A 56,281-nucleotide genomic window follows, 5' to 3' on the forward strand; every position below is an offset into this window, starting at 1 on the left:
ACGGCGGGAAGGCCGAGGCGACCGCTCGGGGCGGGCGCAGGTCGCGGCGCAGGATCGCCTGGTGGAGGCGGCGCAGATCCTCGCCCGGCTCGATGCCGAGGGATCCGGTGATCGCGACGCGGGCCTGCTCGTACGCGTCGAGTGCCCCGGCGACGTCGTGGTCGGCGTACAGGGCGCGCATCAGGAGCGCCCACGCCCGCTCCCGCAGCGGCAGCTCCGTGACGAGCGAGCGGAGCGGCCAGATGGCGGGTGACGGGCGGCCGAGCAGCAACAGTGCCTCGCAGCGGTCCTCCTGGACCGCGCGGCGCTGCTCGTCGATCGCGACCTCGCGGGCGGCGAGGACCGGCCCGTGGGGGACGTCCTCCAGCAGCCGCCCGCGCCACAGCGCGAGCGCCGTTTCGAAATGCCGCAACGCCTCCTCGACGCGACCTTTTTCGAGAGCGGCGCGGCCGGACGCCGCTCTGTCCTCGAACGCCTTCAGGTCGAGTTCGGCCGCCTCGACCCGCAGTTGATAGCCCAGCGGGCGGACGATCAGGCGATCCCGCTCCGCGGCCGGAAACGCGGCTCGAAGCCGTGCCGCATAAGTGCGGAGATTGGCGGTGGCGGATTTGGGCGGGGCCGAGCCCCACAATTCCTCGGTGATCTCGTGAAGCGGGGCCAGCGTGTTGGCCCGCACCAGCAGAAGGGACGTGAGCGTGCGTTGTTTCGGGGCGCCCGGCCTGAGCAACCGGCCATTCGCCCGCATCGCCAGCCCGCCCAGCACAGTGAATTCCATCGAACCAGGAGTCATCACCCCAGATCCTCGGAAACGAAAAGTCCCGCAACAAGGTCAGCCACCGGACATTGAGCGGACATTTCTCGCGGGGCACGCATACACATTCGTGTATCAGCCCTATCGGCGGCGCCTCTACGGTCGAATCCGAACACATCCGCGTCGTACCTGGAGGTACACGATGAACAGATTGTTCGGCAAGGTCAGTGACGCGATGCTGGGGCTGCTGGTCCCCAGGAAGGAGGCACACGCCCTGCCCGCGACCTGGATCGGGTGCTGCGACTTCTGCGTATGCCTCTACCGGTACGACGACGGCCACACGAGTTGCCTTCGCTGCTCCTGCCAGATGTGCGGCTAGCCTTGTCCACGGATCACGGATAGGTCGCGTGGCCGGACGCCCGCGGATCCGCGAGGCGGGCGTCCGGCCGGATGCGCGCCCGCATGCGGCGGACCATCCCCACGCAGGCCCTTGTCGGCTTTACTTGCTCTATGCAGCGCATGCGCACGTTCGCGGGCTGGTTGATCGAAGGTCTTGAGCGGGCCTTCCACGACGGCCGGAACCCGTTGATCAAGGGGGTGTCCCGCGCGGAGTTCGAGGCGCTGCCCGTGAAGGAGCGCATCGAGATCAGGGCGCTCGCCACGCAGCACAGAATGCAGTTGCTCTCCACGTCGGGGGTGCTGTTCGGGCTGCTGTTCACGGCGGCGGGGCTGTTCTACACCGCGCGCTCGCTCGACGCCACGCAGGAAGGCCAGATCACCGAGCGTTACACGCGGGCCATCGCGCAGATCGGCTCGGACACGCTGGAGGGGAGGGTCGGCGCGATCTACGCCCTGGAAAGGATCTCTCGGGACTCGCCGCGCGATCAGCAGACCGTCGTGGACGTGCTCGCCACGTACCTACGCGAGCGCTCCCCGAAGAAGGGCAAGGACCCGCACAGCCCGGCGGACATCCAGGCGGCGCTGGCGGTGATCGCCAGGAACAAGCCCGCCGGCACGCCGCCGCCGACAGGGCCGCCGTGGTCCGCGCAGCACTGGGTGAACCTGTCGGGCATCCGCGCCACGGGCCTGACGCTGGTCAACGCCGACCTGTCCGGCGCGGACCTCACCGGCACCGACTTCGGCAACCGCGAAACCATAAAGAAGGCGGACGGCTCCATCTGGTGGGTTCGCAGCTTCCTCGACCACGCGAACCTCTCCTACGCGGACGTGGGCTTCTCGACCTGGATCCGGGTGTCGCTGTCCGGGGCGAACCTCACCGGGGCGAACTTCGGCGGGTCCGACCTGACGAACATCGACTTCAGCGGGGCGCGGCTGCTCGGCGCGAATCTCTCCGGCGCGAAGGTCCGGTACGCGAACCTGGACGGTGCCGACCTCACGGGCGTCGACCTGGGCGGCGTCGACTTCACGGGCACCCGCTTCCGTGGGGCCGACCTCACCGGTGCGAAATGGCCCAGCGACCAAGGGAGGATCGACCTGCGCGACGCCGACCTCAGCGGCGCCAAGGGCGTCCCGTCGGAGGACGTCCTGAAGAAGATCGCGCTGATGAACGACAAGACCCGGCTCTGACCCGACCATCGGGGCAGACGCGGAACCGCCCCTGACCTTGAGCCGTTTCGGCAGGTCAGAGGCGGTCTGATCCGGTGGAGCTATGGGGATTCGAACCCCAGACCTCCTCCATGCCATGGAGGCGCGCTACCAACTGCGCCATAGCCCCTTGCGATCACCAAGTGTATCGGAGATCGGGAGCCCCTGTGTCACACCGAGGGCCCTGTGGTACGTCTATGGTTTCATGTCGACCTTTGAAGACCACCGAAGCCTGCTGACCGGGGTCGCGTACCGGATCCTGGGCAGTGTCGCCGACGCCGAGGACGTCGTGCAGGAGGCGTGGTTGCGCTGGTCGGGGGTGGACGAGGCGGCCGTCGGCGACCCGAAGGCGTACCTGGTCAGGGTGACCTCGCGGCTGGCCATCGATCGGCTGCGGTGGGCGAAGTCGCGGCGGGAGTCGTACGTGGGGCCGTGGCTGCCCGAGCCGATCAGCACGGCGCCCGACGTCGCCGAGCACGCCGAGCTGGCCGAGTCGGTGGAGCTGGCGCTGCTCCTGGTGCTGGAGACGCTGTCGCCGCTCGAACGGGCCGTGTTCGTGCTGCGGGAGGCGTTCGACCTGCCGTTCACGGAGATCGCGGAGATCATCGGGCGGGCCGAGCCGGCGACCAGGCAGCTCGCGCGGCGGGCGCGGGACCACGTGCGGGAGAGGCGGCCCCGGTTCGACGTGGACAGTCAGGAGCGGCGGCGGATCACCGAGCGGTTCATCAGCGCCTCCGCCGAGGGCGATCTCGACGGGCTGATCGAGCTGTTCGCGAGTGACGTCACGATGGTCAGCGACGGCGGCGGCAAGGCCAGGGCCGCGCTGCGGGCCATCACCGGCGCCGGCAACGTCAGCCGCTGGCTGCTGTCGATCAACACCCCCGCCAACATCGCGGCCTTCATGGCCTCGATCGGCATGTCGGGGATCTCCGACCTGTCCGTCGGGCTGGCGACCATGAACAACGCCCCCGCGATGGTCATGTCCGCGGGTGGACGGGTGATCACGGTCGCCTCGCTGCTGATCTCGGACGGCAAGATCGCGACGATCTACCTCATCGCGAATCCCGAGAAGATCGCGCACCTGGAGCCCGTCTGACGCCGCCCGCGATCAGGCCGTGCGCCGGGTGGGGACGCGGGCCTCGCGGATCAGCGCAGTCAGGCCGCGCGCCGGGCGGACAGGCGGGCCTCGCGGATCAGCGCGGCCAGGTCCACCCCGGCGTCCCGAAGGATCGCGGCGGCGCCGTTCGCGTGGTCGGCGAGCAGGCCCCACAGCAGGTCCTCGCCCTCGACCGGCCCGGAACGCCGCCACATGGCCACCTCGATCGCCTTCCTGGAGTGCATGGCCAGCGGGATCTCGCCCAGCGGCCCGTACAGGGTGACCCGCAGCGGCCGCACACGGGAGCGCCGCAGGCTCCACAGCCCGGGCGCGTCCAGGCCCACCCTGGTGCGGCGGTGCACGGCGTCGAGGTCGATCCCCAACGTGGCCAGCAGCGCCCGCGCGTCGCCCATGTCTACCCGCGCCCGCACGTCGGCCGCGGAGGCGGTGAACGCCGCCAGCGAGAACGGCCGGACCTCGGCCACCCCCAGCAGCAGCACATCGGCGTCGAGCGCGGGCCGGCCCGCGTCGAGCGCGAGCATCCCGGCCTTGACCACGGCCCTGCGGGCCCCCTCGGTGAACCTGGCGAACACGCGGTTACCTCCCCGTCCTGCGAGCATGCTTGCGATGAGCCGACTGCCGCCGAACCCCCAGCGCGTCGGCGATCTGCTCCCACGACCAGCCCTGGGCGCGGGCGTTCGACACGTGCGTCGCCTCCAGCTCCTCCAGCAGGGCCCTGAGCGCGGCCACGGCCGCCAGCCCCACTCCGGGATCGCGATCGGCGGCCGCCTCGGCCAGCTCGGTGACTTCCATGGTGTCAGCATGTGCTGACAAGCACCCGCTTGTCAACACGTGCTGACACTCTCTGGGCAGAGGTGTGCGGCTTCGGTAGCTTCACGGCACTCTGTGTTACGACGACGACGCCGCACGCCGCGCGGGGGTGATCGGGTTCTACGGGGCGCCGGGGATCGCGGGGCCGTGCGGTCCCGGCCCGACGCAGCACGCGGCGGAGCTCGGCGCGCCGATCCTCGGGCTGTTCGGCGGGGCGGACGAGGGGATCGCCTTCCTGGCGAGCCGCTGACCGGCTAGCTTGCGGCGCCGCAGGTGGTGCGCATGGTCAGGGCGGCCTCCTCCAGCGAGAACGCGACCTCGACCCGTCCCAGCTCGGCCGTGCTCCCCACGTGGGTGCCGCCGCACGGGATGGACGCCTCGCCCTCCGGCAGCGAGCAGTGCCACGTACGGCGGGCGGTCAGCCCCGGCCCCGGGACGTCCAGCCGGACCGGCGCGTCGGCGGCCACCCACCCGGCGAGCTGCTCGTTCGCCTGCCGGGCGACCTTCCTGAAGTCCAGGCCCTCGGCGGAGAACCCCTTCTTGCGCAACGACTTGCCCAGGCGGTAGACGTCCACGCTGCCGTACGGCTCGATCCGCGACGAGACGATCGCCGCCTGGTCGAAGTCGGGGTGCCCGAGCGGGTCGGACGCGGCCTCCTTGCGCCAGTGGCCGGCCAGGGCCGCGTTCACGGCGAGCGCGGCCAGGTGGCAGGCGGTGTGACCCGCCGAGAGCGCCGCCCGGAAACCGGCGTCCACCTCGAGCTCGACCTCCGCCCCGACGGGCAGCGGCGTCTCGGTGACGTGGACGACCAGCCACTCCCAGCCCTCCGTGCCGCGCCGCACCGGGATGGCGTCGCCGACGAAGACCTCGCCGGTGCTCGACTGGGCCCCTGTCACGCAGTCGACGACCGGCAGGCCTCCGATCGTGCCCCGGTCTGCGGGCTGGTCGGGCCAGGTGTGGTCAAGGGGGTGGAACGGCGTCTCGGCGACGACGAGACCGTGCCGGTCCCCCACCGGCACGGCCCCGACGATCTCGGAACGGCCGGCGGTCCGGCCGTCAGGGAAGGTGACGACGGAGGATCTCATCCGGTCATTCTCGCAGGCACCGCCTGCTCGTCCTCCAGGTAGCGGTTGCGGCCCGCGTACAGGCCGGTGACCAGCTGAACGACGAGCACCACGAAGATCAGCGTGTACGGCAGCGTCCACCCGCCGGTCACCTCGCGCAGCACGCCGACCAGCAGCGGACCGGCGCCGGCGATGAGGTATCCCGCGCTCTGCCCGAACGCCGACAGCGCGGCCGTGGCCTCCGGCGTACGGGTGCGCAGCGCCAGCATCATCAGCGCCAGCGGGAACGACCCCATGCCCACCGCCACCAGCGTCACCCAGAGCAGCGCCAGGTCGGTCGGCCCGATCCACAGTCCCAGGAACCCGGCCGCGTAGAAGGCCACGAGCCCGACCACGGCGGGACGCTGGTCACGGAAGCGGGAGGCGACCATGGGGATGACGATCGAGACCGGGATGTTCAGCGCGGTGAACACGCCGAGGATCACCCCGGCCTCCGACGTGCTGAAACCGCTGTCGGTGAGGATGGTGGCGAGCCAGCCGAACATCATGTACGCGATCATCGACTGGGTGCCGAAGTAGATCGCGATCATCCACGCCAGCTTGCTGCCGAGGAGGCGGCGGAGGCCCGCGTCCCGGCTGCCCGCGTCCCGCTCCGGCTCACTGCGCAGGAGCGCAAGCCACGGAATGGCGGCGACGGCGGCCAGGGCCGCCCACACGCCGAGCGCGATGTGCCAGTCACCCGACGCGCGCTCGATCGGCACGGTCGCGGCGGCCGCCAGCATGGTGCCGACCGCCAGGGCCGTGGTGTAGACGGTGGTCATGATCCCGGTGCGGGCCGGGAAGTGGCGCTTGATCAGCGTGGGGATGAGCACGTTGCCGACCGCGCCGCCGGACAGCGCCACTGCGCTGCTCAGCAGGAACACGGGGGCGGAGCCGACGAGCGACCTGACCAGCATGCCGACGCCCAGCGTGACGAGGGCGAGCAGGAGCAGGCGGTGCTCGCCGACGCGGCGGGCGAGGGTGGGCGTGATCGCGCCCACGCTGGCGAAGGCGAGGACGGGGAGGGTGGTGAGCAGGCCGGTGCCGACGCTCGACATGCCGAGCGCGCCGGTCAGCTGGTCGAGGAGGGGACCGACGCTGGTGACGGCGGTGCGGAGGTTGAGGGCGGCGAGGACGATACCCAGCACGAGGAGCCAGGCGAGGGGTCCGGTGGTGCGGCCTCGTGCTTCTTGGGTCAGCACGCTCATGGCGGGGGCTGTCCTCCACTCATCAAGTCATAGGACGAATCGCCATGTTAACAGGACCGAAATATGCATTTATTCCTGGCTGTCTCGCTTGTCAGGACGCCCGCGCCCGGGCAGAAGGGCGGGTCAGCGTTTGGGGCGCAGGACCCAGTAGAGGCCCACCACCGGGAGCACGAGCGGGATGAACCCGTACCCCTTCCCGTACGCCGACCACACCGTCTCGTCGGGAAAGGCGGCCGGGTCGAGGAGGCTGAGCGTGCCGATGATCAGCACCCCGGCCAGCTCGATCCCCAGCCCCACCAGCGCGAGGCGCCGCGCCCCACGCCAGAGCGCGACGGTGAGGGCGATGTAGACGACGGCCGCGAGGGCCGACAGCGAGTACGCCAGCGGCGCCTGGCCGAACTTGGACCCGATCTGCACCGCCGCCCGAGCCCCGGCGGCCAGCGAGAACAGCCCATAGACCGCGATCAGGGCACGCCCGGGCCCGCTGCTGATGGAGGTGGTCACGCGCCGCCCGCCCAGATCTGCAGCATCCGCCCCGTCATCACCGCGATCGCGAACCCGGCCACGACCAGGATCGCCGACCCCCACCTGCTCCGCTCCGCCAGCGCCAGGAACACCCCGGCGGGCGGGATCACCACCTGGCCCCCGACGTAGCCGAAGAGCGTGACCTTCTCCGCGGGCCCCTGCCCGCCGGCCACCGCCGCGATCACGAAGCCCGCCTGCACCAGCACGGCCACCTCGAGCACGGCGAACCCGACCAGCAGCACCATGCCCATCGGCCGGTTGCGGATCGCGACGATCAGGCTCGCCAGCATGAGCAGCAGCGAGACGACGATGACGATCGTGGAGATGACGGTGTTCATCGGGGCTAAGGCTATCCCCAGGGCTCCCCGGTCCCCATTTCACGGCACCCCTGGAAAGCGAAGGCGGCGCTACCGCTCCGGGATGGCGTGTTCGATGCCGTCGAGGACCCAGGTGAGGCCGCGTTCGAAGTTGTCGTCCGCCCCGCGTACCCCCTCCTCGATCATCGGCCCCAGCCGCGGGAACTCCCCGCCCTCGACCAGCTCCTTGATGTACGGATCCGCCACGGCCGCCCGCTCCACCTCGTTGATCCCCTCCGACCGGGGCGCCCCGCGCTCCTGCGCCTCCCGCACCACGAACCCGGTCATGTAGTCGTTGAACACCGCCAGGAACCGCCACCGGGTCAGCCGGTCGAGCCCCAGCCCGTCGAAGGCGGCCAGCTTCTGCTCCACGTGCCGCAGCGCGTTGGGCCCCACGGCCACCCGCTGCGAGATCAGCTCCACCCGCCACGGATGCCGCAGCACCAGCTCGCGCTCCCGCCGCGCCATCAGCAGCAGCGCCTCGCGCCACGAGGACGGCAGCGGCTCCTCGACGAGCACCTCGGCGCTGACCTCGTCGAGCATCAGCGCGAGCAGGTCCTCCTTGCGCTCGATGTACGAGTACAGCGTCATCGCCCGCGCGCCCAGCTCGGCGGCCACCCGCCGGATCGACACCGCGGCCAGCCCTTCGGCATCGGCGACGGCGATGGCGGCGGCCACGATCGCCTCCCGGGTCAGCACCGGACGGCGGGGCGGCGTGGGGCGGGACCAGATCGAACTCACGCCAGAATCCTAGACACTGTACGAAACTGCTACGGTGTACGACATGCGATACAGCGTACGAAACTCGCTCTGGACCACCGGCCTGGTCGTCCTCCTGGGCGTCGTCATGACGATGCTCGACACCACGATCGTCAACGTCGCGCTCGGCACGCTGGCCCGCGACTTCCACACCACGCTCGCCACCATGCAGTGGGCGGTCACCGGCTACCTGCTGGCCCTGTCGATGACGGTCCCGGTCACCGGCTGGGCCGTGGGCAGGTTCGGCGCCCGGAACGTCTGGCTGGTCTCGCTCGTGCTGTTCGTGGCGGGTTCCGCGCTCACCGCCGCCGCCTGGTCGGTCGGGAGCCTGGTCGCCTTCCGCGCCGTGCAGGGGCTGGGCGGGGGCCTGCTCCTGCCGGTCGGCCAGATGATGCTGGCCAGGGCGGCCGGCCAGGAGCGGATGGGCCGCGCGATGGCCCTGATCTCGCTCCCGGCGATGCTGGTGCCGGTGCTCGGGCCGCCGCTGGGCGGCGTGATCGTGGAGGGCCTCGGCTGGCGGTGGCTGTTCCTGATCAACGTGCCGTTCTGCGCGGTGGCGCTGCTGGCGGCGTTCCTGCTGCTCCCCCGCGAGCCGGGCGCGAACCCGCAGGGGCTCGACGTGCTGGGCCTCGCGCTGCTCTCGCCCGGCCTGGCCGCGCTGGTCTACGGGCTGTCCGAGATCGGCAACGGGGCCTCCCCGCTCCACCCCGCGCTGTGGATCGGCGTGGCGCTGGTCGCCGTGTTCGCCGTGCGGGCGCTGCGGACGACCGGCGCGCTGCTGGATCTGCGGTTGTTCGGGAACAGGCAGTTCGCCGCCGCGGTGGGCGCGCTCGTGTGCTACTCGGCCGCCATGTTCGGCTTCACGGTGCTCGTGCCCCTCTACAGCCAGCTCGCGCAGGGCGGGAGCGCGCTGGAGGCGGGGCTGCTGCTGGCCCCGATGGGGATCGGCGCGGCGATCACGATGCCGGTCGCGGGCAAGCTGACCGACAGCAAGGGGCCGCGCGGCGTCGGCGCGGCGGGCGTGGTCGTGGCCGTGGCGGGCATCGCGGGGTTCTCGGCGTTCGGGGGTCTCGTGCCGATGTTCGTCCTGGGGCTCGGGCACGGGCTGGTGTCGACGTCGGTGATGGCGGCCGCGTTCAAGACGCTGGAGCCGGCCGCCATCCCGGCCGCGACCACGCTGAGCACGATCGCGGTGCGCCTCGCCTCCCCGTTCGGCGTGGCGGTGCTGGCCGTGCTGCTGCAGGTGTTCACCAGGACGGGCGTGGAGCGGCCCTTCACGTACGCGTTCGGCGTCGCCATCGCGCTGGCGGCCGTCTCGCTGGTGCCGATCGCGCTCATAGGATCGAAGGCATGGAGAGGATCCTCGTCAGCGCGTGCCTGATGGGCCGCCGGGTCCGCTACGACGGTCGCGCCAAGACCAGCGCGGACGCCCGGCTCGCCACGTGGCGCGAGGAGGGGCGGCTGGTGCCGCACTGCCCGGAGGTGTCGGGCGGGCTGCCGATCCCGCGTCCGGCCGCCGAGATCGAGGGCGGCGCGGGCGGGGCGGCCGTCCTGTCCGGGGCCGCCCGCGTGCTGGCGAGCGACGGATCCGACGTGACGGCCGAGTTCCTGGCGGGCGCGCGGTCGGCGCTGGCCGTGGCGCGCTCGCACGGCATCCGGCTGGCGGTGCTGAAGGAGGGCAGCCCGTCGTGCGGCGCGCTGTCGATCTACGACGGTACGTTCAGCGGCGGGCGCAGCCCCGGCCAGGGCGTCACGACGGCGCTGCTGGAGCAGCACGGCATCCGCGTGTTCACCGAGGACCACCTCGACGAGGCCGCCGACTACCTGCGGACCCTGGACACGTAGAACGAGCCCGCCAGCCCGGTGGCGAGCAGGACCGCGATCACGCTGTGATACCAGCTCAGCAGCGCGCTCGACGGGCCCGCCCCGAGCGCCAGCGCCAGGATCCCCATCAGCACCCCGCCGAGCGCCGCCGCGTGGCTGTAGATGATCCCGTCCCAGGCCCACGCGCGCTCGGCCAGCACGCCGTACGCCCCGGCGAACATCGCCCCGGCGCACAGCGTCTCCACGATCGCGGCCGGCACGATCACGGCCTCGCGTACCGGGCCGAACGCGATCCCCGCGTGCAGCAGCCCGAACGACAGGAAGATCAGCGCGTACAGCAGCGAGAGCCATCCCAGGGCCCGGCGAAGTGCGTCCATGCGATCCACCCTCGCACCGGGGGCGGGCCGGCGAATCGTCCCCAGGGAGGCGGTCCGGATACCACGCCCGCCGTAGCCCGGCGGGCGCCGCCCGTCAGTACTCCCAGGTGTCGGTGCGCTGCTCGTGGCTGATGCAGAACACGCCCGTGCCGTGCTCCCCCTTGACCAGGTCCACCCTGATCCAGCCGGTGGCGCGGGCGACCTTGGCGGTGTAGCCGCTGACCGGGGTGGCCGACACCAGGCGGCAGCCCTCCGGGCCGAGCGTGAACGCCACCTCGCCGCCCTTCACCTTCACCACCTTCAGCGGCTTTCTCGGCGCGGGGCTCTTCACGGGACTCTTCGTCGGGCTCTTGACCGGCTTTCCCGACGCACGACTCGGGCTGGGGGTGGGGCTGGGGCTGGTGAGGGTCAGCGGGGCTTCGTCGGCCGCGATCGTCTGGGCGACGAAGGGCTCCACGCCCACGTCGTCCACGAACTCGTCCCGCAGCACGCCCCGTACGCCGAACCACGAGACCGACACGGCGACCGCGGTCGCCCCGCACCAGATCGCCGCGTATCGAAGGGCTCGACGCATGAGAGGCATTATGTACGGTTGGTGCGCATGGCGACGGTGCTCGTAGTGGAAGACGATGAATTCGTCAGATCAGCGATCATCCACGAGCTCGGCCGGCGCGGGCACGCCGTCCGCAGCGCCGGGTGCGCGCTCGACGCGCTCAGGGAGATCTCGCAGCGCCCGCCGGACGCCGTCGTCCTCGACCTGGGCCTGCCCGACCTGGACGGGTCCGAGGCGCTGCGCATGGTGCGCGGCATCTCCGACGTGCCGGTCATCGTGGCCACGGCCCGCGACGACGAGGCCGAGATCGTCCGGCTGTTACGGGCGGGCGCGGACGACTACCTGGTCAAACCGTTCTCCGGTGACCATCTCAGCGCCCGGCTGGACGCCGTGCTGCGCAGGGCCAGGTCCGCGCCCGCGCCCCAGATCTTCCGCGTGGGCGGCCTCGAGGTGGACGTGGGCCGGCGCGAGGCCGCGCTCGACGGCGGTCCGCTGTCGCTGACCCGGCGCGAGTTCGACCTGCTCGCCTACCTCGCCGCCCGCGCCGACCGCGTCGTCACCCGCCAGGAGCTGCTGGCCGAGGTCTGGCGGCAGTCGTACGGCGACGACCAGACGATCGACGTGCACCTGTCGTGGCTGCGGCGCAAGCTCGGCGAGAGCGCCTCCCAGCCGCGTTACCTGCACACGGTCCGGGGCGTCGGCGTGATGCTGTCGGCGCCCCGATGAGAGCGCCCCGATGAGAGCGCCCCGATGAGAGGCCCCCGATGAGGCGGACACTGGCGGTGCTGATGGTCGCGGTCACCTCGATGGTCGCGCTGGCCTTCCTCGTGCCGCTCGCGCTGATCGTCAAGGAGACCGCGCAGACCAGGGCGCTGGCGGGTGCCGAGCGGCAGGCGTCCGCGCTGGTCCCGGTGCTGGCGCTGACGACCAGGAGCGACGACCTGGGGCACGCCATGGCCCGCACCGAGGCCGGGCGGCGCGGCCTGCTGGCCGTCCACGTCAAGGGCGGGACAACGCAGGGCACCTCCCGCGCGCCCGCCGCCGAGGTGGCCAGGGCCGCCCGCGAGACCAGGGCGAGCACCGTCGAGCTGGACGGCGGATACGTGCTGCTGCGCCCGGTCGCGCTGGACGAGGACCGGGGCGCGGTGATCGAGGTGTTCGTCCCCGCGGCCGACCTCAACCGGGGCGTCCTCACGTCATGGGCGGTGCTGACCGGGGTGGCCGTGGCGCTGGTGCTCGGCTCGGTGCTGGTCGGCGACCGGCTCGGGGCGCGGGTCGTACGCTCGGCGCGCCGGCTCGGCACCGCCGCGACCGCGCTGGGAGCCGGCGACCTGAGCGAACGCGTCTACCCCGACGGGCCGCCCGAGCTCAAGGCGGCGGCGACCGCGTTCAACGCCATGGCGAACCGCGTCACCCAGCTCCTGGCCGCCGAACGGGAGCTGGCCGCCGACCTCTCCCACCGGCTCCGCACCCCGCTCACCGCGCTCAAGCTCAGCCTGGACCAGCTCGGCCCGCAGGCGGAGCCCGGCAGGCAGGCGCTGGCCAGGCTGGAGGGCGAGGTGGACACGATCATCGCGGCGGCCCGGCGGCCGTCGCGGGCGGCCAGGTCGTGCGACGCGGCCGAGGTGCTGCGCGAGCGGCTGACGTTCTGGTCGGCGCTGGCGGAGGATCAGCGGCGCCCGTGGGAGCTGGTCGGGGCCACGCTGCCGGTACGGGTGCCCGTACCGGCCGGTGAGCTGACGGCGGTGGTGGACGCGCTGCTCGGGAACGTGTTCAGGCACACGCCGGAGGGCACGGCGTTCGGCGTCACCCTGCACGAGGGCCAGGACACCGTCGGCATCCTGATCGCCGACGCGGGGCCCGGCATCGCGGACCCGGACTCGGCGATGGAGCGGGGCAGCAGCGGCAGCGGGTCCACCGGGCTCGGGCTGGACATCGCGCGCAGGCTCGCCGAGTCGACGGGGGGCCGGCTGCGGCTGGACCGGTCGTCGATGGGCGGGGCTCAGGTGCAGGTGTGGCTGCGTACTGAAATAGCAGCTAAGCCAGCCTTAAAGGACACTTAAGCCCTAAATTTCGCCCTTTCGGATACATCAAGGTGATCTATATGCAGATCACCCGTAAGGCGCTCGTCGCCACCACCCTGGCCGCCCCCACGCTGCTCGTGCTCGCCATCGCCCCCGGCACGGCCTCCGCGCACGGCACCATGAGCAACCCGCCCAGCCGCACCATGGTCTGCTACAGCGAGGGCCCGGAGAACCCGAAGTCGGCCGCCTGCAAGCAGGCCGTGGCCATCGGCGGCACCCAGCCGCTCTACGACTGGAACGAGGTCAACATCGCCGACGCGGCGGGCCGGCACCGCCAGATCATCCCAGACGGCAAGCTGTGCAGCGCGGGGCGGGACAAATACCGCGGGTTCGACCAGGCACGGGCGGACTGGCCCGCGACGACGCTGGCGAGCGGCGCGTCCCACACGTTCAGGTACCGGGCGACCGCGCCGCACAAGGGGTCGTTCGAGCTCTACATCACCAAGGACGGCTACGACCCGGCCAGGCCGCTGAAGTGGTCGGACCTGGAGGCCAAGCCGTTCCAGACCGTGCAGAACCCGGTGGTGACGGACGGCTTCTACACGATGACCGCCAAGCTGCCCGCCCGGCAGGGACGGCACCTGATCTACGCCATCTGGCAGCGCAGCGACAGCCCCGAGGCGTTCTACTCCTGCTCGGACGTGGTCTTCGGCCAGTCCAACCCGGTCCCGGCCCCCACGCCCACCGGCACACCGACCGCCACCCCCAAGCCCACCCCCACTTCCGGCCCCACTTCTGGCCCCACGCAGCCGTCCGGGGACCTGCCGGCCGTCAACGCGGGCGTCGGCCTCGTCCCCGCCGCGGCCAAGGTGGGCCAGGAGGTCAGGGTGACGGCGGTCTGCGGCGGGTCGAAGGTGCGTGACGTGACCTCGAACGCCTTCGCCACCGTCCGCACCCGCCCCACCGCCCCCGCGGCCACCTGGTCATCGGCGCTGAAGGCGGTCAAGGCCGGCCGGTTCGGGGTGACGGTGCGCTGCGAGAACGGCGGCGTGGCGCGTACCGCACTCACCGTCGGCTGATCGGGAAAGCGACCGGGCCGCTTTCCCGGAAACCTTCTCGCGTTCCCAGGAGTCGTACAGATTGGGGGCCCGATTTCACATCGAAACGGGGAAGGGACTCGGCAATGCCTGTCGACCTGAACAACGCACAACCTCTGGCCTGGGACTCGGCCACGCTCGACGCGGACACCAAGGCGATGCTGGACAACCTCCAGCCGAACATCCTGCGCGCCCACGTGCGCGAGCACCTGTCCGTGCTGTTCGTCAGGTTCAACGACGCGGCGGAAGGAAAGGCATTCCTCCGGCACGTGGCGACCACCAAGATGAAGTCGGCCCGCGAGCACCTGCAGGAGGTCCGCGACTTCAACGCGAAAGGCAGCCGGGGCACGCCGTACGTGGGCATCGGCATCAGCAAGGCCGGCTACCGCGACCTCGGCCACTCGGTCGAGGACGTGCGCAAGTTCGGGGACCGGGTGTTCCGCGACGGCATGAAGCGCCGGGTCGCCGAGGTCGCCGACCCGCCCGTGGAGACGTGGGAGCGTACGTACCAGCGGGAGATCCACGCCGTCATCCTGATCGGCGACGCCGAGCCGGGGCCGGTGGCGGCGCTGCGCGAGGAGATCCTCGGCGCGCTGCCGGAGAGCGCGCGGCTGCTCGGCGAGGAGACCGGGCAGGGCATGCGCAACCCCGCCGGCGACGGCATCGAGCACTTCGGGTACGTGGACGGCCGCAGCCAGCCGCTGTTCGTGAAGGACGAGGTGGACAGGGAGCCGAAGAAGCACTGGAACCCGGCTTTCCCGCTGAGCAACGTGCTGGTGCCCGACCCCTTCGCGCCGAACCCCGTCCGGCATCACGGCAGCTACCTGGTGTTCAGGAAGCTGGAGCAGAACGTACGGGCGTTCAAGGAGATCGAGCAGGAGCTGGCCGACGGCCTGGGCCTGGTCGGCGCCGACCGGGACCGGGCGGGCGCCATGCTCGTCGGCCGGTTCAAGGACGGCACGCCCCTGACCAGCAAGCCCAAGGCGGGTGGCGGGCCGGTGAGCAACGACTTCACCTTCGACGGCGACGACGGCAGCAAGTGCCCGTTCAGCGGCCACATCAGGAAGACGAACCCGCGCTCGTTCGGGCGTGAGGTGCTCATGGCGCGGCGCGGTCAGACGTACGGGGAGCGGACCGACGAGCCGTGGGACGACTCGCCGCCGGAGACCCGGCCGAGCGGCGAGGTCGGGCTGCTGTTCATGGCGTTCAACGGCAGCCTGCTGAACCAGTTCGAGTTCACGCAGCAGTCGTGGGCCGACAACCCCGACTTCGAGAACCCGGCCACCGGGCACGACCCGGTGATCGGGCAGGGCGATCGGGACATCAAGGTCGCCTTCCCGAAGGTCTGGGGCAAGCCGGAGCTGTCGGTGCCGCAGGCCCAGGTGGCCCAGACGGTCACGATGAAGGGCGGCGAGTACTTCTTCGCGCCGTCGCTGGCGTACCTGCGCAACCTGTAACCGGGGAAAGGCCGGAGCCGTTCGCGGCCCGGCCTTTCCTTCCCCCGGCCTGATGCGAAGGATGTACGCCCCGTTTCCGCCCGCCGGAGGAGGAAGTGCCGGTCCCGTCCCGGCACGATCGGAAGCATGACGATCGGACTGCTGCTCGCCCTCGCCGCCCTGGCCCTCGTCGACAGCACCAGCTTCGGCACCCTCGGCATCCCCGTCTACCTGCTGCTGGCCTCGAAACGGTCGGGCGGGCTGCTGGTCTACCTGGCCACCATCGCGGTCTTCTACTTCCTGGTGGGGGTCGCGCTCATGCTGGGGCTGTCCACGGTGATGGAGCGCTTCGGCGACGTGCTGCGCACCACTCCCGCGTACTGGGTGCAGCTCGTGCTGGGCGTGGGGCTGTTCGCGCTGAGCTTCAGGCTCGACCCCAAGCGGCGCGCGAAGCTGGGCAAGCCCGAGCGCCGCTTCGAGCCCCGGGTGGGCGGCCCGCGCGTGATGGTGCTGCTGGGGCTGACCGCCGGGGTGCTGGAGCTGGCGACGATGGTGACCTACCTCGCCGCGATGGGCATCATGACCACGGCGGGGCTGACCGCCGGGCAGTGGGTGCCGTTGCTGGGCGCGTACGTGCTCGTCATGATCCTGCCGCCGCTGGCGCTCATGGGGCTGCGCGCCGTGGCGGGAGCCTGGCTGGAGCCCAAGCTGGAGCGGCTGCGGGCCTGGATGAGCAAGCACGCGGCATCGGCCCTGAGCTGGGGCCTTGCCATCGTCGGATTCCTGCTTGCCCGGGATGCGGCGTTTTATCTGTTCTTCCAGAGACCGTAGGATCGGATGCCTCCGCTGGATCTTCGGGGGGAGATCTGTGATGTTGCGGGCGTTCCTGCGGACCGAGGCAGGCAGCACGACCGTGCTGCTGGTGGCCACGGTGCTCGCCCTGCTCTGGGCCAATTCGCCGTGGGGTGACACCTACGAGGCGTTCTGGCACACCCCCATGGGCATCTCCTTCGGGGACGCCGACTTCTCGCTGGACCTGCGGCACTGGGTCAACGACGGGCTGATGACCGTCTTCTTCTTCCTCATCGGCCTCGAGGTCTCCTACGAAGTGCGGCTCGGGCAGCTCAGGGACCGGCGGCTCATCGCCGTGCCGGCCGTGGCGGCCTTCGGCGGGATGCTGGTGCCGGCCGGCGTCTACCTCCTGCTCAACTTCGGCGGGCCGGGCGCGGGCGGGTGGGGCGTGCCCATCGCCACCGACACGGCGTTCGTGCTGGGCGTGCTCGCCATCGTGGGCGCCCGGTGCCCGGATCCGCTGCGGGCGTTCCTGCTGACGCTGGCCATCGTGGACGACGTGCTGGCGATCATGATCATCGCGATCTTCTACACGGCCAGCCTCTCCATCCCCGCGCTCATCACCGCCGTCGTGCTCCTCGCGGCCATCGTGACCCTGCGGTGGCTGAGGATCTGGCGGGCGCCCGCCTACGTCGTGCTGGGGTTCGCGCTCTGGGTGGCCACCCTCGAGAGCGGGATCCACCCGACGCTGGTCGGCATCGCACTGGGCCTGCTGGTCTTCGTCTACGCGCCCACGGACCAGAAGCTGCTGCTCGCCGGCGAGGCCGTGCAGGAGTTCACCAGCGAGCCGAGCGCGCGGGCCGCCAGGGAGGCCACGCGGCGGGTCCAGCGGGCCGTCTCCGTCAACGAGCGGCTGCAGCTGCGCCTGCACCCGTGGAGCAGCTACGTGATCGTGCCGATCTTCGCCCTGGCCAACGCCGGGGTGCGGCTCGACGGCGAGACCCTGCGGGCCGCCCTCACCTCGCCGGTCTCCATCGGGGTGGCGCTGGGGCTGGTGCTCGGGAAGTTCGTCGGGATCTCCCTCGGCACGTGGCTGCCGCTGCGGTTCGGCTGGGGGATCCTGCCCGGCAACCTGGTGTGGGGGCAGCTGCTGGGCGGGGCGGCCGTGTCCGGGATCGGGTTCACGGTGGCGCTGTTCATCGTTGACCTGGCCTTCGACGGCTCACCCGTCCACGCCCAGGCGAAGATCGGCATCCTGGCCGGGTCGCTGCTGTCCGCCCTGCTGGGGTGGGTGATCTTCCGGCTGGCGTGGGACCGGGGCGGGGTGTGCGCGCCGCCCGAGGCCGAGCCTCCCGAGGAGCTGCCCGACCGGCTCACCGTGCCGGTCGGTCCGGCGGACCACGTGCGCGGGCCCGAGGACGCCACGATCACGATCGTCGAGTACGGGGACTTCGAGTGCCCGTACTGCGGGCGGCTGCACCCGGTCCTGGAGGAGATCCGCCGGAAAAATCCTGATGTACGGATGGTTTTCCGGCATTACCCGATCCGTACGCTGCACCCCCGGGCCGCGTCGGCCGCGATCGTCTCCGAGGCCGCGGCCGACCAGGGCAGGTTCTGGGAGATGCACGACATCCTCTACGACAACCAGCGCTTCCTCACCGACGCCGACCTTGAGCACTACGCCGCCGAGCTGGGCATCGATCCCTGGTCCGACGTGCCGGGCCACGCCGCGCGGATCGCCCTGCACGAGGAGTCCGGCCGCGACAGCGGCGTGCGCGGCACCCCCACGCTCTTCCTGAACGGCGTGCGCTACCAGGGCGGCCTGGACAAGGGGTCGATCAGCAGAGCATTGGACGATCTACGCGAATCCCCGTAGCGTCGTCGCGTCCCCGCTTCTCCCCGATCGGAGCTTCCTTGCTTGCCAATATCAGCAATATCCTCACCTTTGCCGTGATGGGCATCCTGTTCCTCTTCGGCGTCGTCGTGACCGTGATGGCTCGACGCGAGCACGGCTCGGCCGCGATGATCGGCATGGTGGGCTGCGTCCTGCTCCTGCTGGGACTGGCGTTCGACGGCTTCCGCTCTTTCGTGCTGTATCCGCAGCTGGGCGCGTCGCTCGACCCCACGATCGTGGCCGTCACCAACCTGGCCTCCCTGCTCTTCAACGCGGGCGGCACGGCCCTGCTGATCTGGGCCGTGGTGGCCCGGCGCAAGCCGCGCCAGCCCGCCCAGCCGCCGCAGGGCCCCGGCTGGCCGCAGCAGCCCCCCTATCCGCAGCAGCCGTACCCGCAGCAGCAGCCCGGCTGGCAGAACCCGCAGCAGCCGCCCTACGGTCAGGGCCAGAGCTGACCCACCCGTGGGACGGGTCCCCCGGGGAAGTGTGACAATGGGAGGGCACGCCCCCACGCTCCGCAGCGGCTCCTGAGGAGATCATGACTCGAGAGCAACCTGACCCGCAGGGACAGGACCCCCACCAGACGATCAGGCACCGCAAGCCCTCCCCGACCCAGCCCTTCCCGGCACAGGCCACCCCGCAGGGGCCTCCCGGACAGGTCCCGCCGCCGCGGCACGGCCCCCCGCCCCCGCAGGACTCCCCGACCGTGCGCGTGCCGCCACCTCCCGCCCCGCCGACCGTGCGGGTGCCCCGGCCCGGGCGGCCCCAGGATCCGCCCTCCACGCAGCGGCTCCCCTACACGCCGGACATGCTGCCCGACGTGTCCCACTACGAGGCCAAGCCCCCGAGATCGGCCTGGTGGTGGGCGATCGTGGCCGGCTCGCTGGTGCTCCTGGTCGCGGCCGTCGCGGTGGCGGCCATCCTGTGGGCCCGCTCCACCGCCTAGCCCGCACGCCGGGTGAGGTCCATCGTCCAGTTCGTCTCCCAGGTCAGCCCGTCGTCCGCCGAGAACGCCTGCTCCCAGCGGGCCGCGTCCGGGCCGAGCACCGTCCAGATGAACCGGCACCGCACCCGCCTGCCCTCATACGTCTCCTCCCCGTAGAACTCGCCCCGGTTCCCCGCGAACCCGCCCACCATGGGCGAGGTGTCGAGCGTGCTCCTGGTGCTGCCGGCCCAGTAGATGGACCACTCCCGCGACTCGGGGTTGTACACGCGCACGGTCAGCCCGCTGGACCCCTTGGTCGGGAACGTGATCTCGTCGAAGCTGGCCGCCCCGTCGAAGTGCCGGGTGGCGACCGAACGGCCGGGGAACTCCTCCCATTCGTCGCTGCCGGCGAGCGCCTTCACGAGCCTGCGGTTGCCGACGTCCCAGTGGCCGGCGAGAAAGTCGAAATCGTTCATGCGGGCGACGGTAGGCCGCGGTCACTGACAGGTAGTGTCAGTGAATGTGCGTGCTTCCCGCCTGGTCTCGATCCTCCTGCTCCTGCAGACGCGCGGCCGGATGACCGCGCAGGACCTGGCCGAGCGGCTGGAGGTCTCGGTACGCACCATCTACCGCGACGTCGACTCCCTCCACGCCGCCGGCATCCCCCTGTACGGCGACGCGGGCCCCAAGGGCGGCTACCAGCTGCTCGACGGCTACCGCACCCGGCTCACCGGGCTGACGGCCGACGAGGCCGAGTCGCTGTTCCTGGCCGGCCTGCCGGGTCCGGCGGCGGAGCTGGGGCTGGGCGCGGTGGTCACGGCCGCGCAGCTCAAGCTCATGGCGGCGCTGCCCGTGGAGCTGCGGGACCGCGCCGGGCGCATCCAGGAGCGCTTCCACCTCGACGCGCCCACCTGGTACCGCGACCAGGAGCCGGTGACCTACCTGCCCGCCGTGGCCGACGCCGTCTGGAACGAGCGCCGCATCCAGGTCAGGTACCGCCGCTGGAAGGCGCCCCAGGAGGTGGAGCGGCGGCTGGACCCGTACGGGCTGGTCGTCAAGGCCGGACGGTGGTATCTCGTCGCGCGGGCGGACGAGGACGTGCGCACCTACCGCGTCTCGCAGATCCTCGACCTGCACCCGCTCCCTGAGGGCTTCACCAGGCCGGACGGCTTCGACTTGGCGGCCTACTGGCAGGGCTACCTGGCCGAGTTCGAGGCCCGGCTGCGGCGGGGCGAGGCGGTGCTCCGGCTGTCGCCGCGCGGCGTCGAACGCTTGCCCGACCTCATGACCCCCGGCGTGGTGGCGGCGGCCAGGCAGAGCGCGCAGCCGCCCGACGAGGAGGGCTGGACGCGGGTCACGGTGCCGATCGAGTCGATCGAGCACGCGCTCGCCGAGTTCCTGCGGCTGGGCACGGACGTCGAGGTGCTCGCCCCCGCCGAGCTACGCGACCGCATGGCCGCCACCGCCGCCGAGCTCGCCGCCCGCTACCGCCCGGCCTGAGCCGCCGACACCGGCTCGTCGGCGATCATGCCGACTTCCTCATCACGTGGAAGCGCCGGGTGATCTCGTAGCCGGCCTTGGTGTAGAGGCGGCCGGCCGGGCTCGCCTCGCCGGTCCAGAGGAACCACGACGAGTGGAGCCCCTCGGCGCGCATCATGGTCATGGCGAGATGGAGCAGAATCTTGCCGAGGCCGGTGCCGCGCTGCTCGGGGTCGACGCCGAAGGGTCCGAAGCGCTCGGGGATGCCGCGGTAGGCCGCATAGAGAGCGAATCCCACTATTCGATCTTTTTTCGCGATGACCATGCGTTGGGGGTCGCGGTGCTGCCGGATCGCCTCGCCCCAGTCGGGGTTGAAGGCGTCGGCCGCGAAGCGGATCAGCTCGGGCAGCTCGCCGTCGGTGGGGCCGCGGAAGGCGTACCCCTCGCTCTCGCGCTCGGCGCGCAGCTCGCGTACCTCGTCGGGGGTCACGTAGCCGACGAGCGTCCGGTCCATGGCGGCCGGCGAGTACAGGGTCCGGAAGCCGAGCCCGTCGAGGAGCCGGTAGCCGTCGGGGTAGAGCTCGGCGTCCACCCCCGGGAGCACATAGTTCGGCGTATAGGACGAAAAATCGACCTTCGTCCGGCCGGCCCGCTCCAGGAACGCCAGCGCCTCGCCCACCAGCCGCCTCCCGAGCCCGCCACCGCGATGCTCGGGGACGACGAAGAAGAACGGGATCCACCCGGTGTCCGGCTCCAGGTCGGTGCCCGGGGCCAAGGGGGTCAGGCGGCGCACGCCGTACGCGCAGCCCACCACCCGCCCGCCGGAGACCGCCACGCGCAGCCCCTCGGGGTCGAAGTTGGGGTCGAGCAACACGCAGTCGCGGAACCAGGGGGAGGTGGCGGGGTCGGCCGGCATGCTGCGGTTCCAGGCGTCCACCAGGGAGACCTCGTCACCGGACGCGAAGGCGCGGACTGTGACCATCAGGGTCCTTTCACCTTTGAACTCTCGGGAATTTATTTTCCCCCTCGGCGCAGCTTAGGAAAATTACTTTTACGCCACCATCGCCCGAAACTTTCACGTCGGCCAACCCTTAGCCGCAGGTCACCCAGCCCTTTCCCGCCGCCCCCACCAGCAGCGATTGCGTCGGCGAAAGTTTCTCTTCACACTCGCAATGTTTCAGGCGAACGAGAGGAACCCGATGAACGTGAGAGCTCGGATCATGGGTGCCTTGATCGCCGCCGCGACGCTCATCGTCGCGGGGCTGATCACCGCGCCACCGGCCTCGTCGGCACAGCTGACGGAGGTGACCGGCTTCGGCACTAACCCGACAAACCTGCGCATGCACCTGTACGTCCCGGACGGCGTCGGGACCCGACCACCTCTCCTGGTCGCCGTGCACTACTGCACGGGATCGGGTCCGGCCTTCTACTCCGGCACGGAGTTCGCCTCGCTGGCCGACCGGCACAAGTTCATCATCATCTACCCGTCCGCCACCAGGAGCGGCTCCTGCTTCGACGTCTCCTCGCCGCAGGCGCTGCGGCACGACGGCGGCAGCGACCCGGTCGGCATCGTCTCCATGGTCAGGTACGTGCAGCAGCGCTACGGCACCGACCCCGACCGCACCTTCGTCACCGGGGCCTCCTCGGGCGCCATGATGACGAACGTGCTGCTGGGCGACTACCCCGACGTCTTCAAGGCCGGAGCCGCGTTCGCCGGGGTGCCGTTCGCCTGCTTCGCCACCACGGACGGGTCGATGTGGAACAGCGCCTGCGCCAACGGCCAGGTCAGCAAGACGCCGCAGCAGTGGGGCGACCTCGTACGCGGCGCGTACCCCGGCTACAGCGGCCCCCGCCCGCGCATGCAGGTGTGGCACGGCACCGCGGACGGCACGCTGCAGTACCCGAACTTCCAGGAGGAGATCAAGCAGTGGACCAACGTCCACGGCCTGAGCCAGACGCCCAGCAGCACCGACCAGCCGCAGTCCGGCTGGACCAGGACCAGGTACGGCGGCACCGGCACGATGGCCCCCGTCGAGGGGATCAGCCTCCAGGGCGTCGGCCACAACGTCCCGACGAGCGGGATGGCCGCCGCCGCGATCGCCTTCTTCGGCCTTGACCAGGGCGGCGGCACGCCGACCCCGACCCCGACCCCCACGCCGACTCCGACTCCGACTCCGACCCCGACGCCCGGGACCGGGGCGTGCCGGGTCACGTACACGATGAACACCTGGAACACCGGCTTCACGGCCGCGGTCACGGTCACCAACACCGGCACCACCCAGCTCACCTCCTGGGCGCTGGCCTTCACGCTTCCCGCGGGCCAGAGCGTCACCTCCGCGTGGAACGCCACGGTCTCGCCCGCGAGCGGCCAGGTCACGGCCAGGAACGTCAGCTACAACGGCACGGTCGCCCCGGGCGCGTCCGCCTCGTTCGGCTTCCAGGCCACCCACACGGGCAACACCTCCAAGCCGTCCGCCTTCACCCTCAACGGCGCCACCTGCACGTGACGGCTCGCTCCGCCGGGTTCGGAACCCCCCCGAGCCCGGCGTGATCATCTGATGGATACTGGCCCTTCTCGGAGAATTTGGGAGCGCTCCCGAACGTGCTCCCGCTGTAACCGAAAGGGCACATCTTGTCCAAATTTCACGCGCGGTTATCGGCGGTGTTATCGGGCTCGGTGCTCGTGCTCGCCGCCGGTCTCGCGCCGCTCCACCAGGCGGCAGCCGCGGCGACCGAGCCCGCTGAGACCCAGCCGGCCCGTGTCACCCTCACCCTCATCACCGGCGACGTCGTCGAGTACGCGCCGTCGCAGGCCGGCGCCCCCTCCATCGCCATCAGGCCGGCGCCCAGGCCCGGCGGCGCGGACGTCACGTTCGCCACGCTGCCCGGCAAGGACGGCGGATACCTGGTCCTGCCCTCCGACGCGGCCCCCATGGTCGCCGCCGGGACGCTGGACGAGGAGCTGTTCGACGTCGAGACGCTGGCGCGGGACCGGCGCGTCGAGGCGATCCCCCTGCTCGTCACCTACCCGGGCGACCCCGCCCCCGCCGCGCTCGCCACCTCCGCCCGGTCCCTGCCGGCCGGCGAGAACGTGCGGGTGCTCGACAGCGTCAATGGCGCCGCGCTCACCGTACGAGCCGACCGGGCCGGCGACTTCTGGGCCGGGCTCAACACCGGCGCCAAGCTGACCGGCGGCGCGATCTCCAAGATCTGGCTGGACCGCAGGACGAGGGCGTCGCTCGACAAGAGCGTGCCCCTCATCGGCGCGCCGGCCGGGTGGGAGCGCGGATTCGACGGCAAGGGGGTCAAGGTCGCCGTCCTCGACACCGGGATCGACGCCGGCCACCCCGACTTCGCCGGGCGGATCCTGGCCAGCGAGAACTTCTCCGACTCCGCCGGCATCGCCGACAAGGTCGGACACGGCACGCACGTCGCCTCGACGATCGCGGGCGCCGGACCGACGTACAAGGGCGTGGCGCCGGCCGCGTCCCTGCTGGTCGGCAAGATCCTCGCGGACAACGGCCTGGGCGACTGGTCGTGGGCCATCTCCGGCATGGAGTGGGCCGCCGCGCAGGGCGCCGACGTGGTCAACATGAGCCTGGGCACCTGCTGCGGCAACGGCACCGACCCGATGAGCCAGGCGCTGAACGAGCTCACGAAGAAGTACGGCACGCTCTTCGTGACGGCGGCCGGCAACGAGGAGGACCCGCTCACGGTGAGCGTCCCGGCCGCGGCCGACGAGGCGCTGGCCGTGGGCGCGGTGGACAAGGAGACCGGCACGACCCTGGCCGGGTTCTCCAGCAAGGGGCCGCGGCTGGACGACGCCGCCGTCAAGCCGAACATCGTCGCCCCCGGCGTGGACATCGTCGCCGCGCGCTCGGCCTACTCCTCGCTGCCCGGCATCCCGGGCGACGACAAGTACACGACCTTCAGCGGCACCTCCATGGCCACCCCGCACGTCGCCGGGGCCGCCGCGATCCTGGCCCAGCAGCATCCCGGCTGGCGGGCCGCCGAGCTGCGCGACGCGCTCACCTCGACGGCCGTGCGCAACGACGGGCACAACTGGTTCGAGCAGGGCAGCGGCCGGGTGGACGTGGCCCGCGCCGTCACCCAGAGCGTGTTCGCCACCTCCGTGGTGGACTTCCGGCTCCTGGGCAAGCCCGCCACCAGGCAGGTCACGTACCGCAACCTCGGCTCCGAGCCGGTCACGCTGGCCGTCTCGCTCGTCACCCGCGGCTGGAGCGGCCGGCACGCGCCGGACAGGGCGGTCAAACTGGGCGCGCGGAGCGTCACCGTGCCCGCGAACGGCACCGCCGCCGTCTCCCTCACCGCCGACCCGTCGGCCGGCCCGATCGGCGCGTACGGCGGCTGGGTGACGGCCAGCGGCGGCGACGTGCGGCTGGTGACGCCGTTCAGCTACTACACGGGTCCCGCCACGCACCGGCTGGGGGTGTCGCTGGTCAACTCGTACGGGACCAAGGAGTTCTTCCCCGGTTACCAGGCCGAGCCCCTGGTGTACGCGATCCCGCTGAAGCGGGCGAACAGCCCGGAGGACCCGTTCAACCCCTACGGGTACTACTACCTGCGGACCGACTATTCGGGCAACGGCGAGTTCTCCCTGCCCGCCGGGGACTACGAGGTGATCGGCGTCGCCAACGAGAGCCGGATCAGCAACCGTACGAGCTGGGTGATCGAGAACGTCCGCCTCGACGGGGACAGGACCGTCACCCTGGACGCGCGCAGGACGGCGCCGATCCGGCCGAGGACGCCGAAGCCGCTGGACGGCGGCGGGAACGCGTACTACGTGCGCACCTTCACCGACCGCACCCAGCCGGTCTCGCTGTACGGCGGGGTCCAGGGCGGCGGGCAGCAGCTGTTCGTCACGCCGGTGTCCTCGGTGAAGACCGGCAAGGTGCGGCTGTCGCACCAGTGGAACCTGGAGCCCCCCGTGCTCGCCTCGGCCACCGCGGGCGGGCTGGCCCTGCATCCCGCCTACGACGTGGAGGCCATGCGCAGGCTGACCGCCGCCACGTCCTACCCCGTGGTCTCGGTCGGAAGGGGACGGCCGGAGGACTTCACGGGCGTGGACGTCTCCGGCAAGATCGCGCTCGTCGGGATCCCCGTCGAGAGCGGCTACGTCAACGCGAGCGTCCAGATGGACGACGCCGGCCGCGAGGCCTCCCTGCGCGGCGCGGCGGGCGTCATCGGCTTCCTCGACGTGGACGGCGGGCGGGCGCGCGTCCCGCTGGGCTGGTCGCTGCGGCTGGGGCTGGACGCCGCCGAGGGCCGTTCGCTGCGGTCCGCCCTGGCCAAGGGGCCGGTGTCGCTGCGGCTCGAACCGCAGGCGGGGCCGGGCGCGATCTACCACCTCCGCTTCGACTCGCGCGGCCGGGTGCCCGCACGGCCCGTCAAGGTCGACCTGGAGCGGCTGGTACGGATCGACGCCGCCTACCACGCCGACAAACCGGACACCAGCGGCTGGGAGTACGGCGAGTCGACGGCCGGCGAGGAGCCGGGGCGGATGACGTACGGCGGATCGCTGCGGATGCCACTCACCCGGACCGAGTACTTCGGGCCCGTGTCCGACGACGTGGTGTGGTCCCGCACGATCACGAACGACGGGCTGGTCCTGCACTCCGACGACCGGTTCACCGGTGACGACCGGCGGGTCTCCGAGCAGTGGTTCAAGGCGCCGCTGGTGCCTGCCGCCGCGGACGTGCCGCCGGGATACCCGGTCAAGGTGCCGTGCGCGCTGTGCCGGGACTCCGAGCAATTCGTGCCGTTCGAGCAGTGGCGCGACTCCGACCCCCGTCACTACAGCGACCTGAGCCCGGTCACCTCGGCGCCCCGGCTGTTCGCGGCCGATCAGGAGCTCGCCCCGCAGGGCTGGCGCCCGCGGTTCTTCACCGTGCCCGGTGGCCCCGGGGCCTACCGCGTGGAGGCCGTGGACACCTCGGGACGCACCCTGTCCGGCACGGTCACGACCACCGCGCGCTTCGCCTCCTCGCCGCCGCCGTCCTCGGGGGCGCCCCGGGGGTACGCGTGCTCGTTCGGGGCGGGGTGCGCGTTCCAGCCGGCCGTCCAGGTCACCTACGACCTGCCTCTCGACCTGCTGAACCGGGCCCCGGCCGGGGAGCCGTTCGCGTTCGACCTGCGCGCCGGCGCGCACTCGGCCGTACGCCGGGCACCCGCCGTCAACCAGGTCACGGTCGAGTTCTCGGTCGACGACGGGACCACCTGGCGGGCCGCGACGCGGGTCAGGAAGCGCGGCGACGGGCGGTTCCGGGTGGAGCTGGCCCATCCCGCCCTGGCGCAGACCAGCGGCTTCGTGTCGCTGCGGGTCACGGCGTCGGACACGGCGGGCGGCTCGACCACCCAGACCGTCAACCGGGCCTACGCCCTGAGATGACACCACGGGACGGCCGAGGATCACCCTCCTCGGCCGTCCCCGCGCGTCCGAAGTCGCTGGTGAGCCAGCGCTCGATCGAGAGGTCGGGAAAGGGCTGCGGCTCGTGGTCACCGGGCACGGGCGTCAGGTCGCGGATGCGGTCGATGCAGAACAGCCGCCAATCGGCTCGGCCCACGTCGAACCCCACCAGATACCAGCGCCCATTCCGCAGGACGTGCCGGTAGGGCTCGATCAGGCGCTCCGATCGGACGCCGTCCCGGTCGGTGTAGTCGAACCGCACCCGGGTGTTGCCGGCGACGGCGTCGGCCAGGACGCCGATCGTGGCCGCGGTGATGACGGCCGCGGGCTGCTGCAGGACCTCGGTGACCAGGGCTGTGGCGGCGGCCCGTCGGCGCAGCCTGCGCGGGAGCACCGAACTCCCGCAGACGTTGGGCGTCACGACGCACCGTCCGGACGCTCACGCCGAGGCGTTGCGCCAGGTCCGCGGCGGGCCACTCGCCGCCACTCTGGAGCAGAGACAACAGCTGGAGGGTGCGCGCCGTCGGTGTCCCGTCCATGGGAACCATCCTGCCGGGAGACGAGGACGGAAACAGGCCGCCTCTGCTCGTACTGTTCTGACCTGCCCCGATACAGAAGGAGGCCGCTCATGCGGATTGCTGTGACCACTCCCCATGGCAACGTCGGCCGGCACTTGACGCGGGCCCTCGTGCGCGCCGGTGTCCGCCCCCGGCTGCTCATGCGTCAACCCGACCGTCTGCCCGCGGACCTGCGCGACTTCGTCGAGGTGGTGCAGGCCGACTCCTGGGACACCGAACTGGTCGTCGCCGCGACCCGGGAGGTGGAGGCCATCTACTGGGTTGACCCCACCTCGGCGGGTGCCGACCCCTTGGCCGACCACGCTCGCGCCACCGAGGCCGTCACGGCGGCCGTCACCCGCAACAACATCGGCCGGGTCGTCTTCCAGAGCAGCGTCGGGGCGGAGAAGCGCCACGGGGCCGGTGAGATCGACGGGCTGGCGGGCACCGAAGTGGCCCTGGACGAGATCGGCGTCGACGTGACCCATCTGCGCTGCGGCTACTTCTTCACCAACCTGCTGCTCGAGATCGATGCCCTGCGCGCCGGCACCCTGCAGGTCGCCCTGCCCCTCGACGCACCGATGAGCTGGGTCGCCCCGCGCGACATCGCCGAGGTCGCCGCGACGGTGCTCCTTAACCCGGCATGGTCCGGTCGCCACGTCCGAGCGGTCCACGGCCCCGCCGACCTGACCTGGAACGACGTGGCGGCCATCCTCAGCATCGAGCTGGGACGCCCCATCACCGTCGAGCAGATCAGCGACCAGGCGATGTACGACCAGTACATCAAAGCCGGTATGCCACCCAAGCTTGCCGAGGCGTTCCTGGGCATGTCGACCGGCCTGCGCGACGGCTTCGTCCCCGAGCAGGACCGCACCGCCGCGACCACCACCCCGACCACGCTGTCGTCCTGGGTCCACGACGAGCTCACGAAGTCGCTGACCTGACCCGCCTCCGAGCGCTCTCCGGCGACCGCCGTGACGCCACGGCTGTCACCGGAGGCCGCGGAAGAACGTCCTCACGTCGCCGACCAGGAGCTGGGGCCCGATGACGTCCATGAACTCCACGATCGAACCCGGCAACCCGTGGGACGCTAATGTGCCTTGCGGACGATTACTGTCCTGGACGACCGTCAGACTGAGAACCGTGTTGGAGACCTCAGCGCGCCTGCTCCGGCTCCTGTCGCTGCTTCAGCCGCGAAGGGACTGTTCCGGCGCCGACCTCGCCGAGCGCCTGGACGTGGACGTACGCACCGTCCGGCGCGACATCGGCAAGCTGCGCAGCCTCGGCTATCCGGTACGATCCACGTCGGGCACGGCGGGCGGCTACCCGCTCGGCGCCGGTGCGGCCCTCCCGCGAGCACCCGCGTCGTCGAGCCCCATCGGCTCGTGCACACGCCCCGCCGCTGGTATCTCGTGGCCTGGGACGCCGGCCGCGAGGACTGGCGGACCTTCCGGGTCGACCGCATCGAGAGCCGGCCGTCTTCCGGCCCGCGGTTCACCCCGCGCCCGGCGCCGGCCGAGGATGTCGCGGGCTACGTCTCCGCGGCCGTCGCGTCGGCTCCGTACCGCCACCAGGCCCGCATCCTGCTCCACGCCTCCGCCGAGCGGGCGGCCGCGCCCGAACTCCTGGACCACCTCCGCGCCCTCACCGACCGCCTCACCCGGGCGACACGACCGAGACGGTGACCCCATGCTCGAAGCGATCATGCCCCCGTGGGTCGCCACCGCCGAGCTCTTCGGCGACCCACCGGACCTCACGCTCTTCCCTGAGGAGGAAGCACTCGTCTCGGGCTCGGGGGACAAGAGGCGGCGCGAGTTCCGTACGTCCCGGCACTGCGCCCACCTGGCACTGCGGCGACTCGGTATGGACCCCCGCCCCGTCCTGCGCGGCGACCGCGGCGCCCCCGCCTGGCCGCCCGGGGTCGTGGGCAGCATCACGCACTGCGCGGGCTACCGAGCGGCGGCGGTGGCGCGCGGCGCCCTGTCGATCGGCATCGACGCCGAACCCCACCTCCCGATGCCCCGCGGCGTCCTGGAACGCATCGCGACCCCCGCGGAAGCCACCGCCCTGGACCTGCTGGGCCTCCCGGACCCGGGCCGCCTGCTGTTCAGCGCGAAGGAAGCGATCTACAAGGCGTGGTACCCGCTGACGGGCCACTGGCTCGGCTTCCTGGACGCCACGGTCACCTTCGCCACCTCCCCACCCCCACTCACTGGGTCAGGGACCTTCGCCGCCGAGATCTCGGTCCATGGCCCGGGCTGGCCGGCCCGCTTCGAGGGACGCTGGCTGGTGAGCGGCGGCCTGATCGTGACGGCGATCGCAGTCCCCGTCCCCTCGCCGTAGCCCGGGTCGCGGTCAGAGGACGGGTGGGTCGAAGTCGAAGTCCAGGCGGTTGCCCTGGCGGGACACCAGCACGTCGGGGTGGTTGGGGCCGAGCACCTGGTCGTAGCGGGCCAGCACGTCCTCGCGCAGCGCCGCCGCCTCCTCCGCGGCCCCCGTGGCGAGCAGGTCGACGACGAGGTTGGCCCCGGCGGCCAGCGTCACCGGGTGGTCCTCGCCGAACAGGGTCCGCAGGTCCCGCAGGGTCTCCTCCCCGAGCACCCGCGCCTCCTCGTGCAGCCCCACCTCGGCCAGGTCGCTGGCGAGGTTGATGGCGCAGGTCAGGGAGAAGTAGTGCTGGCGCGTGAGCCGCCGGTCGAACCCGGCCAGCGCCGCCTCGTCGATCTCCCGGGCCTGCTCCTTGCTGCCGCTCACCCGCAGCAGCAGGGCGAAGTTGCTGTCGCAGCCGTACTTGAACGGGTGGTCGTCGCCGTACATGCCGGCGAACCTGGAGACGATGTCGCGCAGCAGCCGCAGCGAGTCGTCCACCTGGTCGGCGGCCCGCAGGGCGTTGGCCAGGCACAGGGCGGCGGCGAGGGTGTCGGGGTGGTCGAGGCTGGTGCCGCGTTTCTGCAGCTCGAAGGTGCGGTCGGCGAGTTCGAGCGCCTCTTCGATGAGGCCCGCCCGGCGTTTGGCGATCGACAGGTCCTTGGCGCTGCGCATCGTCCAGGGGTGCTCCTGGCCGAGCTCCTGCAGGCCGAAGTCGTAGGCGTCCTGGCCGAGGTCGCACGCCTCGCGGTAGCGGCCCTGGAGGCGTACGACGCGGGCGAGGTTGTTCATCGAGGAGAGCACGTTGGCGCGGCTCGCGCCCGACCCGGCCTGCCGCTGCAGCTTGAGCACGCGCGCGTGCAGGGTCTGCGCCTGCTTGTAGTCGCCGAGCAGCAGGTGGTCGAGGGCGAGGTTGTTCATGGCGCGCAGGGTGCGCCGGTGCGAGCGGCCGAAGACCGCCTCGTGCCTGCTCAGTGACTCCTGGTCGTGCTCGCGCGCCTCGGCGAACTCGCCGCGGTAGCGCAGGTCGGCGCCGTGGCTGTTGGTGAGCAGCAGGGTCTCCTCGTCGCCCTCGCCCAGCACGCGCCGCATCCGTTCCATGAGGGCCTTGTTCAGCTCGAACGACTCGTCGATGCTGCCCAGCTCGCGGATGATGATCGCGTAGTGGCGCTGGGCGGTGAGCACGTCCCGGTCGTCCTCGCCGCTGTCCTCCCGCCAGGCCTCCAGGAACTCCTGCACCAGCTCGCGGGCCGACATGAAGTCGCCCGAGGTGTAGACGTAGCGGATGATGTCGAGGGCGAACCGGCGGACGTTGGGGTCGCGGCTGCCCTTGACGTCGGCGGTGGTGATGTGGCCGAGGAGGTTGGCGTAGCGGGGCCAGGCCGTGGTGTCGTCGGGCTCGTAGCCGGCCACCGAGGCCGACAGCAGGAGGTGGACCTCCCGGCGGAAGGCGTCGGCCTCGTCGTCGTCGAGCTCGTCGCGCAGCAGCGCCTGGACCAGCCGGTGCACCTGGACCGTACGGCTCTCCGAGTCGATCCGCACCAGGGCGTACCTGCCCAGCTCCCGGATGACCTGGCTGAGCTGGATCGGGTCGGCCAGCAGGCCGGCGATCTTGGATCTGGCCGCGTACGCCTCGGGCAGCTCGTCCAGCAGGTCGCGCGGGATCGGCTCGGGCCCGAAGAACGCGAAGCAGCGCAGCAGCTCGACCGCGTCGGGCAGCCTGGCCTTGAGCTGCGAGACCGAGGTGGCCCACGCCGCCGTCATCGACAGCGGGTAGTCGGACGGCTTGTTGGCGCCCAGCAGCCGGGTCGTCTGCCTCTTCAGCAGCCGCAGGTATTCCTCGGCCGACATGCCCGACTCGGCCTGCAGCGCGCCCGCCTGCTCCAGGGCCAGCGGCAGGTCGCCGAGGGCCTCGGCCAGCCGGTCGGCCTGCTCGCGGTCGAGCGCCCGCCCCACCCGCTTGACCAGGAACGCCACGCTCTCCTCGCGCTCGAACACGTCCACGGGCAGGGTGTCGACCACGCCCTGCCAGCTGTGGTTGCGGGAGGTGATCAGCACGTGGCCGGGGCCGCGCGGGACGATGTCGTTGATCTCCAGGTTCTCGGCGTTGTCGAAGATCAACAGCCAGTTCCGGTACGGCTCGCCGCGCCGCAGCGCGTCCAGCGCGGCCTCGGCCGCGTCCTCGACGCTGTGCGGACCGACCTTGAGATGCAACTCGCGGGCCAACCCGGCCAGCGACGACTTCACCAGCATCGTCTGCGCCGACGGCACCCACCACACCAGGTCGTAGGCGTGCCTGAAGCGGTGGGCGTACTCGATCGCGAGCTGCGACTTGCCCACGCCGCCGAGTCCTTGCAGAGCGTGCGGCGCGGGTTGAGACTGGTCCTGTGCCTGGGGGAGGACGGCGGTGACCTTGGACTGGAGCCCCGTACGCAGCTTCTCGATGAGGTCGTCCCGACCCGTGAAGTTCTTGTTCCGTTGCGGGACTTTGCCCCACACGGACGGTGCATGGCCAGAATCGTGTTGCGAGTGCGAATTTGTCACGATATCGCCCCGAGTCGGCCGGTCGTCACATCAGCTGAGACAAGCATAGACAGCATATTGAAGCCAGAGATAGATAGGATCCGCTAGATCCATCAGGTCCAGGGAGAGCGATGAACAAGGAAGCAGTGCAGGGGTACGGCGGTGGGCTCATTGATGTCAGCGGGCGCACCCTGGAGGAGCTCAAAGACATCGACGACTCCCGGTTGAAGGACGCCATAGACCGCCTTCTCGACGAGACCGGCGTGACGCCCGTGGCCAAATTCCAGTCTTCCATCTGAGCCAGCCCGCGGGTCGGCCGCCACGCCTGACCTGCGGGCCGGAACTTCCCCCGCATTTAGGCCAGCCCGAAAACATTCACATATTTCCATCCGTCCCGGGTCATATACTCCTCAGCACAAGAATGGTCCTGCCGGTGGGGTGGCGCGTGAACGAAGCGGACTGGGTGCGATTGGTCAGACAGCTCCGCAGAGGCGACTGCACCCCGCTTCTCGGGGCGGGCGCCTGCTATGGGCGACTTCCGACCGGCAAGGAGCTCAGCAAGCACTTCGCGAAGGAGTACGACTTTCCGTTCGCCGACCACGGAAATCTCGCGCACGTGATGCAGTACGCGGCTCACGTGCATAACGATCCCACTGATCTCAAGGTGGAAGTCTGCGCATACCTGAAACAGCGCGCGGCGGCCGCCACCGATCCGCTCGACCCGCACACGGTGCTGGCCGAGTTCCCGATCAAGACTTTTCTCACCACCAACTACGACGACTTCATGCTCCAGGCGTTACAGCACTGCCGCAAAGGTCCGCGCACCCCGAACGTGTGCAGGTCGACGTGGTGGGAGCCGACGAAGCGGGCCGTCGTGCCCGACCCCGACCCCGACCACCCGCTGATCTATCACCTGCACGGGAACTGGGACGACCCCTCCTCCATCGTGCTGACCGAGAACGATTATGTGCAGTATCTCCTCAACCTGCGCGACGTCGACGACGCGAACGGCCGCCAGCTCCTCCCGATTCCCGAACCGGTGCTCGACGCCATGACCTCCAGCCCGCTGCTCTTCCTCGGCTACAGCCTCCAGGACTGGAACTTCCGGGTGCTCTTCCACGGGCTGATCAAATCCATTCCCTCCACCCGCCAGCGCCGGCATATCAGCGTGCAACTCCTGCCGGAGCTGAACACGTCGCTGACCGACGCGGAGAATCTGGCCAGCGAATACCTGAAGAGCTATTACGCCGACCTGAAGATCTCGATCTACGTCGGCACCACGTCCGCGTTCTTCAAGGAACTGCTCGACTGGAATGCGAGGACGCCGCTATGACCGTGACCGATCCCGCCGACCGGCCGTACGTCGGGCTGCGCCCCTTCGGCCGTGCCGACAGCGACCTGTTCCACGGAAGGGAGCAGGAGTCACGGGAGATCGCCACGCTCTGGCGGGCGGCCGGGCTGACCGTCCTCTACGGCGCCTCCGGCGTGGGCAAGACCTCGCTGCTCAACGCGGGGGTGCTGCCCAGGATCGACCAGGAGCGGGCCGACGTGCTGCCCGTCGCCAGGATCTCGCCGCACAGCCCGCTCCCGCTCGCGGGCGGCAACCCGTACGTCATGGCGCTGCTGTCGGCCTGGGCGCCGGAGGCCTCGCCCGGCTCGCTGGCGGGCCTGACCATCACCCGCTTCCTGGCCGAGCGCCCCGGGCGCGAGGACGAGTACGGCGACCCGCTGCCCGTGCTGGCCGCCATCGACCAGGCGGAGACCCTGTTCCACAGCGACCTGGCCCGCCAGCGCGACCGCAAGGAGCTCGTCGACCAGCTCGTACGGGCCATGCGCGACCATCCCAGCCTGCACCTCCTGCTGTCGCTGCGCGAGGAGTACCTGTTCCTCGTCCTGCCCTACGAGCGCCCGTTCGGCCAGGGCTCGCGGGCCCGCTTCCACCTGCAGCCGCTCTCCCCCGAGGCGGCGCGGCAGGCCGTGGAGCGGCCGCTGGACCGCACCGCCAGGACCATCACCCGTGCCGCCACCCGGCTCCTCGTCGGCGAGCTGCGTTCGGCCACCGTCAAGGACGCGTGGGGCAACGTGTCCACCGTCGAGCTGGATCTGGTGGAGCCGGTCCAGCTCCAGGTGGTCTGCTCCGCGCTGTGGGACTCGCTGCCCGACGAGGTGGCGGAGATCGGCGAGGAGCACGTGCGGGTGTACGCGGTGGTGGAGGAGTTCCTGGTCGACTTCTTCAAGCGCGCGGTCGGGGAGGTGGCGCGCGAGTTCGACGTCCCCGTGGGGGAGCTGCTGCTCTGGCTGCGCCGTACGTTCATCACCGACCACGGCACCCGCAACATCGCGTACGAGGGCATCGAGCAGACCATGGGCATGCCCAACGCCGTGGCCCGCGCCCTCGAGGACCGGCACATCCTGCGCGGCGAGCACCGCATGGGCAGCCGCTGGTACGAGCTGGCCCACGACCGGCTCATCGGCCCGGTCTCGCACCGCGGCTCGCCCGAGACGTACCTGGAGGCGGCCCGCACGGCGCGGGCCCAGCGCAACTGGCCGCTGGCCGCCCGGCTCGCCGACGAGGCCAGGCACGCGGCCGAGCCGGACGACTCCTGGGTACGCGCCGAGGTCGCCGAGATCCACGCCGACGCGGCCCTCGCCCAGGGCGACGTCAAGCAGGTACGCCGCTACTGCGACGAGGCGGTGAGGCTGTACGCCGAGCGCGGGCGCTTCGACGGGGTCGCCCGCGCGCTCACCATCGACGGCCGCTGCCACCTGGCCCACGGGGATCTCACCAGAGCGATCGAGCAGATCAACGCGGCCGTGACCCTCGCACCAAATGACATATCAGCCCAAATGGCACTAGCGGAGGCATTTCACCGTTCGGGCACTCCCCGGGCCGCCGCGGCCGTGGTCAACGGCATCTTTCCGCTGCTCACCGACGAGGCGCTCGACAGGGCGAACGAGATGCTTCGACTTTCGGAATGACGTCATATGCTGGGCACCTCGCAAGTCTCAATGTGGAGGCTGATCCGCGGTGTCAGAGTGGCCAGCGACATTGGACGTCGACGCGCTGCTGGCCCGCGGCTGGCGGCCGACGCCGTTCCGGCAGTTCATCCTGAAAGTACATAGCAGATGTGATTTGTCGTGCACATATTGCTACATGTACGAAATGGCGGATCAAAGCTGGAAATTTCGCCCAAAACGTATGTCTCGGGAAACGGTCGAGGCCACCGCGGGCAGGATCGCCGACCACGCCAAGGCACACGACCTCGACAGCGTCGACGTCATCCTGCACGGCGGCGAGCCGCTCCTGGCCGGCCATGACGAGATCCGCGACCTCGTGGGCCTCGTCAGGTCCGCCGTGCCGGTCCGCGTGGACGTCAGCGTGCAGACCAACGCGACGCTCCTCGACACGCGCTTCCTCCGGCTCTTCGACGAGCTGGAGATCGGCGTCGGGGTCAGCCTCGACGGCGGGCAGGCCGACCACGACCGCTCCCGCCGCACCGCCGACGGCCGCGGCAGCTACCACCGGGTGGCCGCCGCGCTGGAGCTCCTCACCTCCGAGGACTTCCGGCACCTGTTCCACGGGCTGCTGTGCACGGTCGATCTCCGCAACGACCCCCTGGGCACCTACACCGCCCTCCTGGGCTTCGACCCGCCGCTGATCGACTTCCTGCTCCCCCACGGCAACTGGTCCGAGCCGCCGCCCGGCAGAGTCCCGGGCTCGCCGGACACCCCGTACGCGACCTGGCTGGCGACCGTCTTCGACCAGTGGTACGCCACGCCGTCCCACGCCACCCGCGTCCGGCTGTTCGACGAGATCATCCACCTGCTCCTCGGTGGCCAGTCGGCCACCGAGCAGATCGGCCTCTCCCCCGCGGCCATGATCGTGATCGAGACCGACGGCGAGATCGAGCAGTCCGACCTGCTCAAGTCGGCGTTCGAGGGCGCCGGGAGCACCGGGCTGCACGTGGCCCGCGACTCCTTCGACGACCTCCTGCTCCTGCCCTTCACCGCCGCCCGCCAGATCGCCCGCCTCGACCCCGCGCCCGAGTGCGCCGCGTGCGAGGTGGGCATGATCTGCGGTGGCGGCCTGTTCGCCCACCGCTACAGAGCGGGCAGCGGCTTCCACAACCCCTCGGTCTACTGCGCCGACCTGCTGCGCCTGATCAAGCACGTCGGCCGGACCGTGCAGGCCGACGTCCGTCGCCGTACTAAGGATCCCCGATGAACCTCACTGACCACCGGATCCCGGCGGAAGCGTTCGACGCCCTCGCTGACGGAGGTGGGGGCGGCGGCGCCGTGCGGCGGCTCAGGGCCGCCCAGTACAGCAAGCACCTGCTGCTCATCAGGGGTGTCCTGGACGTCGCCCGCGAGCTGGGCCACACCTCCTGGGCGCGCACGCGGCGCGCCTACGACCTGCTGGCCACGCTCCAGACGAGCCATCCGGAGGCGGTCGGCAGGGTCCTGCACCACCCCTCGGTGGGCGCCTGGGCCCGCCACGCGGTCCGCTCCCGGCGCTCGCCCGAGCAACTGGCCGCCCTGGCCGCGGCGGCGGCCATCCACGCCCGTACGACGTGCGAGGTGGACGTTCCGGTCATCGCCGGCAGGGCCATGCTGCCGTCGCTGGGGCAGGTCGCCTTCCCCAGCGGCGTGACCATGGCGACCGTGCACTGCTGGCCGGAGGGCGCGGAGGTGAGCGCGGGCGACCTGGTGGTCGAGATCCGCGACGACGCCCCCGGCTGGCAGCGGCTGCGGGCCCTGTCGGCCGAGTCCGGAGGCAGGCGCCTGAACGTCCTCATCGACGATCTGGACCCCCACCGGCTGCCGGGCGCGAGCGACCTCCACGGGCGGCTCACGGACGCGGAGGCGGCCCGCTGGCAGCGCCTCCTGGACGAGTCCTGGCAGCTCCTGGTGAGCCACCACGAGCCGGTCGCCGAGGAGGTGTCGGCCGGCATCACGGTCCTCACGCCGCTGACCGCCCCCTCGACGGGCTCGACCAGCGCCTCCTCGCGCGACGCCTACGGCTGCATCGCCCTCTCCGACCCGCCGGACCCCCGCACGCTGGCGGAGACCCTCACCCACGAGGCCCAGCACGCCAAGCTGTCGGCCCTGCTGGACATCGTGCCGCTGACCGAGCCGGACGACGGCTCCCGCTACTACGCGCCCTGGCGCGAGGACCCCAGGCCCGCCGGCGGGCTGCTCCAGGGCGCGTACGCGTACCTGGGCGTGACGGACTTCTGGCGGCGGCAGCGGCGGCACGAGACGGGCGAGGACGAGATCCGCGCGAGCGCCGAGTTCGCCCGCTGGCGGGCGGCGGCCCGCCAGGTCACCCGCACGCTCCTGAGCAGCGGCCGGCTGACGGAGCACGGGGTGACCTTCGTGGACCGGATGGGGAGCCGGCTCGACTCCTGGGCCGACGAGCCGGTGCCCGCCGCGGCGGCGGCCCTGGCCGACGGCGCCGCCGAACGCCACCGGGCCCGCTGGCGGGCCCGCCACGGCAACCTCAACTGACAGTGATGATGGAGGGGTGAGCGCTTCCCGCCAGGGTCTGACCCATCAACTGACTGACCTTGAGGTCCTCAACGGGATCTGTCGGCCCTGGACGGGAAGCGCTCATCTGCACTCACCGGACGCGGCACCTGTGACTTCATAGGAGCCTGGCCAGAGGCCCCATCACTGTCTTGTCCGCGCTGCCCCGGCTGGTGCGTGCCGTCCCGCCCCCTCGGTCAGACGACAGGACGACGATGACCTCCATTACACCCGACAGCACGCCGCTCACTGAAGTCGCCGGCGGCGTGGACACCCACCAGGACACCCACACCGCGGCCGTGATCGATGGAGTCGGCCGGGTGCTGGGCACCGAGCAGTTCCCCGCCACCCCCGCCGGCTACACCGCCCTGCTCGCCTGGATGCGCGCCTTCGGGCAGCTGAGCCGGATCGGGGTGGAAGGCACCGGCGCCTACGGAGCCGGGCTCACCCGGCTGCTGCAGGCCGAGCACATCAACGTGATCGAGATCGACCGGCCCGACCGCAAGAGCCGCCGCTTCCACGGCAAGTCCGACCCGATCGACGCCATCGCCGCCGCCAAGGCCGCCCTCGCCGGTGACCGCACCGGCACCCCGAAACGGCGCGACGGCCGCATCGAAGCGCTGCGCGCCCTGCGCATCGCCCGCCGCAGCGCCATCGACCAGCGCGCCGACACCCAACGCCGGATCAAGGCCCTGATCGTCACCGCCCCGGACGCCCTGCGCCAAAGCCTGCGGGGCCTGTCCAGCACGAAACTCATCGCCACCTGCGCCGCCCTGACCTCCGACCGCGAGGCCGCCGCCGACCCGACCACCGCCACCCAGCTCGCGCTGCGCTCCCTGGCCCGCCGCCACCAGCAGCTGTCCGCCGAGATCGCCGACCTCGACGAGCTCCTGGACGTCCTGGTGATGGCGATCAACCCACGGCTGATCGCCGCCCATGGCGTGGGCACCGAGATCGCGGGACAGCTCCTGGTCACCGCCGGCGAGAACCACGACCGGATCGGCAGCGAAGCCGCCTTCGCCATGCTCTGCGGCGTCGCGCCGATCCCGGCCTCCTCCGGCAAGACCACCCGGCACCGCCTCAACCGCGGCGGCGACCGGCAGGCCAACGCCGCCCTCTACCGCGTCGTCCTGTGCCGCCTGCGCTGGGATGCCCGCACCCGCGCCTACATGGACCGACGCACCCAAGACGGCCTGTCCAAGAAAGAGATCATCCGCTGCCTGAAGCGCTACGTCGCCCGCGAACTTTACGGACTCATCACCACAACGAACGACCAGGAACGCTCCGATTGACATCCATAGGAGCATTCTCCTCCGGTCACCGGGTCATTGGCACTTCCCCTTCAGCCACGCGTTGAACTGCGGGGTGTAGTCGGTGGCCACCCGCTTGGCGCCGCGATCCAGCGCCCCCTGCCAGGCGCTCTCGTTCAGCGTCCACGAGGGCGGCGGCTCTTCCCACTTGGTGACCTCCGGCCAGATGGGCCCGCCGCTCAGCACCTTGGTCATGCCCGCGGCGCTGACCCGGCTCCTGAGCTCGGCGGCGATCTCGCTGTTGTGGGAGTACAGGATGATCTCCTGCGACTGGTAGCGCTCCTTGACCGGGTCGAGCACCTCCGCCCAGGCCCGCGACTTGATCGTGGCGTTGGAGCTGAGCAGCGACTGCCGGGCCTCCGGCTTGATCTCGACCAGCCCGATCATGCCGGCGCTCTTCATCGCCGTCAGCCACTCGCGGAAGGTGTAGACGGTCTCGCCCTCGAAGATGCCGCGGTTGATGGTCCGGCCCTTGAGCGCGGTGTCGCCCGCCGCCCACCAGATGTCGGTGATGTTCTTCTTCGTGCCCGTCAGGCCCCAGGTGGAGGTGTTGTGCCACATGACGGCCTTGGTGCCGTCCTTGGTGAGCTGCAGGTCGGCCTCGACGCCTGACGCGCCCCAGGACTGGTAGCGGCGGATGGCCGTGGGGTTGTTGGGCTGACGCACCTGGTCCCGCTCCCAGGCGTTGGCGCCCGTGGGGTAACCGCCGTGCCCGAAGATCAGCGGGCACGCGGGCAGTGCGGAGGACGGAGCGGTGAGCAACGAGGCGAGCGCTAAAGCGACGAGGGAGGCTGCCAAGGTTCGTACCTTTCGATCTTGTTTCCCCGCACCCTACCGTTCGATCAGGAAGGTCCGCAGGAGGCGCGTGCAGGTGCCGGGCTGCTCGCCCGCGATGGGGTGACCCGCGGCGCACGGCGGGCGAACCAGCACCGCCACCGGCCCCATGGGAGCGCCGCCGCCCGGTCCCGGCCCCACTGGAGCACCGCCGGCGTCTCCCGCCATCCCAGTGCGCCGGCGCTCACAGCGATCAAGCCTGAACAGCGCAAAGCCCGGCTCCGTCACGGGAGCCGGGCTTGGTTGTTGTCGCTGGTGGAGCTATGGGGATTCGAACCCCAGACCTCCTCCATGCCATGGAGGCGCGCTACCAACTGCGCTATAGCCCCTGGTCACCGCTCCGAGTCCACCCGTTGCGGCGCTCCGAGAGCATATAGCCATCCGCACCGATTCGCCTAATCGGAGCGCGCCAGTCGTACGGCCCCCGAGCCGTACGAACTCGCTATGCCTCGGCCTCCGGCCGGTCGTCGCTGCGGACGGGCTCGGGCAGCGTACCGGCGTTGTGCTCCAGCAACCGCCAGCCCCTGCGCCCCTCCTGCAACACCGACCACGAGCAGTTGCCCAGCCCGCCCAACGCCGGCCAGAGCGACTCTGGCAGCCCGAGCAGCTCGCAGATCCCGAGCCGCAGGGCGGCCCCGTGGGAGGCCACGACCAGCAGGCCGTCGTCGTCGAGCTTGGCCGCCCAGCGCCGCATGGCGCCGGCCACTCTGGTGGCCACGTCGGCGACGGGCTCTCCGCCCGGCGCCTCCCAGGCCACGTACTCCTCGGGCCAGCGCGCCGCGATCTCGTCGCGCGTGAGCCCTTCCCATTCGCCGCCCCCGCGCTCGCGGAGGTCCTTGTCCACGCTCACGTCCAGCCCGACGACCCGCGCGAGCGCCAGCGCCGTGTCGTTGGCGCGCTGGAGATCGGACGAGACGATCAGCGTGGGCCGCAGGGAGGCCAGCAACGACGCCGCCCTGGCGGCCTGCGCGATGCCGGTCTCGTCGAGGGGGATGTCGGAGTGTCCCTGGAATCGCTGCTCGACGTTCCACAAGGTCTGCCCGTGCCGGAGGCAGACGATCCTCTTGCTCATGCGGAACGCTCGGACTCGAGCCGGGTGAGCCCGCTCACGCGCGCGCCCGCTGGAGGTTGGCCTGCATGACGCTCTCCGGCAGCGAGATCGCCGGGCAGTCCTTCCACAGGCGCTCGAGCGCGTAGAACGTGCGGTCTTCCTCGTGCTGGACGTGCACGACGATGTCGATGTAGTCGAGCAGCACCCAGCGGCCCTCGCGCTCGCCCTCGCGGCGCACGGGCTTGGCGTCGGCCTCGGTGCGCAGCCGCTCCTCGATCTCGTCGACGATGGCGCGTACCTGACGGTCGTTGGTGGCGGAGCAGAGCAGGAAGGCGTCGGTGATGACGAGCTGTTCGCTCACGTCGTATGCGAGGATGTCATCGGCCAGCTTGTCCGCCGCGGCTTCCGCAGCGATGCGCACGAGCTGGACGGATCTGTCGGATGCGGTCACGATGCGGGTCTGTCCTCCTGTGTCGGCAGCATGCCTATACGTTGAGGGTACCCTTCCGGGCCGAAACCCCTCACCTACGGCACGGAGGCCGTCATCCTTCCGCGTGATACAGCCCACGCTTGTTGATGTACTGGACGATTCCGTCCGGCACCAGATACCAAATCGGCTCTCCCTTGGCGACACGTTGCCGGCACTCGGACGACGAGATGGCCAGTGCGGGAATTTCCAGCAACGTCACCCGCCCCTCCGGCAGCCCGGGATCGTGGAGCGTGTGCCCCGGACGGGTGCAGCCGACGAAATGGGCCAGCTCGAACAGCTCGTCCGCGTTCTGCCAGTCCAGGATGGCGCCGAGCGCGTCCGCGCCGGTGATGAAGTACAGCTCAACCCCAGGCCCGTAAATTTCCGAAATATCGCGCAAAGTATCGATGGTGAACGTCGGCCCCGGGCGATCCACGTCCACCCTGCTCACCGAGAACCGGGGATTGGACGCGGTCGCGATGACCGTCATCAGGTAGCGGTCCTCCGCGGCCGACACCTGGCGCTCGGCCTTCTGGTACGGCCGCCCGGTCGGCACGAACACGACTTCGTCCAGGTCGAAGTGGTGGGTCACCTCGCTGGCGGCCACCAGGTGGCCATGGTGGATGGGATCGAACGTCCCACCCATCACTCCGACTCGCCGCTTCCCCTGCACACCAGGTGCATTCATCATGAAACGGACCTTACGCGGACCTTGTACCACAACATGATGGCACCCCCCTTGGTGATGACCGCGCATCGCTCCCGTTGCGGACGTAGCATGCCGGGCATGACGACCACCCCGGACCGCAACCGCGTCCAACTGCCCGGCATCTCGTCCCGAGCCTACGAACACCCCGCAGACCGGTCCGCCCTGGTCGCTCTGCGTAAGTTGAGTGGGTTCGACACGGTTCTCAAGCAGATGTCCGGTCTCATCAGCGAGCGCCGGCTGCGCCTGATGTACCTGGCGTCAGCCGTGCGCGTGAGCGAGACCCAGTTCCGCTCCGTCTACGACATGGGCCGCGACGCCGCCTACACGCTCGACCTGCACCGGATCCCCGAGATCTACATCCAGCAGGACCCGCAGGTCCAGGCCAAGGCCATCGGCTTCGACGACCCGTTCATCGTCGTGACCACCGGTCTGCTCAACCTCATGAACGAGGAGGAGCAGCGCTTCGTCATCGGCCACGAGACCGCCCACATCCTGTCAGGGCACGCGGTCTACCGGACGATGCTCGACATCCTCACCCGCCTCGCCACCCGCGTCGCCTGGATCCCGCTCGGCTACATCGGCCTGCGCGCGATCGTCGCGGGCCTGGAGGAGTGGTACCGCAAGTCGGAGCTGTCCTCCGACCGCGGCGGCCTGCTCGTCGGCCAGGACCCCGAGGCGGCCAAGAGGGCGCTGATGAAGCTCGCCGGCGGCGACTACACCCACGAGATGAACATCGAGGCGTTCCTGGAGCAGTACCAGGAATACGACACCGCGGGCGACCTTCGCGACGGCTTCCTCAAGGTGCTCAACCTGCTCGGCACGACCCACCCGTTCGCGGTGGTGCGCGTGGCCGAGCTGGACAAGTGGCAGCGCAGCGGCGAGTACGACCGCATCATCGGCGGGGACTACCCGCGCAGGGAGGACGACCCCAACGCACGAGTGACCGACGAGATCAAGGCCGCGGCCGAGTCCTACCGCGCGTCCTGGTCCCAGTCGCAGGACCCGTTCATCGGCGTCCTGCGCGACGTGGCCGAGGGCGCGGTCAACGCGGGCGAGCGCATCTTCAACCGCTTCTCGCGCCGCGACGGCGGCCAGGGCTGACCGACCGCACCGCCGTACGCGGCCGATCAGCTTGATCGGCCGCGAAACCCGCCGCGACCCCGCCAAGGGCAGCGGCGGCAACGCTTCGGAGAGCTTCAGCCTGCTTCGGAGAGCTTCGGCCTGCTTCGGAGAGCGGCAGGTCAGAGCAGGAGAGCGATGGCGCGCACGGCGGCCGCGCACAGGGCGACGAACCCGCCCAGCACGGCCAGTGCGCGCAGCCCTTCCCTGCGCAGATCGGGCAGCCGATGCCCGATCCGCTCGATCTCGCGCCCGGCGAAACCGCCGCACAGCATCCCGAACACCACGCCCGCCACCGTCACGGGCGCGGGCTGCTGCCACCAGTCGGAGTCGATCACTCCGCCGCCGGTCACCCAGAGCGCGCCGCCCGAGGCCAGCGCGACCGGCACGCCCGGCCACACGCCGGCGGTGGCGGCCGCCCCGACCAGGGCGATCGGGAAGAGCAGCACGCGCAGCGCCACCCGCGTACGCCGCGAGCTGCGGTTCCTGACCAGCCAGTGGCTCATCCAGAGCGTCCTGGTCAGCACCACGAACACCGTGGTGATCGCGATGGAGGCGATCGGCCAGATCACCGAGGTCACCACGCACGGCACGGCGAGCACGGCCAGCATCAGCAGGGCGCCGTTGCCCGCGGGCAGCGTGGTGGCCGACTCGGCCCTGAGCCCGGCCTTCCTGCGCACCTGAGGCCGGCTCCGGACGGCCGCCGCCGCCGCACGCTGGCGCGGCGCGGTCATCTTGGAGCGCGCGAGAGCGGCCTTCCCGTCCGCCGCGCCCGTGCGCCCGCGCGGCGCGGGCACCTCGGCGCGGCTGCGGACCGCGGCGCCCTTCCCATCGGTGCCGGTACGGCCGCGCGCCGCGGCGCCCTTGCCGTCGGCGCGGGCGGTCGAGCCCTTCGTGTCGGGGTTCGCACGGGTACGCGGGGCGGGCACCTTACTGTCGGGGTTCGCCCGGCTCCGGGCGGACTTCTCCTCGGGGGTGGCGCGGCCCGTCTTGGCCTCCTCCGAGGCCCCGGCGGCGGGCTCCGGCTCGGCCGCGCTGGTGGCCCTGGCCAGCCGCGACAGCCGGTCGGCCAGCAACGCCGCCGTGGGGCGCTTGCCGGGCTCCCTGTTGAGCGCCGCGCGTACCAGCGGCAGCAGCTCCACGGGCACGCCCTTGAGGTCGGCCTGCCCGTTCAGCACCGCGTACATCTGCGCCTCGGCCGTCCCCCGCCCGAACGTGGGCCGCCCCGTCGCCGCGAACGCCACGGTGGCCGCCCAGGCGTGGACGTCGGCGGGCGAGTCGACCTGCTCGTCGGCGAAGATCTCCGGCGCGGTGTAGCCGGGCGTGCCGAGAAACGTGCCGGTCATGGTGAGCCGGGTCGCGTCGAGCACCTGCGCGATGCCGAAGTCGATGAGCACGGGCCCCTCGGAGCCCATGATGATGTTGCCCGGTTTGAGGTCCCGGTGCACGACCCCGGCCGCGTGAATGATCGCCAGGGCCGCGGCGATGCCCTGGGCCAGGTCCACGAGGTCGGCGACGTCGAGCGCGCCGCTCTGGCGTACGCGGTCGAGGAGCGTGGCGCCCTCGATGTACTCCATGACCAGGTACGGGCGGGCACAGCTCAGGTCGGCGTCGAGCACCTTGGCCACGTACGGGCTCTCGACCCTGCGCAGCGCCCGCACCTCGCGCTCCAGCCGGACGCGGGAGGTCTCGTCCTCGGCCAGGTCGTGCAGGACCTTGAGAGCGACGCTCTCGCCGCGGCGGGTGGTCGCGAGGTAGACCTCGCCCATGCCGCCCCGACCGAGCCGCTCGACCAGGGTGTACGGCCCGATTTTGCCGAGCTTGCTCACCGTCCCTCCCCGCCCGGCGCGCCCATAAGGGACCTAACCCTAGCGCTGGGACGCCTGCCGACGCTTGAGGCACGCCGAAGGATTATCGGCGAGTGTGATCGGAGAGCATGCTGTCGAGCCGGGCCGTGGGCTCGTCCGACAGCTGCCGGCGTCCCTTCCTGCGCCAGCGGACGTGTCCGCGGCTCTCGAGCCAGAGCAGCAGCCGGTCGGCGCCGAACAGCACGGCCGCCGAGAAGACAAGGGCGACGACAATATCCATGACTCTCAGTCAACCTGCGCTCCGCGGCGCCGGTCAGGCCGACACGCCGATCAACCGGCCACCACCGTGCCTTCTGACGTTCGCAAATGCCCCTCACCGGTGTAGACCCACTTGGTGGAGGTGAGCTCGGGCAGCCCCATCGGGCCGCGCGCGTGGAGCTTCTGCGTGGAGATGCCGATCTCCGCCCCGAACCCGAACTCCCCGCCGTCGGTGAACCTCGTCGAGGCGTTGACCGCCACGGCCGCCGAGTCGACCAGCGCCACGAACCTGCGCGCCGCCCGCTGCGACCTGGTGACGATCGCGTCGGTGTGGCCGGAGCCGTACTTCCTGATGTGGGCCACCGCCTCCTCCAGCGAGCCGACGACCGCGGCGGCGATGTCGAGCGAGAGGTATTCGGCGTAGAAGTCGTCCTCGGTGACGGGCACGACGCCGGAGCCGTACCCGGCGACGCGCTCGTCACCGTGCACGGTCACGCCCGCCTCGGCGAGCGCCGCCAGCGCCCGCGGCACGAACGCGTCGGCGACGTCCTCGTGGACGAGGAACGTCTCGGCCGCGTTGCACACCGACGGCCGCTGCGCCTTGGCGTTGACCAGGATCTGCACGGCCAGGTCGACGTCGGCCTCGGCGTCCACGTAGACGTGGCAGTTGCCGACGCCGGTCTCGATCACCGGCACCGTGGACTCCTCCACCACCGAGTTGATCAGCGAGGCGCCGCCGCGCGGGATGAGCACGTCGACCAGGCCGCGGGCGCGCATGAGCTCCTTGACCGAGTCGCGGCTCTGCCCCGGCACGAGCTGGACGGCTCCCGCGGGCACCTCGGTGCCCTCCAGCGCGTCCTGCATGACCTTCACCAGGGCCGTGTTGGAGGAGTAGGCGCTGGAGGAGCCCCTGAGCAGCACCGCGTTGCCGCTCTTGAGGCAGAGCGCGGCGGCGTCGACGGTGACGTTGGGGCGGCCCTCGTAGATGATGCCGATGACGCCGAGCGGCACCCTGAGCTGGCGCAGCTCCAGCCCGTTGGGCAGGGTGGTGCCGCGTACGACCTCGCCGACCGGGTCGGGCAGGTCGGCCACCTGGCGCACGGCCTCGGCGATGGCGGCGACCCTGGCCTCGTCGAGCCGCAGCCGGTCGATCATCGCCTCGGAGGTGCCCTGCGCCCTGGCCTGCTCGACGTCCTTGGCGTTGGCCTCGACGATCTCCGCCGCGTGCGTGACCAGAGCCTCGGCCACGGCACGCAGCGCCCGGTCCTTCGGCGCCCGCGGCAGCGGGGCCAGCTCGGCGGCCGCCTCTCGCGCCGCCCTGGCGACCCTCAAGAACTCTGTGTCCATGGCTACGCTCCGCTCCGCTGTTCGGGCTCTCCGAGCCCCTCACGCTCGTTGTCCTGGGGCTAGTTGTGGGCTTCCAGTATGACGATGTCGTCACGGTGGATCAGCTCACGCTCATATTCCGGACCGAGCGCGCTGGCCAGCTCCCTGGTGGAGCGGCCGAGCAGGCCCGGGATCTCGGTGGCGTCGAAGTTGACCAGCCCCCGGGCCACCACGAGCCCCTGCGGCCCGCACAGATCCACCGGATCCCCCGCCGCGAACTCACCCTCCACGGACGTCACCCCCGCGGGCAGCAGCGACTTGCGCCGCCCCACGATGGCCTCCACCGCCCCCTGGTCGAGATGGAGGCGGCCGCGCCCGGTGGTGGCGTGCGCGAGCCACAGCAGCCGCGTGCCGGGGTGGCGGCCCCCCGGGTGGAAGTAGGTGCCGACATCGGCTCCGCCGAGCGCCTGGGCGGCGTGAGCGGCCGCCGTGAGCACCACGGGAACGCCCGCCCCCGTGGCGATCCTGGCGGCCTGCACCTTGGTCACCATGCCGCCGGTGCCCACCGCCGCGCCGTTCTTCCCGAGCTCGACGCCGACCAGGTCTTCCGGCCCGCGGATCTCCGCCAGGCGCCGGGAGCCGCTGCGGCTCGGCGGGCCGTCGTACAGGGCGTCAACGTCCGACAGCAGGACGAGCGCGTCGGCGTGGATCAGGTGCGCCACCAGGGCCGCCAGCCGGTCGTTGTCGCCGAAGCGGATCTCGTCGGTGGCCACGGTGTCGTTCTCGTTGACGATGGGCACGATGCCCAGCTCCAGCAGGCGCGTGAGCGTGCGCTGGGCGTTGGCGTGGTGGGCGCGCCGCATCATGTCGTCGGCGGTCAGCAGCACCTGGCCCACGCGCAGGGAGTAGCGGGCGAAGGAGGAGGTGTAGCGGGCGACGAGCACACCCTGCCCGACGGACGCCGCCGCCTGCTGGGTGGCCAGGTCGCGTGGTCGCGCGGTCAGCCCGAGCGGGCCGAGGCCCGCCGCGATCGCCCCGGAGGAGACCAGGACGATCTGGGTCCCCGTACGGCGCCGCGCCGCCAGCACGTCCACAAGGGCGTCGACCCGATCGACGTCGATCGTGCCCTGGGGGGTGGTGAGCGAGGAGGAGCCGACCTTGACAACGACCTTCGACGCTGAGCTGATCTGTTCCCGCACGTCTGGCAGCCTATCCGAGCTCCGGGAGCCCTCCGCTCCCGGAGCCCGGCGGTTGGCGAACGCTCAGGCGGGCGGCCGGCCGGCCGTAGCGCTCCTAACCGAGGCGGTTGTCGGACCCTCGCGGACCCTGCCGTACCGACTCGGCGCTGAGCGTGGGCTGCCAGTCGAAGATGTAGCCGCCCTCCATCGGCCCGATGACCACCTCGGCGCCGGCGGTGGCGCCCGCCTTGGCCAGCTCCTGCTCCACGCCGAGCCGTTCGAGCCGGTCGGCGAGGTAACCCACGGCCTCGTCGTTGGTGAAGTCCGTCTGCCTGATCCACCGCTCCGGCTTCTCACCGGTGATCTGGAACAGGTTCTCGTTGACCCGCCGCACCCGGAACCCGGTGTCGCCGAGCTGCTTGGGCCTGATGACCAGCCTGGTGGGCTCCTCGACCGGCTTCTGGGCCCTGGCCGCGGCGACCCATTCGCCCATCGCGTACGTGAGCTCCCGCAGCCCGTCATGCGTGGCGGCGGAGATCGTGAACACCCGCAGCCCCCGCGCCTCGAACTCGGGTTTGACCAGCTCGGCCAGCTCCCGCGCGTCGGGCACGTCGGCCTTGTTCAGCACGACCAGCCGGGGCCGGTCCTCCAGCTTCCCGTACGCGTGCAGCTCCGACTCGATGACCTCGTAGTCCGTGATCGGGTCGCGCCCGGGCTCCATGGTGGCGCAGTCGATGACGTGCACGAGCATGTCGCACCGCTCGACGTGGCGCAGGAACTCGTGCCCGAGCCCCTTGCCCTGCGAGGCCCCGGGGATCAGGCCGGGCACGTCGGCGACGGTGAACACGGTCTCCCCCGCGGTCACCACCCCCAGGTTGGGGATCAGGGTCGTGAACGGGTAATCCGCGATCTTGGGCTTGGCCGCGCTCAGAGCGGCGATCAGCGAGGACTTGCCGGCGCTCGGGAACCCGACCAGCGCCACGTCCGCCACGCTCTTGAGCTCCAGCATGACGTCGAGCGTGTCCCCGGGCTCCCCGAGCAGCGCGAACCCGGGCGCCTTCCGCCTGGTCGTGGCGAGGGCGGCGTTCCCCAGCCCGCCGTGCCCGCCCTCGGCGATGACGTACCGGGTGCCGACGCCCACGAGGTCGACCAGCACTTCACCGGTGGAGGCGTTCTTCACCACGGTGCCGTTGGGCACGGGCAGGATCACGTCCGCCCCGTTGGCCCCGTCGCGGTTGGAGCCCTGCCCCTGCTTGCCGTTCTCGGCCTTGCGGTGCGGCCGGCGGTGGTATTCGAGCAACGTCGCCGTGTTGGGGTCGACCTCGAGGACGACGTCACCGCCCCGCCCGCCGTTGCCGCCGTCAGGGCCGCCGAGCGGTTTGAACTTCTCCCGGTGGATGGAGGCGCACCCGTTCCCCCCGTCACCGGCACTGATATGAAGGACCACCTGGTCCACAAAGTCCGGCACTCTGCACTCCTCCACACACTCCGCCCACCGGCGGAAGTCAGCCAAAAGCAAAGGGGCGGATCGACACCGCGATCCACCCCTTTGGCAAGAAAACCCAAGGTCTACGGAGAGGAAGAACCCTTACTCCGCGACGGGAACGATGCTCACGGCCCGCCGGCCGCGCTTGACACCGAACTGCACGTGCCCGGCCGCCAGCGCGAACAGCGTGTCGTCGCCGCCACGCCCCACGTTGTCGCCGGGGTGGAAGTGGGTGCCACGCTGCCGGACGATGATCTCGCCCGCGTTGACCAGCTGGCCGCCGAAGCGCTTGACGCCCAGGCGCTGAGCGTTGGAGTCACGACCGTTCCGGGTGGACGACGCGCCCTTCTTGTGTGCCATCTCTCAAACTCCCGTTCAGGCCTGGTCGATACCGGTGATCTTCACCTGGGTGTACCGCTGACGGTGACCCTGGCGCTTCTTGTAACCGGTCTTGTTCTTGTACTTGAGGATCCGGATCTTCGGGCCCTTGGTCTCGCCGAGGATCTCGGCGCTGACCGTGAACTTGCCCGCCTCCGTGGTCACATCGCCGTCGTTGACGACGAGCACCGTCGGCAGCGAAACCGAAGAGCCGACCTCGCCGGCGACCTTGTCCACCTCGAGGACGTCACCGACGGAGACCTTCTGCTGCCTGCCGCCGCAACGAACGATCGCGTACACCGCGGAACCCTTCTACTGACTCACTGTTGTCTCGTACATCAGCCGCCTCAGCAAGAGGCGGCCGCCGAATGCTGCGCCTGTCATTCGGCCTGTCTCAATCAAACCGACGAACCGAGTAAGCGCGCCAACAGGGCACGTCACCTGACGCACCGATACACCAGGGTACCGGATTAACGGTGCCCTAGGCGAACCGGACGGAACGTCGGAAGCCTGCCGAGAGCTACTCGGCCGACTTGGCTCGGCGGGAGCGTCGCCGCCCTCTGCCGGAAGTCTGGCTGGCCTGGTCGTCCTCAACCGGGACGTCTTCAAGCGCACCGGTCACCGTATCACGGCTCGAGGTGTCCTTGGCCGCGGAAACCTTGTCGGAGACCGCCTTCTCGATGGCCATCTTCCCCTGCGTGCCGCGCGGCTCGGGCTTGGGCTCGACCGGCTCCGTGGAGACGAGCAGGCCACGCCCGTTGCAGCACTCGCACGGCGTGGAGAACGCCTCCAGCAGCCCCTGTCCGACCCGCTTACGCGTCATCTGGACCAGGCCCAGCGAGGTGACCTCGGCCACCTGGTGCTTGGTCCTGTCGCGGGCCAGGCACTCCAGCAGCCGCCGCAGCACCAGGTCGCGGTTGGACTCCAGCACCATGTCGATGAAGTCGATCACGATGATGCCGCCGATGTCGCGCAGCCGGAGCTGGCGCACGATCTCCTCGGCCGCCTCGAGGTTGTTCCGGGTGACGGTCTCCTCGAGGTTGCCGCCCTGCCCGGTGAACTTGCCGGTGTTGACGTCGACGACGGTCATCGCCTCGGTACGGTCGATCACCAGCGAGCCGCCGCTGGGCAGCCACACCTTGCGTTCGAGCGCCTTGCCGAGCTGCTCGTCGATCCGGTAGTGCTCGAACACGTCGCCCTGATCGCCGTCCCACCGCGCCAGGCGCTCGCCCAGGTGCGGCGCGACGTACTTGACGTACTCGTCCACCGTGTCCCAGGCGTCGGCGCCCTGCACGATCAGCGAGGTGAAGTCCTCGTTGAAGACGTCGCGCACGACCCGGATCGTGAGATCCGGCTCGGCGGACAGCAGCTCGGGCGGGCTGGCCGACTTGGCCTTCTTCTGGATGTTCTCCCACTGGGCGGACAGGCGGGCCACGTCACGCGCCAGCTCGTCCTCGGAGGCGCCCTCCGCGGCGGTACGCACGATCACGCCGGCGTTCTCCGGCATGACCTTCTTCAGGATGCTCTTGAGCCGCGTGCGCTCCTTGTCGGGCAGCTTGCGGCTGATGCCGGTCATCGACCCGTCCGGCACGTAGACGAGGTATCGCCCGGGCAGGCTGATCTGGGACGTGAGCCGGGCGCCCTTGTGCCCGATCGGGTCCTTCGTGACCTGTACGAGCACCGACTGGCCCGACTTCAGCGCCGACTCGATGCGCTTGGGCTGGCCCTCCAGCCCGGCGGTGTCGAAGTTGACCTCACCGGCGTACAGGACGGCGTTCCTGCCCTTGCCGATGTCCACGAACGCCGCCTCCATCGAGGGCAGCACGTTCTGGACCTTGCCCAGGTAGACGTTGCCGACGTAGGACTGGCTGGCCTCGCGGTTGACGTAGTGCTCGACGAGCACGCCGTCCTCCAGGACCGCGATCTGCGTACGGTCGCCCTGGCGGCGCACCACCATCATCCGGTCGACGGACTCGCGGCGGGCCAGGAACTCCGACTCCGTGATGATCGGCGGACGCCTGCGTCCCAGCTCGCGGCCCTCGCGGCGGCGCTGCTTCTTGGCCTCCAGCCGGGTGGAGCCGCGCACGCTCTGCACGCCGTCGGTCGCGGTGTCCAGCGTGCTGCTGCGGCCCGCACGCGGCGCGCGGATGCGCACCACCGTGTTCGGCGGGTCGTCGCTGGCCGGCTCGGCGCCCTCCTCGGAGCCCCGGCGGCGACGGCGACGGCGGCGACGCGAGGTGGAGGACTCCTCCTCGTGGGCGGCGCCCTCGTCGGCCTGCTCCTCGTCGCCCTCCTCTTCCTGCTCCTCGCCTTCCTCGCCCTCGTCACGCTCGCGCGACTTGCCGCGGCCCCGGCCGCCCCGCCTGCGGCGGCGGCGACGGCCCGCGCCCTCTTCCTCCTCCTGCTCGTCGGAGGTGTCGAGGTCGGTCTCGTCCTCTACCGCGGACTCGTCGACCGGCTCCTCGACCTCCTCGGGCTCGGGAGCGGGCTGCGGCGCCTCGGCCCGCCGGGTGACGGCGGGCTTGGCCTGGCTGGGGTCGGGCGCCTGGAACAGCGGCGCGAAGATGGCCGCCGGCCGCTGGAACGCGGTGCCGGGCTCGGCCGGCGTGCGCGCGGCGAACCCGAACGGGTCGGACAGCAGGCTCGGCCGTACGGGCTCCTCGTCGAGGTCCTCGCCGGCGGGCTCGTCGTCGAGGGGCTCGTTGTCGGGCAGGATCTCAAGGATGTCCTCATCCTCGGCCGCCTGGACATCACCGGCACGAGCGGCCTGCGCACCACCCGCACCCGCCGCCTCGGCGCTCGGCGTGGTCGTCGCGGTCTGGCCGGCCAGGCCCTCGCCAGCGGCGGCCTTCTCGGAGTCGGCCACCGCCCCCACAGCGCCTGCGACGGCCTCCTCGACGGGCTCGGACGCCACGGCCTCTTCCGCCTTCTTGCGCGTCCTGCGCCGCTTCACCGGCTCGGCGGCCTCGGCGGGCGGCTCCTCCACCGGGGCCGCGGCCTCCGCCTCGGCCTCGGCGGCCTTCTTCGTCGTACGGCGCCGCGTCGTCGTGGCGGTGGACCGGGTCCGCGTCGTCCGCTTGGGCTTCTCCTCAGCGGCGGCCCCAGCGGCAGCGTCGGTGACGGCCTCAGCGAGGGCCTCGGCCACGGCCGCCTCGACCGGGCTCTCCGGCGCGGTCGCCGGAGCGGCCTGCGGCTCGGGCGCGGCGGTGAGGATCTCGGGCGCGGGCTCTCCCGCCGCGCGCTGCGCGGCGGTGATCTGCACCGGTTGTACGTCAGCCACGGACGGCGCGGTCTGCGCCGCGGCAGTGGTGACCGGAACGTGGGCAGGCTCCTCCGGCAGCTCCGGCGGTGGGCCCGCGGGGCGGCTGGCGGAGCGGCGACGTGGGGTCACCTCGGGCTGTTCAGTTGTCTCCCCGTCAGGGCCATTGGCCCCGGCGTTGGGCTCGTTCTCGAGCATGCGGGCGCTCTCCCGTCAGCTCCCGGGCGCGTCGCCGCGCCGCGCAGGAGCCCTCGTGTTTCGTTGTCCGCCAACGCCCCCGATGAGGGGATGTCGGCGCCAAGTCCTGTCATCGGTCGTGCCCCGCTCGCGCAGGGCACCGCCTTAACCGGCGACGTGCTCACTCGCCGGTCCCGCCTCGCCGCCGCGCGTGGTGTCGCGGTCCAGGTCGAGCGGATCGGCAAGCGCACCAGTGCTGGCGTCAAGCGGCCCCTGCGCCAGCCTGGTCACCTCGGGGGGAACCGGCGGCGCGAAGTCGGCCACAAGGCGCAGCCCTGTGAGCACATCGTCGGGTCGAACGGCAGGCGTCATGTGCCGAACAACCATGCGCAGTATGACACACGGCCCTCCGAGCACCTGAGCTGCAGTTCTGTCTGGTCTGTCTGTTCCCTCGGACACCGTGAGCCCCAGGACGGCCTCCCGCGCGTCGAAGCGACGGGGGCCCTTCTTGGTGAGGCGCTCGACCTCCACAGTGCCTGCCGCGAGAAACTTCTCCGCCGCCACCTCGGCGAGCTCGCGATCGGCACCGGGCAGCCGCACCTCCCAGTCGGAGACCTCCAAGCGGTCAGCCAGCCCACCCGAGCCCGCCGCCACGACGTCGAGCACATCGAGTCCAGGCGGCAGCGACCCGTCCAGGTCCTGTCTCACCTGCTCGGGATCGCACGGCGTGGTGACACCGATCTCGAGATATTCGGCTTCGCTGGCGACACCGGTCGGCGCCGCGCCCGCATAGGAGATCTTCGGGTGGGGCGAGAAACCTGCGCTGTAGGCCACCGGTATGCCGGCACGGCGGACCGCCCTCTCAACGGCCCGCGAGATGTCGCGGTGGCTGGTGAAGCGCAGGCGGCCGCGCTTGGCGTAGCGCACGCGAAGGCGCTGCACCGTGGGCGCGGGCGGAGGCCCTTCGGGAACAGGTTTCAGAGCTGGTCGTCCTTCCCTTGTAAGAGTTCCTTCGTCTCAGGATAAGCCGCCCTGACGCGTGTACGTGTACGCCGAGGCACCGGCTGCCCACTGAGCGCGCTAGACCACCGTAAGAGGAAGGAGTTTCCGCCCCGTGGGACCGATCTGAATTTCCGTGCCCATCGTCGGGCAGACGCCGCAGTCGTAGCAAGGAGTCCAGCGGCAGTCTTCGACCTCGCCGCCGGAAATGGCCTCCTGCCAGTCCTGCCAGAGCCACTCGCGGTCGAGCCCGGCGTCGAGGTGGTCCCACGGCAGGACCTCGTTCTCCGCCCGCTCGCGCGTGGTGTACCAGTCGACGTCGACGCCCGCCTTCTCGGCGGCCGCCATCCAGCGCTCGTAGGAGAAGTGCTCGCTCCAGCCGTCGAACCTGCCGCCGTCCTCCCAGACGGCGCGGATCACGGCGCCGACCCGGCGGTCGCCGCGCGAGAGCAGGCCCTCCACGATCGAGGGCTTGCCGTCGTGGTAGCGGAAGCCGATGGATCTGCCGTACTGCTTGTCGCCTCTGAGCGAGTCGCGCAGCGCCTTGAGCCGTCGGTCGACCGTCTCGTGGTCGGCCTGCCCGGCCCACTGGAACGGCGTGTGCGGCTTGGGCACGAAGCCGCCGATGGAGACCGTGCAGCGGATGTCGCGGCTGCCGGTCGCCTCGCGGCCCGCCTGGATGACCTTCTTGGCCAGGTCGGCGATGCCCAGGACGTCCTCGTCCTGCTCGGTGGGCAGGCCGCACATGAAGTAGAGCTTGACCTGCCGCCACCCCTGCGAGTAGGCCGTGGTGACGGTGCGGATCAGGTCTTCCTCGGTGACCATCTTGTTGATCACCTTGCGCATGCGCTCGGAGCCGCCCTCCGGCGCGAACGTCAGGCCGGAGCGCCTGCCGTTCCTGGAGAACTCGTTGGCCAGGTCGATGTTGAACGCGTCGACCCTGGTGGACGGCAGCGAGAGCGAGGTGTTGGTGCCCTCGTAGCGGTCGGCCAGGCCCTTGGCGACGTCGCCGATCTCGGAGTGGTCGGCCGACGACAGCGACAGCAGACCGACCTCGTTGAAGCCGGACTCCTTGATGCCGTTCTCGACCATCGCCCCGATCGTCGTGATCGAGCGCTCCCGCACCGGGCGCGTGATCATGCCCGCCTGGCAGAACCTGCAGCCGCGGGTGCAGCCGCGGAAGATCTCCACGCTGAACCGCTCGTGCACGGTCTCGGCCAGCGGGACCAGCGGCTTCTTCGGGTAGGGCCACTCGTCGAGGTCCATCACGGTGTGCTTGTGCACCCGCCACGGCACGTCGGCCCTATTGGGGGCGACGCGCTTGATGCGACCGTCCGGGTGGTAGTCCACATCGTAAAATTTCGGGACATATACCCCGCCGGACTCGGCGAGCCGCATGAGCAGCTCGTCCCGCCCGCCGGGCTTGCCCTCGGCCTTCCACTCACGGATGACCTCGGAGATGGCGATGGAGATCTGCTCTCCGTCGCCGAGCACGGCCGCGTCGAGGAAGTCGGCGATCGGCTCCGGGTTGAAGGCCGCGTGGCCGCCGGCGAGCACGATCGGGTCGTCCTCACCCCGGTCCACGGCCATCAGCGGGATGCCCGCCAGATCGAGCGCGTTGAGCATGTTGGTGTAGCCCAGCTCGGTCGAGAACGAGACGCCGAGCACGTCGAAGGCGCGCACCGGCCGGTGCGCGTCGACGGTGAACTGCGGGACGCCCTCGGCCCGCATGAGCGCCTCGAGATCCGGCCACACCGCGTAGGTGCGCTCGGCCAGCGTGCCGGGCAGCTCGTTGAGGATCTCGTAGAGGATCGCCACACCCTGGTTGGGCAGCCCGACCTCATAGGCGTCCGGGTACATCAGCGCCCACCGCACGTCGGCGGAG

Annotated in this window: 54 protein-coding genes, 2 tRNA genes and 2 pseudogenes (2 of these 58 running past the window's edge); 27 read left to right on the forward strand and 31 right to left on the reverse strand. The window is 71.1% G+C overall.

Features of this window, described 5'->3' with window-relative positions:
- Positions 1-775, reverse strand: the start of a protein-coding gene (locus HD596_RS59765; RefSeq protein ID WP_185078142.1) for an AfsR/SARP family transcriptional regulator. The gene continues 950 nt to the left of window position 1, outside the view; only the first 775 of its 1,725 coding nucleotides appear in the window; its start codon is at positions 773-775; the stop codon falls past the left edge of the window.
- Positions 776-953: 178 nt separating this feature from the next.
- Here HD596_RS59765 and HD596_RS59770 point away from each other — a divergent pair, with 178 nt between their 5' ends.
- On the forward strand, positions 954-1,130 hold the full coding sequence (locus HD596_RS59770; protein ID WP_185078143.1) for a hypothetical protein: 177 nt from the start codon (positions 954-956) through the stop codon (positions 1,128-1,130).
- 131 nt (positions 1,131-1,261) lie between these two features.
- On the forward strand, positions 1,262-2,338 hold the full coding sequence (locus HD596_RS59775; RefSeq protein WP_185078144.1) for a pentapeptide repeat-containing protein: 1,077 nt from the start codon (positions 1,262-1,264) through the stop codon (positions 2,336-2,338).
- Between the two features lie 75 nt (positions 2,339-2,413).
- Here the strand turns inward: HD596_RS59775 and HD596_RS59780 are convergent.
- Positions 2,414-2,486 (reverse strand) — tRNA-Ala (locus HD596_RS59780).
- A 75-nt stretch (positions 2,487-2,561) separates the two neighbouring features.
- On the opposite strand from HD596_RS59780, the gene HD596_RS59785 reads away from it, so the two are divergent.
- Complete coding sequence (locus tag HD596_RS59785) at positions 2,562-3,452, forward strand: RNA polymerase sigma-70 factor (RefSeq protein WP_185078145.1); 891 nt, start codon at positions 2,562-2,564, stop codon at positions 3,450-3,452.
- A 59-nt stretch (positions 3,453-3,511) separates the two neighbouring features.
- Here HD596_RS59785 and HD596_RS65485 read toward each other — a convergent pair whose 3' ends face one another.
- Positions 3,512-4,045, reverse strand: a complete 534-nt coding sequence (locus HD596_RS65485) for a Clp protease N-terminal domain-containing protein (RefSeq protein ID WP_185078146.1) — start codon at positions 4,043-4,045, stop codon at positions 3,512-3,514.
- Positions 4,046-4,049: 4 nt separating this feature from the next.
- Complete coding sequence (locus HD596_RS59795) at positions 4,050-4,265, reverse strand: helix-turn-helix domain-containing protein (protein WP_185078147.1); 216 nt, start codon at positions 4,263-4,265, stop codon at positions 4,050-4,052.
- Between the two features lie 127 nt (positions 4,266-4,392).
- On the opposite strand from HD596_RS59795, the gene HD596_RS59800 reads away from it, so the two are divergent.
- Entirely contained in the window at positions 4,393-4,533 is a 141-nt protein-coding gene (locus HD596_RS59800) for a hypothetical protein (protein WP_185078148.1), read from the forward strand.
- 4 nt (positions 4,534-4,537) lie between these two features.
- On the opposite strand, the gene HD596_RS59805 is transcribed toward HD596_RS59800, so the two are convergent.
- From HD596_RS59805 to HD596_RS59825, 5 genes are all read right to left on the reverse strand, one after another.
- A complete protein-coding gene (locus HD596_RS59805) occupies positions 4,538-5,368 on the reverse strand; it encodes an alanyl-tRNA editing protein (RefSeq protein ID WP_185078149.1) in 831 nt (276 codons plus the stop codon).
- Entirely contained in the window at positions 5,365-6,594 is a 1,230-nt protein-coding gene (locus HD596_RS59810; protein WP_185078150.1) for a CynX/NimT family MFS transporter, read from the reverse strand. The genes HD596_RS59805 and HD596_RS59810 overlap by 4 nt, the downstream gene beginning before the upstream one ends.
- 123 nt (positions 6,595-6,717) lie before the next feature.
- Entirely contained in the window at positions 6,718-7,098 is a 381-nt protein-coding gene (locus tag HD596_RS59815) for a hypothetical protein (RefSeq protein WP_313047502.1), read from the reverse strand.
- The gene (locus HD596_RS59820) at positions 7,095-7,457 is read right to left on the reverse strand and encodes a hypothetical protein (RefSeq protein ID WP_185078151.1); all 363 of its coding nucleotides are present in this window, start codon (positions 7,455-7,457) and stop codon (positions 7,095-7,097) included. Before HD596_RS59820 ends, HD596_RS59815 begins: the two co-directional genes overlap by 4 nt.
- Before the next feature lie 69 nt (positions 7,458-7,526).
- Positions 7,527-8,216: a TetR/AcrR family transcriptional regulator gene (locus tag HD596_RS59825; RefSeq protein WP_185078152.1), complete on the reverse strand. Its 690-nt coding sequence runs from the start codon at positions 8,214-8,216 to the stop codon at positions 7,527-7,529.
- A 43-nt stretch (positions 8,217-8,259) separates the two neighbouring features.
- Here HD596_RS59825 and HD596_RS59830 point away from each other — a divergent pair, with 43 nt between their 5' ends.
- On the forward strand, positions 8,260-9,615 hold the full coding sequence (locus tag HD596_RS59830; protein ID WP_185078153.1) for a DHA2 family efflux MFS transporter permease subunit: 1,356 nt from the start codon (positions 8,260-8,262) through the stop codon (positions 9,613-9,615).
- The gene (locus HD596_RS59835) at positions 9,585-10,079 is read left to right on the forward strand and encodes a 2-thiouracil desulfurase family protein (RefSeq protein ID WP_185078154.1); all 495 of its coding nucleotides are present in this window, start codon (positions 9,585-9,587) and stop codon (positions 10,077-10,079) included. The genes HD596_RS59830 and HD596_RS59835 overlap by 31 nt, the downstream gene beginning before the upstream one ends.
- Here the strand turns inward: HD596_RS59835 and HD596_RS59840 are convergent.
- Positions 10,055-10,435, reverse strand: coding sequence for a hypothetical protein (locus tag HD596_RS59840; protein ID WP_185078155.1), 381 nt, complete (start codon positions 10,433-10,435; stop codon positions 10,055-10,057). The genes HD596_RS59835 and HD596_RS59840 overlap by 25 nt on opposite strands.
- A 94-nt stretch (positions 10,436-10,529) precedes the next feature.
- Positions 10,530-11,009, reverse strand: coding sequence for a hypothetical protein (locus tag HD596_RS59845; RefSeq protein ID WP_185078156.1), 480 nt, complete (start codon positions 11,007-11,009; stop codon positions 10,530-10,532).
- A gap of 27 nt (positions 11,010-11,036) precedes the next feature.
- Here HD596_RS59845 and HD596_RS59850 point away from each other — a divergent pair, with 27 nt between their 5' ends.
- The 8 genes from HD596_RS59850 (at position 11,037) to HD596_RS59885 (ending at position 19,177) form a co-directional block, all read left to right on the forward strand.
- Positions 11,037-11,714 carry a response regulator transcription factor gene (locus tag HD596_RS59850; protein WP_185078157.1) on the forward strand — a complete coding sequence of 226 codons (678 nt, stop codon included), beginning with the start codon at positions 11,037-11,039 and terminating at the stop codon, positions 11,712-11,714.
- A 38-nt stretch (positions 11,715-11,752) separates the two neighbouring features.
- Positions 11,753-13,051: a sensor histidine kinase gene (locus HD596_RS59855; RefSeq protein WP_185078158.1), complete on the forward strand. Its 1,299-nt coding sequence runs from the start codon at positions 11,753-11,755 to the stop codon at positions 13,049-13,051.
- 41 nt (positions 13,052-13,092) lie between these two features.
- The gene (locus HD596_RS64540; RefSeq protein ID WP_185078159.1) at positions 13,093-14,091 is read left to right on the forward strand and encodes a lytic polysaccharide monooxygenase auxiliary activity family 9 protein; all 999 of its coding nucleotides are present in this window, start codon (positions 13,093-13,095) and stop codon (positions 14,089-14,091) included.
- Between the two features lie 104 nt (positions 14,092-14,195).
- Complete coding sequence (locus HD596_RS59865) at positions 14,196-15,566, forward strand: Dyp-type peroxidase (protein WP_185078160.1); 1,371 nt, start codon at positions 14,196-14,198, stop codon at positions 15,564-15,566.
- A gap of 126 nt (positions 15,567-15,692) precedes the next feature.
- Positions 15,693-16,376, forward strand: a complete 684-nt coding sequence (locus tag HD596_RS59870; protein WP_185078161.1) for a GAP family protein — start codon at positions 15,693-15,695, stop codon at positions 16,374-16,376.
- A gap of 40 nt (positions 16,377-16,416) precedes the next feature.
- Positions 16,417-18,213 carry a Na+/H+ antiporter NhaA gene (gene nhaA / locus HD596_RS59875; protein ID WP_185078162.1) on the forward strand — a complete coding sequence of 599 codons (1,797 nt, stop codon included), beginning with the start codon at positions 16,417-16,419 and terminating at the stop codon, positions 18,211-18,213.
- Positions 18,214-18,290: 77 nt separating this feature from the next.
- Entirely contained in the window at positions 18,291-18,686 is a 396-nt protein-coding gene (locus HD596_RS59880) for a hypothetical protein (RefSeq protein WP_185078163.1), read from the forward strand.
- Positions 18,687-18,769: 83 nt separating this feature from the next.
- Positions 18,770-19,177: a hypothetical protein gene (locus HD596_RS59885; protein WP_185078164.1), complete on the forward strand. Its 408-nt coding sequence runs from the start codon at positions 18,770-18,772 to the stop codon at positions 19,175-19,177.
- On the opposite strand, the gene HD596_RS59890 is transcribed toward HD596_RS59885, so the two are convergent.
- Positions 19,174-19,632, reverse strand: coding sequence for a hypothetical protein (locus HD596_RS59890; protein WP_185078165.1), 459 nt, complete (start codon positions 19,630-19,632; stop codon positions 19,174-19,176). The genes HD596_RS59885 and HD596_RS59890 overlap by 4 nt on opposite strands.
- A 46-nt stretch (positions 19,633-19,678) precedes the next feature.
- Here HD596_RS59890 and HD596_RS59895 point away from each other — a divergent pair, with 46 nt between their 5' ends.
- Positions 19,679-20,656: a helix-turn-helix transcriptional regulator gene (locus tag HD596_RS59895; RefSeq protein ID WP_185078166.1), complete on the forward strand. Its 978-nt coding sequence runs from the start codon at positions 19,679-19,681 to the stop codon at positions 20,654-20,656.
- A gap of 25 nt (positions 20,657-20,681) precedes the next feature.
- Here HD596_RS59895 and HD596_RS59900 read toward each other — a convergent pair whose 3' ends face one another.
- Positions 20,682-21,617 carry a GNAT family N-acetyltransferase gene (locus HD596_RS59900; protein ID WP_185078167.1) on the reverse strand — a complete coding sequence of 312 codons (936 nt, stop codon included), beginning with the start codon at positions 21,615-21,617 and terminating at the stop codon, positions 20,682-20,684.
- Between the two features lie 217 nt (positions 21,618-21,834).
- Here HD596_RS59900 and HD596_RS59905 point away from each other — a divergent pair, with 217 nt between their 5' ends.
- Entirely contained in the window at positions 21,835-23,142 is a 1,308-nt protein-coding gene (locus tag HD596_RS59905) for an extracellular catalytic domain type 1 short-chain-length polyhydroxyalkanoate depolymerase (protein ID WP_185078168.1), read from the forward strand.
- Positions 23,143-23,267: 125 nt separating this feature from the next.
- A complete protein-coding gene (locus tag HD596_RS59910; protein ID WP_185078169.1) occupies positions 23,268-27,044 on the forward strand; it encodes a S8 family peptidase in 3,777 nt (1,258 codons plus the stop codon).
- Here HD596_RS59910 and HD596_RS59915 read toward each other — a convergent pair.
- Positions 27,019-27,483, reverse strand: coding sequence for a helix-turn-helix transcriptional regulator (locus tag HD596_RS59915; protein WP_221520118.1), 465 nt, complete (start codon positions 27,481-27,483; stop codon positions 27,019-27,021). The two genes, HD596_RS59910 and HD596_RS59915, sit on opposite strands and share 26 nt — an antisense overlap.
- Before the next feature lie 25 nt (positions 27,484-27,508).
- Positions 27,509-27,610 (reverse strand): annotated as a pseudogene (locus HD596_RS66125) (hypothetical protein); the annotation flags it as partial.
- 80 nt (positions 27,611-27,690) lie between these two features.
- Here HD596_RS66125 and HD596_RS59920 point away from each other — a divergent pair.
- The 3 genes and pseudogenes from HD596_RS59920 (at position 27,691) to HD596_RS59930 (ending at position 29,962) form a co-directional block, all read left to right on the forward strand.
- Positions 27,691-28,563, forward strand: coding sequence for an NmrA family NAD(P)-binding protein (locus HD596_RS59920; protein ID WP_185078170.1), 873 nt, complete (start codon positions 27,691-27,693; stop codon positions 28,561-28,563).
- Between the two features lie 199 nt (positions 28,564-28,762).
- Positions 28,763-29,226, forward strand: a pseudogene (locus tag HD596_RS59925) (helix-turn-helix transcriptional regulator); the annotation flags it as partial.
- Complete coding sequence (locus tag HD596_RS59930) at positions 29,141-29,962, forward strand: 4'-phosphopantetheinyl transferase family protein (protein ID WP_512699280.1); 822 nt, start codon at positions 29,141-29,143, stop codon at positions 29,960-29,962. The pseudogene HD596_RS59925 and the gene HD596_RS59930, both read left to right, overlap by 86 nt.
- 12 nt (positions 29,963-29,974) lie before the next feature.
- Here HD596_RS59930 and fxsT read toward each other — a convergent pair whose 3' ends face one another.
- Positions 29,975-32,485, reverse strand: a complete 2,511-nt coding sequence (gene fxsT / locus HD596_RS59935; protein ID WP_185078172.1) for an FxSxx-COOH system tetratricopeptide repeat protein — start codon at positions 32,483-32,485, stop codon at positions 29,975-29,977.
- 155 nt (positions 32,486-32,640) lie between these two features.
- Between fxsT and HD596_RS59940 the strand changes: the two genes are divergently transcribed.
- The 6 genes from HD596_RS59940 to HD596_RS59965 all read left to right on the forward strand — a co-directional run bounded on the left by HD596_RS59940 (position 32,641) and on the right by HD596_RS59965 (position 39,327).
- Complete coding sequence (locus HD596_RS59940; protein ID WP_185078173.1) at positions 32,641-32,808, forward strand: FxSxx-COOH-like cyclophane-containing RiPP peptide; 168 nt, start codon at positions 32,641-32,643, stop codon at positions 32,806-32,808.
- A 122-nt stretch (positions 32,809-32,930) separates the two neighbouring features.
- Positions 32,931-33,842: an SIR2 family NAD-dependent protein deacylase gene (locus HD596_RS59945; RefSeq protein WP_185078174.1), complete on the forward strand. Its 912-nt coding sequence runs from the start codon at positions 32,931-32,933 to the stop codon at positions 33,840-33,842.
- Entirely contained in the window at positions 33,839-35,488 is a 1,650-nt protein-coding gene (locus HD596_RS59950) for a tetratricopeptide repeat protein (protein WP_185078175.1), read from the forward strand. The genes HD596_RS59945 and HD596_RS59950 overlap by 4 nt, the downstream gene beginning before the upstream one ends.
- Before the next feature lie 49 nt (positions 35,489-35,537).
- Positions 35,538-36,734, forward strand: coding sequence for an FxsB family cyclophane-forming radical SAM/SPASM peptide maturase (locus HD596_RS59955; RefSeq protein WP_185078176.1), 1,197 nt, complete (start codon positions 35,538-35,540; stop codon positions 36,732-36,734).
- A complete protein-coding gene (locus HD596_RS59960; protein ID WP_185078177.1) occupies positions 36,731-38,017 on the forward strand; it encodes an HEXXH motif domain-containing protein in 1,287 nt (428 codons plus the stop codon). The genes HD596_RS59955 and HD596_RS59960 overlap by 4 nt, the downstream gene beginning before the upstream one ends.
- Positions 38,018-38,250: 233 nt before the next feature.
- Complete coding sequence (locus tag HD596_RS59965) at positions 38,251-39,327, forward strand: IS110 family RNA-guided transposase (protein WP_185078178.1); 1,077 nt, start codon at positions 38,251-38,253, stop codon at positions 39,325-39,327.
- A 33-nt stretch (positions 39,328-39,360) separates the two neighbouring features.
- On the opposite strand, the gene HD596_RS59970 is transcribed toward HD596_RS59965, so the two are convergent.
- The 5 genes from HD596_RS59970 to nadD form a co-directional block, all read right to left on the reverse strand.
- Entirely contained in the window at positions 39,361-40,143 is a 783-nt protein-coding gene (locus tag HD596_RS59970; protein ID WP_185078179.1) for a glycerophosphodiester phosphodiesterase, read from the reverse strand.
- A gap of 289 nt (positions 40,144-40,432) precedes the next feature.
- Positions 40,433-40,508: transfer RNA gene (locus HD596_RS59975), tRNA-Ala, on the reverse strand.
- 113 nt (positions 40,509-40,621) lie between these two features.
- Positions 40,622-41,251 (reverse strand): histidine phosphatase family protein, encoded by a 630-nt coding sequence (locus HD596_RS59980; RefSeq protein WP_185078180.1) that lies wholly within the window; start codon positions 41,249-41,251, stop codon positions 40,622-40,624.
- A gap of 34 nt (positions 41,252-41,285) precedes the next feature.
- Entirely contained in the window at positions 41,286-41,681 is a 396-nt protein-coding gene (rsfS, locus tag HD596_RS59985; protein ID WP_080046168.1) for a ribosome silencing factor, read from the reverse strand.
- A 91-nt stretch (positions 41,682-41,772) separates the two neighbouring features.
- Positions 41,773-42,390: a nicotinate-nucleotide adenylyltransferase gene (gene nadD / locus HD596_RS59990; protein WP_185079453.1), complete on the reverse strand. Its 618-nt coding sequence runs from the start codon at positions 42,388-42,390 to the stop codon at positions 41,773-41,775.
- A gap of 87 nt (positions 42,391-42,477) precedes the next feature.
- Here nadD and HD596_RS59995 point away from each other — a divergent pair, with 87 nt between their 5' ends.
- Positions 42,478-43,509: a M48 family metallopeptidase gene (locus HD596_RS59995; protein WP_376776133.1), complete on the forward strand. Its 1,032-nt coding sequence runs from the start codon at positions 42,478-42,480 to the stop codon at positions 43,507-43,509.
- 140 nt (positions 43,510-43,649) lie between these two features.
- Here HD596_RS59995 and HD596_RS60000 read toward each other — a convergent pair whose 3' ends face one another.
- The 10 genes from HD596_RS60000 to HD596_RS60045 all read right to left on the reverse strand — a co-directional run.
- A complete protein-coding gene (locus HD596_RS60000; RefSeq protein ID WP_185078182.1) occupies positions 43,650-45,356 on the reverse strand; it encodes a serine/threonine-protein kinase in 1,707 nt (568 codons plus the stop codon).
- Positions 45,357-45,438: 82 nt separating this feature from the next.
- Positions 45,439-45,615, reverse strand: a complete 177-nt coding sequence (locus HD596_RS60005) for a hypothetical protein (RefSeq protein ID WP_185078183.1) — start codon at positions 45,613-45,615, stop codon at positions 45,439-45,441.
- A 50-nt stretch (positions 45,616-45,665) separates the two neighbouring features.
- Positions 45,666-46,940, reverse strand: coding sequence for a glutamate-5-semialdehyde dehydrogenase (locus tag HD596_RS60010; protein ID WP_185078184.1), 1,275 nt, complete (start codon positions 46,938-46,940; stop codon positions 45,666-45,668).
- Between the two features lie 59 nt (positions 46,941-46,999).
- Positions 47,000-48,118, reverse strand: coding sequence for a glutamate 5-kinase (gene proB, locus HD596_RS60015; protein WP_376776134.1), 1,119 nt, complete (start codon positions 48,116-48,118; stop codon positions 47,000-47,002).
- Positions 48,119-48,212: 94 nt separating this feature from the next.
- On the reverse strand, positions 48,213-49,565 hold the full coding sequence (gene obgE, locus HD596_RS60020; protein ID WP_185078185.1) for a GTPase ObgE: 1,353 nt from the start codon (positions 49,563-49,565) through the stop codon (positions 48,213-48,215).
- A gap of 120 nt (positions 49,566-49,685) precedes the next feature.
- Positions 49,686-49,943, reverse strand: a complete 258-nt coding sequence (gene rpmA, locus HD596_RS60025; RefSeq protein WP_012893687.1) for a 50S ribosomal protein L27 — start codon at positions 49,941-49,943, stop codon at positions 49,686-49,688.
- 15 nt (positions 49,944-49,958) lie between these two features.
- The gene (gene rplU, locus HD596_RS60030) at positions 49,959-50,261 is read right to left on the reverse strand and encodes a 50S ribosomal protein L21 (RefSeq protein ID WP_049575732.1); all 303 of its coding nucleotides are present in this window, start codon (positions 50,259-50,261) and stop codon (positions 49,959-49,961) included.
- A 220-nt stretch (positions 50,262-50,481) separates the two neighbouring features.
- Positions 50,482-53,418 (reverse strand): Rne/Rng family ribonuclease, encoded by a 2,937-nt coding sequence (locus HD596_RS60035; protein WP_185078186.1) that lies wholly within the window; start codon positions 53,416-53,418, stop codon positions 50,482-50,484.
- Positions 53,419-53,562: 144 nt separating this feature from the next.
- A complete protein-coding gene (locus HD596_RS60040) occupies positions 53,563-54,339 on the reverse strand; it encodes a TIGR03936 family radical SAM-associated protein (RefSeq protein ID WP_185078187.1) in 777 nt (258 codons plus the stop codon).
- A gap of 138 nt (positions 54,340-54,477) precedes the next feature.
- Positions 54,478-56,281: the 3' portion of a TIGR03960 family B12-binding radical SAM protein gene (locus HD596_RS60045; RefSeq protein ID WP_185078188.1), read on the reverse strand. The gene runs 107 nt beyond the window's last position; only the last 1,804 of its 1,911 coding nucleotides appear in the window; its start codon lies off the right edge, out of view; its stop codon occupies positions 54,478-54,480.

The organism is Nonomuraea jabiensis, from assembly GCF_014204795.1.
Taxonomy (GTDB): Bacteria; Actinomycetota; Actinomycetes; order Streptosporangiales; family Streptosporangiaceae; genus Nonomuraea; species Nonomuraea jabiensis.

Bases quoted from the DNA above. Each gene is read 5' to 3' on its own strand.
- HD596_RS59920 (WP_185078170.1), top strand. From the start codon at position 27,691: ATGCGGATTGCTGTGACCACTCCCCATGGCAACGTCGGCCGGCACTTG.
- HD596_RS59795 (WP_185078147.1), bottom strand. From the start codon at position 4,265: ATGGAAGTCACCGAGCTGGCCGAGGCGGCCGCCGATCGCGATCCCGGA.
- HD596_RS60005 (WP_185078183.1), bottom strand. From the start codon at position 45,615: ATGGATATTGTCGTCGCCCTTGTCTTCTCGGCGGCCGTGCTGTTCGGC.
- HD596_RS59840 (WP_185078155.1), bottom strand. From the start codon at position 10,435: ATGGACGCACTTCGCCGGGCCCTGGGATGGCTCTCGCTGCTGTACGCG.
- HD596_RS59950 (WP_185078175.1), top strand. From the start codon at position 33,839: ATGACCGTGACCGATCCCGCCGACCGGCCGTACGTCGGGCTGCGCCCC.
- nadD (WP_185079453.1), bottom strand. From the start codon at position 42,390: ATGATGAATGCACCTGGTGTGCAGGGGAAGCGGCGAGTCGGAGTGATG.
- nhaA (WP_185078162.1), top strand. From the start codon at position 16,417: ATGTTGCGGGCGTTCCTGCGGACCGAGGCAGGCAGCACGACCGTGCTG.
- HD596_RS59785 (WP_185078145.1), top strand. From the start codon at position 2,562: ATGTCGACCTTTGAAGACCACCGAAGCCTGCTGACCGGGGTCGCGTAC.
- HD596_RS59770 (WP_185078143.1), top strand. From the start codon at position 954: ATGAACAGATTGTTCGGCAAGGTCAGTGACGCGATGCTGGGGCTGCTG.
- HD596_RS59945 (WP_185078174.1), top strand. From the start codon at position 32,931: ATGGTCCTGCCGGTGGGGTGGCGCGTGAACGAAGCGGACTGGGTGCGA.
- HD596_RS59890 (WP_185078165.1), bottom strand. From the start codon at position 19,632: ATGAACGATTTCGACTTTCTCGCCGGCCACTGGGACGTCGGCAACCGC.
- HD596_RS64540 (WP_185078159.1), top strand. From the start codon at position 13,093: ATGCAGATCACCCGTAAGGCGCTCGTCGCCACCACCCTGGCCGCCCCC.
- HD596_RS59775 (WP_185078144.1), top strand. From the start codon at position 1,262: ATGCAGCGCATGCGCACGTTCGCGGGCTGGTTGATCGAAGGTCTTGAG.
- HD596_RS59855 (WP_185078158.1), top strand. From the start codon at position 11,753: ATGAGGCGGACACTGGCGGTGCTGATGGTCGCGGTCACCTCGATGGTC.
- HD596_RS59805 (WP_185078149.1), bottom strand. From the start codon at position 5,368: ATGAGATCCTCCGTCGTCACCTTCCCTGACGGCCGGACCGCCGGCCGT.
- HD596_RS59820 (WP_185078151.1), bottom strand. From the start codon at position 7,457: ATGAACACCGTCATCTCCACGATCGTCATCGTCGTCTCGCTGCTGCTC.
- rpmA (WP_012893687.1), bottom strand. From the start codon at position 49,943: ATGGCACACAAGAAGGGCGCGTCGTCCACCCGGAACGGTCGTGACTCC.
- HD596_RS59830 (WP_185078153.1), top strand. From the start codon at position 8,260: ATGCGATACAGCGTACGAAACTCGCTCTGGACCACCGGCCTGGTCGTC.
- HD596_RS59940 (WP_185078173.1), top strand. From the start codon at position 32,641: ATGAACAAGGAAGCAGTGCAGGGGTACGGCGGTGGGCTCATTGATGTC.
- HD596_RS59905 (WP_185078168.1), top strand. From the start codon at position 21,835: ATGAACGTGAGAGCTCGGATCATGGGTGCCTTGATCGCCGCCGCGACG.
- HD596_RS59880 (WP_185078163.1), top strand. From the start codon at position 18,291: ATGGGCATCCTGTTCCTCTTCGGCGTCGTCGTGACCGTGATGGCTCGA.
- HD596_RS59865 (WP_185078160.1), top strand. From the start codon at position 14,196: ATGCCTGTCGACCTGAACAACGCACAACCTCTGGCCTGGGACTCGGCC.
- HD596_RS59960 (WP_185078177.1), top strand. From the start codon at position 36,731: ATGAACCTCACTGACCACCGGATCCCGGCGGAAGCGTTCGACGCCCTC.
- HD596_RS60010 (WP_185078184.1), bottom strand. From the start codon at position 46,940: ATGGACACAGAGTTCTTGAGGGTCGCCAGGGCGGCGCGAGAGGCGGCC.
- HD596_RS60035 (WP_185078186.1), bottom strand. From the start codon at position 53,418: ATGCTCGAGAACGAGCCCAACGCCGGGGCCAATGGCCCTGACGGGGAG.
- HD596_RS59885 (WP_185078164.1), top strand. From the start codon at position 18,770: ATGACTCGAGAGCAACCTGACCCGCAGGGACAGGACCCCCACCAGACG.
- HD596_RS59870 (WP_185078161.1), top strand. From the start codon at position 15,693: ATGACGATCGGACTGCTGCTCGCCCTCGCCGCCCTGGCCCTCGTCGAC.
- HD596_RS59845 (WP_185078156.1), bottom strand. From the start codon at position 11,009: ATGCGTCGAGCCCTTCGATACGCGGCGATCTGGTGCGGGGCGACCGCG.
- HD596_RS59995 (WP_376776133.1), top strand. From the start codon at position 42,478: ATGCCGGGCATGACGACCACCCCGGACCGCAACCGCGTCCAACTGCCC.
- HD596_RS59900 (WP_185078167.1), bottom strand. From the start codon at position 21,617: ATGGTCACAGTCCGCGCCTTCGCGTCCGGTGACGAGGTCTCCCTGGTG.
- HD596_RS59965 (WP_185078178.1), top strand. From the start codon at position 38,251: ATGACCTCCATTACACCCGACAGCACGCCGCTCACTGAAGTCGCCGGC.
- HD596_RS59850 (WP_185078157.1), top strand. From the start codon at position 11,037: ATGGCGACGGTGCTCGTAGTGGAAGACGATGAATTCGTCAGATCAGCG.
- HD596_RS59980 (WP_185078180.1), bottom strand. From the start codon at position 41,251: ATGAGCAAGAGGATCGTCTGCCTCCGGCACGGGCAGACCTTGTGGAAC.
- HD596_RS59810 (WP_185078150.1), bottom strand. From the start codon at position 6,594: ATGAGCGTGCTGACCCAAGAAGCACGAGGCCGCACCACCGGACCCCTC.
- HD596_RS59930 (WP_512699280.1), top strand. From the start codon at position 29,141: ATGTCGCGGGCTACGTCTCCGCGGCCGTCGCGTCGGCTCCGTACCGCC.
- HD596_RS59835 (WP_185078154.1), top strand. From the start codon at position 9,585: ATGGAGAGGATCCTCGTCAGCGCGTGCCTGATGGGCCGCCGGGTCCGC.